Here is a 57671-nt window from a genome sequence, read left to right as displayed (position 1 = left end):
AAAGCTGCGCAAGCATAGTTCGTCACCTGTTCATCAGTTTTGTAAATTCTTCCTGGGTTTCCTGGGCGGCAGCCTCGCTGCGGCACACAATGAAGATGGTGTCCTCTCCGGCCAAAGTGCCCAGAAAGCCCTGCCAGTGCATAGCGTCCATGGAAGCGCACACTGCCTGGGCCATGCCATTCATGCATTTTACCACCACCATGTTCATGGCGGACTCCACAGAGAGTACGGAGTCGGCAAAAAGGGAGTAGAATTTCGAGGACATGTCATTGGAAGCCTCTCCGCCCACAGAATACTTGTATTTTCCTGTGTGGGAAAGGGCCTTCACCAGCCGCAGCTCTTTAATGTCCCGGGAGACAGTGGCCTGGGTCACGTCAAAGCCCCCTTCCCGCAGGTAGCGCAGCAGCTCGTCCTGGGTTTCAATGTCGTACTCCTTGATTAGCTCTAAAATCTTGGCATGGCGTCGGGTTTTCATGGCTGATCCTTTCTGGCGCAAACCGCCTTGGTGTCTGGGGATAACTCCCTGTTCTCAGTTTACCAGCTTTTGATTTAATATATCGTAAAAATTTTTATTTGTCAATTTGATAAATCTTGCCCGCCGGGGGGATTGGGAAAAAGCCAGCCTGTCCCCAGCCCGCAGCTCCACAGGTCCCTCCCCGTCAATGGTCAGGTACAGCCGGCTGCGGTTTTCCGGGATTTCCACCTGCAGGCGGGTGCCCGCCCCAAAGAGCACGCTGCGGTTAAAAAGGGAATGGGGGCAGATGGGGGTATAGATAATGCTGTCCAGAGAAGGGTCTACCACCGGGCCTCCCGCTGAAAGGGAATAGGCTGTGGAACCGGTGGGGGTGGAAACGATAAAGCCGTCCGCCCGGTATTTATAGCTTTCCCCGTCCCCCAGGGCCAAACGGTAGTCGATAATTTTCGCAAGCTCTGCCGACACCACCGCGTCGTTTAAGGCGTGGCGCAGAATCCTGCCTCTTTCCCCCTGCACCTCCACCTGGAGCATCAGCCGCTTTTCCTCCTGATACCCTGTCAGAAGCCGGGGCAGAAGGGAAAGCTCCTCCTGCTCCACCACAGCGGTAAACCCCAGCTTTCCAGCGTTTATGCCCAGGATGGGCTTATCCAGGGCCGCCGCAATCTTTGCCACGTGGATAATGGTGCCGTCCCCGCCCACCGCCAGAATCAGGGCGCACAGGGCCAGTTCCGGGTCTGCCAGCATTTCCTCCATGCAGCCGCCGTCATGATAGCAATAGGGCTTTAAAAGGATTTCACAGCCGCAGCCCTTTAAAACCTCCAGAACCTTCTGGGTGCAGCGCTCTGCCTCCGCTCTGGAACTATTGGGAATCACGGCAATCCTCACGTCATGCGCCCCCCTTCATTCATTTGTCCAGTTCCTGGTGGGATGCCTCCACCACGTCTTTTGGGCTTCCCACCCCTTCCAGCAGCCGGGGTCTTTCCGCCTTTTGCAGGTAGGCAAGGTATTCAATGTTCCCCTCTGGGCCTTTTACAGGGGAATACGTCAGGCCCCTCACAGAAAAACCGTTTTCCAGGGAAAAGCCCAGGGCCTTCTCAATCACTTCCCGGTGTACCGCCTTGTCCCGCACCACGCCTTTTTTGCCCACCTTTTCCCGTCCCGCCTCAAACTGGGGCTTAATCAGGCAGACAGCCCTGCCCTCTTCCCCCAGCAGGGGCCTTACAGCAGGCAGGATAAGGGAAAGGGAGATAAAGGACACGTCCACAGACATAAAATCTATGGCCTCGGGCACCTGCTCCTTTGTGAGATACCGGGCGTTGGTGCGCTCCAGGTTCACCACACGGGGATCCTGCCGCAGGCCCCAGGCAAGCTGCCCATAGCCCACGTCAATGGCATACACCTTCTTTGCGCCGTTTTGCAGCATACAGTCGGTAAAGCCCCCAGTGGAAGCGCCTACATCCATGCACACAGCATCTGAAAGCTCCAGGGAGAAAACCTTCATGGCTTTTTCCAGCTTCAGCCCGCCCCGGCTTACATAGGGAAGCCCCTTCCCCCGCACCTCCACTTTCGCGCCCTCCGGGTACATGTCCCCGGGCTTGTCCGCCTTCTGGTTATCCACATACACCAGCCCGGACATAATCAGCCCCCTGGCCTTTTCCCGGCTTGGGGCCGCCCCTTGCTCATACACCAGCAGGTCAAGTCGTTTTTTCAGAAGAACCGGCCCCTTTCTTTTCTGCGCAATGCTTCAAAACTACCGCCGCCATGCCCTGGGCGTTCAGCCCCAAGGCCTCCAGCGCCCGGAACATGGGCGCGTGGGGAATATAGGGATCGTCCAGCGCCCGCAGGAAATACCGCCCTGCAAAGCCTCTTTCCTGCAAAAGGAAGCCAAAGCGCTCCCCTATGCCTCCCTGCCTCACGCCCTCCTCGAAGAAGAAAACCTGGGAACAGCCCGCAGCCGCCTGTACAGCCGCTGGGTCTATGGGGACAATGCGGTTCAGCTTTAAAAGCCGCACCGGAATCCCCCCCTTCAGAAGGCCCTCCCGGGCTTCCGCCGCAAAGGAGAAAAGCCGCCCGTAGGTGGCAATGCAGATATCCCCCTCCCCGTACAGGGAGAAAGGCTCTGCCGTATCTTTAAAACAGGGGGGGCGGTACAGTTCCTTCCCCCGGGGATATCGGATGGCGCACAGCCCATCCCCCTTCTCCGTGAGAAACGCAAGCTGGGCCTGCATTTCCGAGAAAAATGCCGGGGAATACAACGTTACATGGGGGATAGTCTGCAAAAAGGCCGCGTCAAACACACCCTGATGGGTTTTGCCGTCCTCTCCCACAATGCCAGCCCGGTCAATGGCTAAAAGCACCTTGGCCCCCTGGAGGGAAACGTCGTGTATCAACTGGTCGTAAGCCCTTTGCAGGAAACTGGAATAGACGGCAAACACCGGCAGCATCCCCCCTGCCGCCAGGCCCCCGGCAAAGGTGGCGGCATGGCCCTCGGAAATGCCCACATCGTAAAAGCGGTTTTTAAATCTTTCCCGGAAGCCGCTCAGCCCTGTGCCAGACTGCATAGCCGCTGTTATAGCGCAGATGGAAGGATTCTCTTCCGCCAACTGGCACAGCGCCTCCCCAAAAGCGTCTGAAAAGCTCTGGGATTTATCCCCTGTGTCCCCTGTATCCACATCAAAACCGGAAAGCCCATGGTACATGCCCGGATCCTGCTCGGCATACTGATACCCTTTCCCTTTATAGGTGCGCACATGGAGCAGCACAGGCTTGTGCAGAAGCTTGGCGCTTTCCAGGGTTTCTGTAAGCTCTTTGATATTGTGCCCGTCAAAAGGGCCATAGTAAGCAAAGCCTAAATCGTCAAAAATGGTGGGGTTATAAAAAAACTTTTTAATCCGGGCCTTCATGTGCCGCAAAAGGGCAGCCAGCGGTTTCCCCAGCAAAGGCAGCCGCTGAAAGGAAATTTCCAGGTTCCGCTTAATTTTAATATAGCCAGGCTTTGTGCGGATATAGGTAAGGTATCGGGCGATGGAGCCTACATTCTTGGAGATGGACATGGTGTTGTCGTTTAAGATGACGATAAAATTGCGGTGGAGCCGCCCGGCGTTATTCAGGCCCTCATAGGCAAGGCCCCCTGTCAGGGCGCCGTCCCCGATTACCGCCGCCACATAGCCGTCCTTCCCCTGTACAGCATTTGCCTCCGATATCCCCAATGCCGCCGAAATGGAGGTGCTGCTGTGCCCGCTGCTGAAGGCATCAAATCCGCTTTCCTCCCGGCAGGGATATCCCGCAAGCCCCCCCTCTCGGCGGATGGTGGAAAACTGGGGATAGCGGCCTGTCAGCAGCTTATAGGCATAGCTTTGGTGGCCCACGTCCCATACAATGGAATCCTTTGGCGGGTCAAAGGCAAGGCACAGAGCAACCGTAAGCTCTACCACGCCCAGGTTGGAGGCCAGATGCCCGCCGTTATGGGAAACGGTTTCAATGATAACCTCCCGCATTTCCTCGCAGAGGGCAGAAAGCTGTTCCCGGTCAAGGCTCTTAATGTCCCGGGGCGAGCGGATTCCCTCCAGTAACTTCCCCATCCCGTTTCAGCTCCCCAGACGGTTTTGCAGCCGGGCGGCTGTGAGGGTGTTTTTCAGCAGCATGGCAATGGTCATGGGGCCAACGCCTCCTGGCACCGGGGTGATATATCCCGCCACAGGCTCCGCCTCTGAAAACTCCACGTCCCCGCAAAGCTTCCCGTTTTCATCCCGGTTCATGCCCACATCAATCACCACAGCCCCGGGCTTTACCATGTCCCCTGTGACAAAATGGGCCTTTCCCACCGCAGACACCAGGATGTCGGCGCTTTTGCAGATTTCTCCCAGGTTCTTCGTGCGGCTGTGGCAGACAGTCACTGTGCCGTTTTCATGGAGCAGCAGCATGGCCATGGGCTTGCCCACAATGTCGCTGCGCCCGATAACCACGCATTGTTTGCCGCAGATGTCCACCCCTGTGGACTTGATAAGCTCAATAACTCCGGCTGGGGTGCAGGGCAGGAAGGTATATTTCCCCTGCGTAATCTTGCCCACATTATAGGCGTGGAAAGCGTCCACATCTTTTTGGGGGTCGATTTTTTCCACCACAGCGGCCTCGTCAAGGCCCTTTGGCAAAGGGGACTGCACTAAAATGCCATGGATTTCCTCCCGCTTATTCAGGGCGTCAATCAAGTCCAACAGTTCTTCCTGGGTTGTATCCCCAGGAAGGGCATGTTCCTCAGAATAAATGCCCGCCGCGGCGCAGGCTTTCTTCTTGTTGTTCACATAGATGCGGGAGGCAGGATCGTCCCCCACAATGACCACAGCCAGCCCCGGGCAGACGCCCTTTGCCTTCAGTTCTTCTGTTTCCTGGGCCACCTGGGCCTTCACCTTTGCCGATACGGCCTTTCCGTCAATAAGCACTGCCATAAAGCCAGCCTCCCCTACTTGCCTTTACTTTTTTTCCTGGATTTTTTCTCTTTTTTCCCTTTTTTATCTTGCTTTTCTTCCGGCTTTTCCGCCTCCCCCTCCTGGGAGGCTTCTTCTCCCCCGGCCTTTTCCTCTTTGATGCCTTCATCCTTTGCAGGCTCTTCCGGTTCTTCTGGCTCTTCCGGCTTCTCCTCCCCGTCTTCTAGCGCCTCCTGCTTTTCCTCTTTCTCTGCTTCAGCTTCTTCCTCCTGAACGCTTTCCTCTTTCTCCGGCAGATCTCCAAAAATAGTGCTCTTTTCCAGCGCCGGGTCGATTTCCGGCTTTATCAGGCCCACAGCCTCCATCACCTCCGGGCTGCCGCAGCCAGAAAGGCTGGTTTTGCGCCGGAACACGAACAGCAGGATAAGCCCTACCACCACGCAGCCAGCCGCCACCACCTGGGACACCCTCAGCTCTACCATATGAAGCATTAAGCTGTCGGTACGCAGGCCCTCAATGAAGAACCGCACCGCCCCATACCAGACGATGTACAGCAAGAAGGTCTGCCCGTCATACCGCCGCCATTTTCTGGTGAAGAAATGGAGCATGATAAACCCTGCAAGGCACAAAAGGGATTCATAGAGAAAGCAAGGGTGTACCGCAATGTTCCCTGTGTTGTCGCTTGCCATGCCCCAGGGGAGCATGGTGGGGGTTCCAAAGGCTTCCTGGTTGACGAAATTCCCCCAGCGCCCCACCGTCTGCCCAATCAGGAAGCCCAGGGAGGCCACATCCAGCACGGCTGGCACCCGCAGCTTGCGCAACTTGGCGGTAAGCCCGCCGAACACCAGGGCGCCTATCAGCGAGCCATACAGGGCGATGCCGCCGTCATGTATTTTAAAAATCTCCATAGGGTTCTTGATATACTTATCCCCAGGGTAAAAAATCACATAATACAGCCGGGCGCAGATGACGCTGCCGATAAGCCCCACAATTACCGCGTCAAACAGCCGGGACGTGTCGATGTTCATTTTTTTAGCGCTGCGGGCGGCATAGGCCATGCCCAGCAGAAAGCCGATGGCAATCAGAATGCCATACCAGCGGATGGAATAATCGCCAAATCCAAGCCACTCTCCCAGAGGGAGCGCCACTTCGTTTACGGTAAATTCCAGCCCCAGGCCGGGAAACGAAACTACATGTGTCATATGGAAATCGCCATGCGATACCAGAATCCGCACAAAAAGAGATGAAACGTCAGCCCTTTGTGCCCGGTATCGTTCCTTTCTCAGTATTTTTTACACCAATTTCCTCCTTGCGCCCTCCAGAGGACGCAAAATACTTTCCCTATTATACCAATTTCAGAGGATTCTTGCAAGCCCTTGCAAGCCTCAGCAAAAATTATTCGCCTGAGAAAAAAAGCCCAAAAAGGGTGTACACCTCCTGAATAAAGAAAATGGCAGGCGGCCCGTAAGGTGCGGAGCCGCCTGCCCAAGGAAAGTCCTTATTTTTTGTATTTTTCTGTCCGGCTGTCCCGGATTACACCAGACCAGTTCATGCCAAAGGCAAAGTCATAGGCATTGCCCTGGCTGTCCACATAGGGAACCATATCAAAGGGCACGTCCTCGCAGTGTTTTTCCACTGTCTCCATGTCCCTGGGCATCTGCACAGGCAGCAGCGCCGAAGGCTCTGCCCTGCCGCTGACCAAATCCAAGATGGCCTGGGCCTGCACGCCGAAATCAATCAAAATCGCGTCGGCAGCAGCCTCCAGTTCGGAAACCACCGTAGGATTATGCATCCGCAGGCAGACGATTACAGGCTTATCCCCCATAGCCGCCTTGGCGTCCAGCACCAGATCCAGGTCAGACTCATTGGCTGCCGTACCGGTTTTTCCCTTATAGCCCCGGTTTGTAAAACCCTCCCGGAAGTCCCCGCCGCCTATGCTCTCCTCCCGGGCAGCTTCCGCCTTATAGGGGCGGTATTGCAGGGAGATGGGCATATAGCCGTTGCCCCCCTGTGCCCTGTCCTCTGCGGAATACCCGTCAGACAAGGGGCTTTCTATAAAGATCAGGGCAAAGTCTGCGTCCTCAGGGCGCTCCACAAGGTCAAAATATTTCTTCGCAAGCTCTGCCGCTACTGGCGTAACCTTCTGTTCCGGCATGGGCTGGCGGAAAAAGCCCTTGCGGGACTTGATGGTGCGCTCCGGGATATAGGCCTTCTTCCTCTCCCGGATGGGCAGGGCCTGGTTATTTTTCACCATCACCACAGACTTGAGCTGGGCCTCATATCCAGCCCTGCACAGCCTTTCGCTGCCGATAATCTCCATGCTCCGGGCAGGATCCAGGTAGGGGTTTTCAAACAGCCCACAGCGGAATATGTTTTTCAAAAGCCGCACGGCAGACTGTTCCAGCCTTTCCCGCATATGGGCTTCCCCATGCTTTTTGCAGCCCATTTCATAAGCTTCCAGAATCGGCCCGATTTCCGAGTTGCCCCCGAACTGATCCACCCCGTTCTCAATGGCCAGCAGGTGGCGCTGGGCAACCGTCAAATCCTCCACGCCATAGCAGCGGCTGCTGAAGGAGTCTATGTCCGGCAGGGGATCGGCTGTGATGCCCCAGTCTGTACACACAATGCCGTCATATTTGCAACTGCCCCGGAGCTGGTCATGAATCAGGTAGCGGCTGTAGGAGTTACCAACATTTTTCCCGTCTGCCGTATCCAGCCCCCAGGAAATGGTGTAATAGGGCATAACAGCGGAAGCCGCCCCGGTAGGCCCGTCCAGCTTGAAAACACCCTCTGTAAAGGGCTTTCGGTGCTCCTCCCCGTTTTTTCCCGGATACACGGCAAATTTCCCAAAGGGATAGTGGGCGTCCCGCCCGGCCTCGCAGGGGCCGCCGCCGGGCCAGTGCTTCGCCATGGCGCACACGCTGTTTTTTCCCCAGCCGTCTGCTTCCCCCTGGGTGGTCTGGAGGCTGTCGCAGTAGATTTTCCCCAGCTCCGTCACCATGCCCGGGTGAGTGCCAAAGGTATCCTCAAAGCGCATCCAGCGCGGCTCTGTAGCCAGGTCTACCTGGGGGGACAGGGCTGTGGTAATGCCCAGCGCCCGGTATTCCTGGGAGATGGCTTCCCCAAACTCCCGGCACACCTCCGGCATGAAGGTGGCGGCAATGCCCATGCCTTCGGGCCATTTGGAAACATCGTCTGCCCCGGTTTTAAACTCCGCCCCGGCTTTGCTGGCCCCATGGCGGGGATCGCTGGAAATGTTTACAGGGATGCCCCAGGGCAGTTTCTCCGCAAAGGCCTGCAGCTCGTTTGACCACCGGGCCGCCACTTCCCCGGACTCCAGCTTCATAGCCAGCACATGGCGCACGTGGTCTTTATCGAGAAAGCTTTTCTGCTGATCTGTCAGCGCCCACTTTTCCTTACCGCTTTCCGGAAAGGCCTTGCCGTCATAGGTGGCCTGAAAGGGGCCTCCGGGCATGTTAGGCACCATCTGATGAGGGGAATAGAGCATCAGCCCCGCAATTTCCTCCACAGAAAGGCGCTTTGCCAAGTCCTTTGCCCGCTCATCATCGCTGAGCCGCCAATCCTCGTAAGGCAAAAGCTCTCCCGTACCTGCTAAATCCTTAAAATAAAGCCCATCCACCTCTAAAATGCCTGCCGAACACGCACCGATTTCCGGCCCATCTGGGTTTTGGTACACCCGGTATTGTTTTTTCTGCACGCTTCCATCATCCTCCTGTCAAAAACAAATTTGGCAACCTGCCTAGATTTGTTTCTATTATAGGCCAAAAAACAGGCACTGTCAACACAACCTTCGGAGAGGGAACTGTATGATGGACCGAATATGTCCCACGCTTTTCAATGACAGGTTTTAATACGGTAGCAGGAATGCACCATCCCCCTGTTGGCCTGCAATTCCTCGTTTCAGCCCTTCTAGTCTGGGAAGTGGGCAGGGACTTCTACCTCCCACTCATCAAGGTAACTGTTTGGCAATGCGTGGGACCGCGTCATGTCCGGCCTGGTCGCTGTCCAGGCAAAGCGGAATTTTTGCAAGCCAGTCAGACCGGGAATGAGACAGCCCCAAGAAATGTCTAAGCTGGCAGCCGTTTTATTTGGCATTTTGCCCAATATTTACCATTTATGTCATTGACAAACTCCCGCCAGACGGCCTATAATAAAATTAAGGTTTTTTAGAGCGGCCCCAGGGATATTGCAGTGGAGTATTAGGCTGGGGGTACAGGGTAACGCGGTTGCCTTGTGCCCCAGCCTCTGCCTTTGCTACTATCCTGGGAGCTGCGCTAGGGCTTGCCTGAAAAACAGGATAGCGGTTTCCTTTGGCCTGCGCAGGCAGAGAGGCGGCTATGGGCAGGCCTTAGCGGAAAACCTGATGAAGCAAAACAGGAGTGTATTGATGATGAAAAGTATCCGCAGGAAAATCACAACATGTTTGATCGCGACAGTGCTCATGGCTTTGCTGATAGTGGGAGCTTTTAGCATGGTGCTGAACTACCGGAGCACCTTGTCTACGGTGGAACAGATGATGGGGGAAACGGCTGTGCTGGCAGGCGAGCGCATCCAGCAGGAGCTGGAGGCCTACCGGAATGTTGCCATGGACACAGGCTGCATTCCTCAGCTTTCCGGCAGAGATGTACCCGTGGAAGAAAAGCGCGCTATCATAGACGAGCGGGTGAGCATGCACGGCTTCCAGCGCGGCAACATCGTGGGCGCAGACGGCATCAGCATATTTGACGGGAACGACTACTCTGACCGGGAATATGTGCAGCAGGCCATGGCAGGGAACGTATATGTATCAGAACCACTTATCAGCAAAATTACCGGCGAACTCTCCATTATGGTGGCTGCTCCCCTGTATGACGGCGGCAAGCAGGGCGGGGAGATTATTGGCGTAGTGTATTTTGTGCCCCCCGAGACTTTCCTGAATGACATCGTCTCTTCTATTAAGGTCAGCGAAAGCAGCCATGCTTATATGATAAACAAGAATGGCGATACCATTGCCGACAACACCCTGGAGACCATCACCACTCAGAATATTGAGCGTGAAGCCCAAAAAGACACATCCCTGCAGGAATTGGCGGATATCCATACGGCTATGCGCCAGGGAGGCAGCGGGTTCGGCAGCTTCCAAGCGGCAGACGGGCCTCGTTTTGCAGCCTATGCCCCGGTAGGCGGAACAGACGGCTGGAGCGTGGCAGTGACAGCTATGAAAAAGGATTATCTGGCTGATACATATTTTAGCATATTTATCAATATAGGCGTTACGCTGCTCTCCATCCTGGCTTCTATCGTAGTGGCCATAAAGCTTTCCAGCAACATCAGCGTGCCCATGCAGGCCTGCGCCCGGCGCATGAAGCAGTTGGTGGCGGGCGACCTGGAGTCCCCTGTGCCCCAGGCCCAAGGGCAGGATGAGACTGCCGACCTGACACGGTCTACCGGGGAACTGGTGGCAGGCCTGCACACCATTATCCAGGATATCAGCTACCTGCTGGCAGAAATGGCAGGAAAAAACTTTGATGTGACGTCCTCCCACCGGGACGCGTATGTAGGCAGTTTCCAGGGGATACTGGAAGCCATGCGCACCCTGAAGGTTCAGTTAAGCGCTACCATGCGCCAAATTGACGGGGCTGCGGGACAGGTGTCTGCTGCCAGCGGCCAGGTTTCTACTGGTGCGCAGACCTTGAGCCAAGGCTCTATCATGCAGGCTAGTTCTGTGCAGGAGCTGGCCGCTACTATCACCGACATTTCCTCCAGTGCCAAGCGCACTGCTTCCGCGGCTGAGGAAGCAGGCCATTTTGTGGAGCAGGCAGGGGCGCAGTTGGGCACCAGCGTGAAATATGTTGGCGAGCTTAACAACGCTATGGAAAAGATCTCCCATTCCTCTGAAGAGATTTCCGTCATCATTGCCACTATAGAAGATATTGCTTTCCAGACCAACATCCTGGCCTTGAATGCTGCTGTGGAAGCTGCACGCGCAGGCACCTCTGGCAAGGGCTTTGCCGTAGTGGCAGATGAGGTGCGCAATTTGGCGTCTAAATCTGATGAAGCCGCCAAGGCCACCAAGGATTTGATCGAGCGTTCCATTTCCGCTGTCAATGAAGGAAACGGGACTGTGGCCAAGGTCACTGAAGCCCTGGAACGTACCAATGCTTTGGCAGGCAATGTGACCACCCAGATGGACATTGTGGTGGAGGCCGTCGAGAACCAGACAGAAGCCATCAACCAAGTGACTGAGGGCATCGACCAAATTTCCTCTGTGGTGCAGACCAACAGCGCTACCTCAGAGGAAAGCGCCGCCGCCAGCCAGCAGCTTTCGGCGGAAGCGTCCAGCCTGAAACAACTGGTGGAGCAGTTTACCCTTGCAAAAGAGTAAGAACTTGTATTCATAATCGAAATTGCCAGATGAGCGAGTATTTTGGGGGCCAAGCAAGGCAAATTTTCGCAGATGTACTTGTGCACCTCAAAAATTTCAGGCAAAAACTCGCCAAAAGCCGCTTGCAAATGCTTATGTGTACACGCCCCAGTAGCTTTGATCACGAAGGATGTGCTGTAAGCTTTGTCAGGTTCTGGGCTGTACCAAGCCCCGCCGAGCATACCTACATAGCAGACCCGGACGTTAAGAGGCAAATTGGAAAACAGCGTAGATGCAGAAAGCCCCTGTAGCGTACTACACGTCAAACCGCCTAAAAGATATGGCGGAAGAAACCTATTCACCTGCCGATGCGTATCTATTTTATCCTTATCTGGTTTGAATGACATAAAAAAACAGCCTGCCTTTCCCGCTTTCCGGAAGGGCAGGCTGTTTTTTATTTATTTGAATTTTAATGCTCCAGGTGAGTGACAGTAGATTTTACGCGCAGACGGTTCAGCGCCCGGGCCAGGGTGGCCTGGGCCACCTGGTATTCCTGGCGGCTCTTTCGCTGGAGGATGGCCTCCATGGCCTCGTCTGCTTCCCGGCGCGCCCGGGCTGCGTCGATATCCTCCGGACGCTCGGCGGAGTCCACTAAAACCAAAACCTCGTTATTCTCCACCTTTACCATGCCCGGGGACACAGCAGCCGGCTGCACCGGTTGCCCCGGAGCGCGATAGCGCATGGTGCCGGGCAGCACTGCCGCTATCATGCTGCTGTGGTGGGCCAGGATGCACTGCTCCCCATCCGAGGTGGGAATGGTCAGGCTTTCGCAGGGGCCTTCATAGAAGGTTTTATCCGCTGCCAAGATGTGTACCTGAAACGCCTCCATTACAGTTCACCCGCTTCCATTTTCCGGGCCTTTTCCACCACATCCCGCCAAGTGCCTACATTATAGAAGGCGGCTTCCGGGTATTCGTCCAGTTCCCCGTCCACCAGCTTGCCGAAGCTTTCCAGCGTATCCTTTAAGGGTACGTACACGCCGGGGATGCCAGTGAATTTCTCTGCCACATGGGTGGGCTGTGCAAAGAAACGCTGCAGCCGACGGGCCCGGGCCACAATTTTCTGGTCTTCCTCGCTGAGTTCATCCATACCCAAAATGGCAATGATGTCCTGCAGCTCGTTATACTTCTCCAGAATCTCCTGGCATTTCCGGGCAATGCGGTAATGCTCTTTGCCCACTACATCTGCTTCCAAAATGCGGGAGGAGGAAGCCAGGGGATCCACAGCCGGGTAAATGCCCTGCTCGGAGATTTTACGGCTTAAAACCGTGGTGGCGTCCAGATGGGCGAAAGTGGTGGCTGTGGCGGGGTCGGTCAGGTCGTCGGCAGGCACATATACCGCCTGGACGGAGGTAACAGAGCCTTCCTTGGTGGAGGTGATGCGCTCCTGCAGCTCTCCCATTTCGTTTGCCAAGGTGGGCTGGTAGCCCACAGCGGAAGGCATGCGCCCCAGCAGGGTGGAAACCTCACTGCCTGCCTGGACGAAACGGAAGATATTGTCAATGAAGAGCAGCACGTCCTTATGCTCCTTGTCACGGAAATGCTCCGCCATGGTAAGGCCGGAAAGGGCCACCCGCATACGCACGCCAGGAGATTCGTTCATCTGGCCGAACACCAGGGCGGTCTTGTCGGAAACGCCGCTTTCCCGCATTTCCCGCCAGAGATCGTTGCCCTCGCGGCTGCGCTCACCCACGCCAGTGAAGATGGAATAACCGCCATGCTCCATGGCAACATTGTGGATAAGCTCCTGAATGAGCACCGTCTTGCCTACGCCCGCTCCGCCGAACAGGCCAATTTTGCCACCCCGGGGATAAGGCTCCAACAGGTCGATAACCTTGATGCCTGTCTCCAGGATCTCCACAGCCGGGCTTTGCTCCTCAAAGGAGGGCGGGCTGCGGTAGATGCTCTGCACAGGCGTGCCTTCGGGCAGAGGGCCGCCTCCGTCTATGGGCTGGCCCAGGACGTTGAACATGCGTCCCAGGGTAGCCGTACCAACGGGCACCCGGATGGTGTGTCCCGGCACGTCTACCGCAAGGCCGCGCTGCAGGCCCTCGCTGGCGGAAAGCATGATGCACCGCACCCTGTCTTTCCCCATGTGCTGGGCCACTTCCATTACCCGCACTGTGCCGTCCTTTTCCACAGTGAGCTGCTCCCGCAGCCTGGGCAGAGGCCCCTGTATCTCTACATCGACGACGGGACCGGATACCTGCACGATAATTCCTTTTTCCAAATCCCTCACCTTCCCTTCTTTTGGCGCTGGGCCTTGGCCCCGGCAGATACCTCGGTAATTTCCTGGGTAATAGCCGACTGCCGCACCCGGTTATACTGGAGGGACAGCTCTCCCAAAAGCTTCTCCGCATTCTGGTTGGCGCTGTCCATGGCTGTCATGCGGGCGTCCTGCTCGCAGCAGAAGCTGTCGATAAGGGCGCTGTAAATAAACCCGGACACATAGCTCTGCATAATGCTGTTCAGCACTGTGCGGGCATCCGGCAGAAACTCAAAAGGCTCCCGCACAGACTTTTCCTTCTGGGCTGTGTCCACAAAATATGTCCTGTGGAAAGGCAGCAGGCGGTCGCAATGAGTCGTAAAGCTGACGCTGCTCTCCATGTCCGTATATATGATAAATATCTTTTTCAGCTCCCCGCGGTCAAAGCCGTCCAGAAGCAGGGCGCTGATTTCCCTGGCCCGCTGCATGGTGGGGTTCTGGGCGGTATAGAGGAAGCTGTGCTCAATAGGGATGCGGCGCTGCATGAAGAACCTGCGCCCATACTCCCCCACTACAAAAAGCTTTGTGTCGGGGTGCTCCTCCAGAAGGCTTTGAGCCTGCCGGATGGCGTTCTGGTTGTAAGCTCCGGCAAGGCCCTTATCCGCCGTAATGACAAGGCAGCCATAGGTGCCCTCTAAAGACGGGGAACCGTCCGGGGGATAGAAATAGTGGCTGTCCACATCCTTGGCGGTGCGGAAAATGCGCTTTATCTCCCCTTGCAGGGCCTCAAAATAGGGCCGGGTGTTGTCCAGATCCATTCTGGCCCGGCGCAGTTTGGTGGAGGCGATGAGGTACATGGCGTTAGTAATCTTCCTCGTCTCCCGCACGCTTTCAATATGGGACTTTATCTCTTTCGTACCGGGCATACTCAGTTCCCGCCCTTTCCGGCCCGGAATTTCTCCAGGTACTCCTTGGAGAGGGCAATAATCTCCTCCCGGTCATCCTCAAAAAGCTGCCCGGTTTGATCCGCCCTGCGGCAGATGTCCGGGGCCTCTTCCTCCACATAAGCGAGAAGCTTTTCCCTAAACTCGTCCAGCTCCTCCAAACCTACCTCCTGCATGACGTGGGCCATGGCGGCAACCAAAATGATCACCTGCTGGTGCTGGGAGAAGGGGGCATACTGGGGCTGGCGCAAAAGCCGCATCAACCCCTGGCCATAGGCGAGCTGGCGCTTGGTGGCCTCGTCCAAATCGCTAGAGAACTGGGTGAAAACCTCCATCTCCCTGTATTGGGCCAAGTCCAGGCGGATGGCGCCCGCGGCGGACTTCATCGCCTTTGTCTGGGCGTCGCCGCCTACGCGGGACACGGACAGGCCTACGTTGACGGCAGGCCGCTGGCCCGCGAAGAACAGATCGGCCTCTAAGAAAATCTGGCCGTCTGTAATGGAGATAATGTTGGTGGGGATGTAAGCGGACACGTCCCCGGCCTGGGTTTCCACAATTGGCAAAGCGGTCATGCTGCCGCCGCCCAACTCGTCAGACAGGTGGGCCGCACGCTCCAGCAGCCGGGAGTGGAGGTAGAACACATCGCCAGGGTAGGCTTCGCGGCCCGGAGAACGCTCCAGCAAAAGGCTTAAAGCCCGGTACGCAATGGCGTGCTTAGAGAGATCGTCATAGACAATCAGCACGTCCCGGCCCTGGCGCATAAAATATTCGCCTAAAGCACATCCGGCATAGGGCGCGATATACTGCAAGGCGGCAGAGGCTCCGGCAGGGGCGCTGACCACTGTTGTATAATCCATGGCACCCCGGCGGGAAAGGTTTTCCACCAGTTGGGCGATGGAACTGGTTTTCTGCCCGATAGCCACATAAATGCACACCACGCCTTTGCCCTTCTGGTTCAGGATAGTGTCCAGGGCAATGGCGGTTTTGCCTGTCTGGCGGTCGCCGATAATCAGCTCGCGCTGGCCCCGTCCAATGGGGAACATGGAGTCAATAGCCAGAAGGCCTGTCTCCATGGGGGTATTTACAGGCTGGCGCTCCAGAATGCCGGGGGCAGGGGCCTCCATGGGGAAATGGGTTTCCGCCTCAATGTGCCCTTTCCCATCCACCGGAATGCCCAAAGCGTCCACAACCCGGCCCAGAAAGCCATCGCCTACCCGCATAGCGGCGGTTTTCATGGTGCGGCGCACCATGCTGCCGGCTGTTATTTCCTGGCTGTCCCCAAAGAGGATGCAGCTTAAATCGTTTTCCCGTAAGTCCTGCACCATGCCCTTCACGCCGGAGTCAAACACCAGGATTTCTCCGTACTGGGCGTGTTCCAGCCCGCCCACAGTGGCAATTTCGCTGCCTACCGTAAGCACCTCCCCGATTTCCTCAGGGTTTATGGCCGGATCCCACTCCTGTACAGCCTCCCGCATCAGAGGCAGGAGATCATCCTGCCCAGGGCGCAAGGCCCGCAGGTAGTCCTGGAACTGGCGCAGCCTGCCATGTGGGGTCCAGTCATAGATATCGGATCCCACCTGAAGCCGGAACCCTGTGCGCAGGGCGCTGTCCTGCTCCCAGACAACAGGCACCTTGCGCTGGTATTTCTCCAGCAGGAACTGGGTGAAGCGTTTCATCTGTTCCGGGCTGGGCTGCTTGGCACTGCACAGTATAGCTCTCAATTGGCCTCTATCGGCTCTCATTTTCCTTGCCTCCTTCTGCCAGATTCAAGAACTGGTCGAAAGGATCTACATCCGATTTAAAGGCAATCTTTTCAGCCGCCTCGGTTGCCAGCTTTTTCAGTTCCCGCTGAGCTTCCTTCATTACCTTTTCCTTGCTGTGTTCCGCTTCAGACCTGGCCTGGGCCACAATCTGCGCGGCCTGCTTTTTAGCCTGCTCCAACTGCTCCTGGGTGGATTTCTCCACTGCCTGCTGCACCTTGGCCCGGGCTTCGTGAAGCTCTGCCTCCACCCCGTCCAGCTTCTGCTGGTACTGGGCCTTTACGCCTTCGGCCTCCTGCAGCTTCCCGGCAGCCTTCTCCTCCATCTCCTGATAGTGCGCCTGGCGCTTCTCCATAAACTGCTTGACAGGCTTGAACAGAAGGAAATACAGCCCGCCTACCAGGATAGCCAGGTTCATCCAATGCAGCAGGATCTGCTGCCAGTCGATATTAAGTGGAATGTTCGACACGTCTGCCACCTGCCTTTATAGTACGAAGATAATCAGGATAACCACCAGCAGCGCATAGATGATGGCGGTTTCAATGAACACCAGACCCAGCATGAAAGCCGTACGGATTTTGCCTTCAGCCTCGGGCTGGCGGGAAATGCCTTCGGCAGACTTGGCCGTGGCAATGCCCATGCCAACCGCGCCGCCAGCAGCGGCAAGACCTACGGCAATAGCGGCGGCAATCGCTTTAGATCCGATGCTGTTGTCCTGGGCGGCCTGTGCAGGCTCGTCAGCAGGCGCGCCCTCCCCTTCGGCTGCCAGGGCCGGCATCCCGATGCAGAGCATCAGCAGCACTGCAAGCAGCAGCGTGTACAGGACTTTCTTGTGACGGTATAAGGTTTTCATAGTCGTTCTACCTCCATTTATAGGTTTGATTGCAAATATCCTCAGGCGGAAGCCTTTGCCTTCTGTTTCCCCTTTTTCTCCTTATGGGAAGGCTCGGACACTTCGCCGTAATACAGGGCAGTAAGCATAGTGAGCACGTAGGTCTGAATGATGGCATGGAGCAGGGTGAAAAGCACCCCCACCACCACCGGGAGCAGGAAGCTCAGGGTGACGAAATAGTACACCAGCTCCGTTACCAGCAGGCCGGAGAGCAGCGCGCCGAAAAGACGGAAGCTCATAGAGATGGGAAGGGAAAACTCCTTAAGGGTTTTGCCGATTCCCCCCACGCCATTGCCTGCTATGCCGCCGGAGAGGATAACCAGATAGGAGAGCACCCCCAGCGCGATAGCCGCGTTTACGTCTGAAAGCGGGGCCGGCAGGGTGACAGGCTCCCCATGGGCTGTAATAGCCTCAAAGCCCAGCAGTTCAAAGAGCGTCCCCACAAAGATATAAGCCCCCGCGCCAAAAATGTAAGCCCCCAGAAAGCCGTTGCGGTGGGGGCTGTTGGTTTTTGCCATGTTGTCAAACAGGCCCACCGCTTCTTCCAGCACCATCTGGAATTTTCCCGGGATAAGCCGGAACCGGGGAATGGCGAACACCCGGATACAGGCCGCCGCTATCAGAAGGATAGCCGTAACCAGAAAGGCTGAAACAAGCCCCGGATTTATCAGCTTCCCGCCGATGAATGTGATTTGGTTTACGTTGTGCAGTACCGCGTCCCGCATAGCTTCCTGCACGCTCTCCGCCCTGCCGTGAAACCCGGTCAGAAGCGAGGCCGCCAGCAGCAGCAAAACGGCAATAATGCACACCGCCAAACCCTTTTTATGTTTGCCCATTGCGCACTTCCTTTCCGCACAGCCTTTGATGTCCTGCGTGCAGCAGCACCTTCCCGCTGCAAACAGAGGTTCCGCACGCCTGCTGCCTCAGGGGAAAAGGACAGCAGGATGCGCAGGCTGTATTGATACCACAAAAAATTATAGCGCCCTTTAACCCTGATGTCAAGGCAATAGCACCGCCCTGCCCCGCCTCTGCCTGACAAAAAACAGTTCTCATACACGTCTATTTTTGTTCTTTTTTGCGTTTTCCTGGCAAACTGCTCTCCGTGCGGTTTTTGCTGCTGCATTTTCCCGGCAAAGCAAGAACCCGCCCCCTGCCGTATTTGCGGCAAAGGACGGGCTTTCCTGTTCAGGGCTTAGAAGCCGTACCAATCCTATCGGTACAGCTTCTCACTCTCCCCGCACGCGGGCAATAAATCCATAGAGTTCTGTGGCTTCAGCGGCAGGGGATAGCTGGGCATAGGCGTAATACCCCTCCCATGTGAAGTAAAAGCGCCCGCTTTCCCGTATCTCCGGTCGGGAAAGGTATGCCTCCACTGATTCCAGGGTGGCGTCGCGCAGATCCCCAAAGAAATATTCTTCCCGGATTTTGGGGAAAACAGCCATGGACACAGCAGGATCCACAGGGGCTTTTCCCGCTTCCATATCGCCATAGGCCTTGCTCCACCGGCTGGAAAGCCCCCAGGCCCGGGATTGCTCCCGCATCGTCTCCAGAATGGGCCATATCACGTCCTCAGGGGAGGCTTTCTCAGCAAACTGCGCCTCCACCCGGTAGCCGTCCCAAGTGAAATAGATGATATTCCTTCCGGTTCCGGCAGGCACCTGCTGGAAATACCAGGATATGCTTTCCTGGGAAAAATCATGCAAATCCCCTGCGGCCCTGAGCCGGGAAATGGGATCTGGCTGGTTATCCGGGGTTTCCTTATACACTGTCCATTGCAGGAGGGTTCCGGTTACCGTGTCGGAATCATACACACATTGGATGCGCACCGGCTCCCCGTTGAGCAGCAGCACCTCTGCCCCTGCCAGGGGCGGCACCAGTTCCGAATCCTTTTGCTGGGGATAATACCCTGCAAAAGCTTCGGGGCAGGTTTCCAGTTCTGCCCATTCATATATATCTCCGGCTTCCTTTGAAAAGTTCCTGAAATCTGCAGGATGCTGGAAGAAGTGATCCAGCACTTGCAGCAGCATTTCCTGGGGAACGCCTGCGGTGGCCCGAATCAGGCGCCATGCCCCGTCCTTTTGGAATACAAAGAATTTCTGGCTGTCCATCTGGCCCAGCACCGTAATCTCTGTCCCATCCCGGCGCACCACTGTACGGTTCAAGCGGATATAGCTTTCCGGGGAAATGAAATTGGAACGCCCGGCGATTTGCACTCCTATTTCTTCTGTATTCATATTCGCTATCTGATCTGAAACTTCATACCACTCCCAGCGCACCGACAGGCTCTTGGGGGTGCTTCCGCTGTCGTACCAGGCGTGGCAGGTGAAATCCCAGGCGGAATCTATGGAAGGAATATCCCCTTCTTCCTCCAGTTCCTCCTGCCGGGAGCTGAAAGACCTGCTCTCCCCTTCGTCATATCCGAAAAAGGTTCTTGGCAGTTTCTGGAGCTTTTCCCTGTCTGTTTCCTGCTCTTCATGGGCAAAATACTTTTCCAGGGGCAAGTCCGGCATCCATTCCACATACACCGGCTCTATCCCCGGCGCTTTCGGAGAGGGGCTGGGAGAAGGGCTGGGGGACGGCGTTCCTGCCAGGGGCGCTGCAGAGGAGCCCCCTGGCTCCACGCTGTCTCCCTGCCCTAGAAACAGGGGCAGCAGGGCAAGGCTCAGGCATACGGCCCCGGCAGCGCACCCGCCCATAAAGCTCCAGAAAAGCCCCCGGCGGCGCTGGCCTTTTGTCTCTTCCGCCCCGGGAGGATCTCCTGCGGCGGACTGGATAAGTTCTGGGCTTAAAAGCTCCAGCTTGTCTAAAAGCTCCTGTCCTCTCATACGTCATACCCCTCCTTGATTAAGTATTCTTTCAGCCCAGCCCGCACCCGGTGCAGCGTGGTTTTCACCTTGGCCTGGGTAATCCCCATACGCTTTGCCACGCTGGGGACAGAATCGCAGTACCAATACCGCCGCAAAAACATATACCGCTTTTCCTCCGGCAGGCTTTGCAGATAGGACTCCAGCACCCCTGCCAGCAATATGCCGTCCACCTGGCAGGGGGTGTCGGAGGAGCCGGGGATGCACTGCTCCAGCTCTTTTGTCAGGCGGGCGCAAATGCCTGCGCGCTTCTTCCGAGCACGCCTACGGCAGGCGTCCAGTGCCAGATGCCGGGTGATCTTTGCCAGAAAGGCAAAAAGGTATCCCCCGGGCTGGTGGGGCGGAATACTGTTCCAGGCCTGCAAATAGGTGTCGTTCTCGCATTCCTCGGCAGCAGAAGCATCCTGTAAAATGGAATTTGCCAAAGTCCGCAGCCTGCCACCATATTTCCCGGACACCTCCCGCAGCGCCCCTTCGTCCCGCTGCAAAAACAGCGCCACAATGGCTTCGTCATCCATAGTTTCATAACTCCTTTCCCATGGGCTTCAACCCATATAGCGCCTTTTGGGGCAAAAAGGTTACAGGAAAACAAAAAATTTTTGCAGAAAAGAGCGGCCCGAAAACCGGGCCGCTCCGCTGCCTAAAACTTATTTTCCTTCGCTGTAAGCTTTCAGTTTGCGGCACAGCGGGAACAGCACCCCGCCTAAAGCGTTTCCCGCCGTCATGATGCCTATGTACAAGAGGGCATGAAGGCTCCAGGCTCCGCCGGCGGTGAAATAGAACATATTTGCCACGCAGTGCTCCAGCCCTGCCAGCACGAACACCGACACCCCCAAAAGCATGCCCAGATACTTCCCTAGCTGGTGGGGGTTGTTCCGGTAGCTTTCCACCGCAAGGTAGATGAGGATATTGCAGAAAACCGCCAGGATGAACACGCTGAGAGGAGAGTCCTCCAGCTTTGTCCCGCTTAATGCCTGGGCCTTTTCCGCCACAGCGGAAAGGCGCGTCAGCCGCACCGCGCTGCCTGCAAGAAAAGCCCCCGCAAGGTTTCCAAGCCAGATGAGCAGGCACTCCGCCGTATAAGCGGGAGGATTGTCGAACACATAGCAGACCCTGCCGGTGAAAAGCCCCAGCCCCAGGGTGCAAACTGCAAAAAGCCCCACTGAGAACATGACGGCTCCCACTGCCCTGCTTTCGCTGGAGAGAAACACCAGCCCGCCGATGGAAATGGATATCCCGGCTAAAACCGCGTAAACAAAGGCAACAAGCTGCTTCATAGACGTCCCTTCCCCTTTTGTTTTCCCCATTATACCTGACGCCGGGGAAAATTGCAAGGGCTGCCCTAAACCCGCCAAATTTAAGAAATTTACAGAAAACCCGTTGCGGGCGGCGGCTGGGTATGGTATGATAGGCTTGTAGAAAATTGTAGAAGTGTCAACATTATAATGAATTCGGAGGAAGGTACATGGACGTTTTTTCCCTCTTCACCCTGTTAGGCGGACTGGCTTTTTTCCTGTATGGTATGCATGTCATGTCCGCGGGCCTGGAAAAAATGGTGGGCGGCAAGCTGGAACGGGTCTTAAAGTCCATGACCTCCAGCAAATGGAAGGGGCTGGCGCTGGGGGCTGTTATCACCATTGCCATCCAGTCCTCTTCCGCCATGACGGTCATGCTGGTGGGCTTAGTAAACTCCGGCATTATGCAGCTAAGCCAGACTGTAGGCGTTATCATGGGTTCCAACGTGGGCACGACCCTGACCGCCTGGATTTTAAGCGCGGCGGGCATTGAGAGCAGCAGCTTTTTCCTGCGGCTGTTAAAGCCGGAGTCCTTCTCCCCCATTGTGGCCCTTATCGGCGTGCTGCTGATTATGTCCTCCAAGGAAGGCAAAAAGCGGGACGTGGGCACCATCCTGGTGGGCTTTTCCGTACTGATGACAGGCATGAGCTTTATGAGCCAGTCTGTAAGCCCTCTGGCGGATATGCCCATTTTCCAGGACATTCTGGTGATGTTCCAGAACCCCATCGCAGGCATACTGCTGGGCACTGTGGTTACGGGGGTTATTCAAAGCTCGGCGGCTTCAGTGGGCATTTTGCAGTCCCTGTCCATGACAGGCAGCATTACCTATGGCATGGCCCTTCCCATTATCATGGGCCAGAATATTGGCACCTGTGTCACCGCCCTGCTTTCCAGCATTGGCACCAACAAAAACGCCAAGCGCGTTACAGCCGTACATGTATACTTCAATGTTTTGGGTACGGTTATCTGCCTTTCGGGCTTTTACCTGTTAAACGCTTTCATACATTTCGACTTTATAGACTCCCCTATCAACGCTTTGGGTATCGCTATTGTCCACAGTCTCTTTAACCTGCTGACCACCTTGATTCTCCTTCCTTTCTCCAAACAACTTGAAAAGCTGGCAAAAATCACCATCCGGGAGCAGAGCACCAAGGAAGAACTGCTGGACGAGCGCCTGCTGCTCTCCCCCGGCTTTGCCATCGCGGAATGCCGCAACCTGTCTATACACATGGCAAAGGCCGCCCGGGACTCCATGGCAAACGCTATCTCCATCCTCAGCAAATTCGACCAGAAAGTGGCCGACTCCATTACCCAGCAGGAGGAGGAAATCGACCTCTATGAGGATAAGCTGGGCACCTTCTTAGTAAGGCTGAGCAGCAAGGATCTCTCTCCTAAGGACAGCCATGACGTATCCCAGCTTCTCCATGCTATCGGTGATTTCGAGCGCATTGGCGACCATGCGGTGAACATCCTCCGGGTGGCAAATGAAATACACGACAAGGACATCCAGTTTTCCGACAAAGCCCAGGAGGAGCTTCAGGTTATCACCCGGGCTATCCTCACCATCCTGAACCTGACTGTGGAAGCCTTTGAGGAAAACGATCCTGTCATCGCTGCCAAGGTAGAGCCTTTGGAGCAGGTCATTGACGGGCTGAAGCTGGAACTGAAAAACCGGCATATCCGCCGGCTGCAGGAGGGCCGCTGCACTATTGAGCTGGGCTTTGTGCTTACGGATCTGCTGACAAACTACGAACGTGTTTCCGATCACTGCTCCAATATTGCTGTCACTGTTATTCAGATTAAAGATTCTTCCCTGGACACCCATGGGTATTTGAACGAAGTTAAGAACACTGGCAATCCCGCCTTTACCCAGGCCTTTGAAACGTATTCACTGGAATATTTGCTGCCAGCTTCCCCTGCCCCAGAGGGAAAATGACTTGCTTGATAAAATTAAAAATCTCCCGGCACGCCGGGGGATTTTTTGTGGGTATAAATTGCCCGATGCCGTAGTCCAATGCCGCATTGACACTGGATTTCTTGTATAAACCGCCGCCCGGGAGTGGTTCTTACATGAACAAATAAAAATCCCCCGGCGGAGCCGGGGGTATTTCATATGCGGGTATAAACCCTATGCTGCTAGCCACGCGTCACGTCGCGTTGGTACGTTCTGTCACTTGCATAGGTGCTCTCCTCTAAAAACATATTTTTTCTTCCTTCTTCTACTTCTGAGCGTTCCTTATCCTTTGCCTCTGTTTTGATGCTTTTCTTTATCCCTTCTTTTGGTTACTTTTGTATTTTGTTTGTTTCAATTTCCTATTTTCTTTCCTTCTTTCCTATCCACTCTCTTTTTCCTTTACCGTTTTTCTACTGTCCGCCCCTTTTCCGTTGTCCCCATTTCCTCCATGGCTTTTGGGGCGTTTTCCTTTCTACATCATCGGCAGAAGCCTTCTTTTGAACCACTCGCCTAGCGAGTGGTTTTCAGTAGACAAATAAGCCGCTGCTTTTAAAGGGCAGCGGCTTTTTACCTTTGGAAACGCATACATCTTTAACGGCTGCAAGTCCCGCCCGCCGGGGGAGATTTTCATCCCCTGGGAGCCGCATACCCGGCGGGAGGCAGAGGAGCCTCCTGGGGCGGGGGCGGCAAAGGAGCGCTAGGAACAGGCGCTCTGTTTATCTGTACAAACTGCACAGTGGCAATAAAGAGATCCCCGTCTGTACGCACAGAAAACTGGCCTCCGCAAGCCTCTGTAAAGCTTTTGGCAATGGACAGCCCCAGGCCGCTGCCCTCAGTGGTGCGGTTCTGGTCCCCCCTGACAAACCGGGCGGTGAGATCCTCGCTGTCCATAGTAATCTCATTGCGGGAAACGTTGCGGATGCTCACTACCGCACAGCCGTTTTGGCTGGACAGGGACACGTAAGCCCTTGAACCCTCCAGGGCATACTGGTCGCAGTTGCGGATAAGGTTTTGGAACACCCGGTACAGCCGCTGCCCGTCGGCGTGAACCAGCATGGGAACATCAGGGATATCTATGCGCCAGATGAGCTGGGAATTGCGCAGGGTTTCGTCCATTTCCCCAAAGGTCTGCTGCAGGAGCTTTCCAATGTCCAAGTCCTCCATATTTAGGGTAATATTCCCTGTGGCGGCCTTAGACACTTCGAACACGTCCTGCACAATGCTGCTCAGCCTTTCCGCCTTGCGGGAAATAGTGCTGATATAGTCCATTACATGATCCGGCAGATCCGGCTCTTTTTTCAGCAGCTCAATGTAACTGATGATGGAAGTGAGAGGCGTTTTAATGTCATGGGATACGTTTGTGATAAGCTCTACCTTCGTGCGGTCTGCCTTGGTGCCCTCCTCTACGGCCTTTTCTATGCCGGTGCGGATCATATTAAGCTGCATGGCGCAGTCGTAAAGGTTGGAGGTGGGCGGCACGTGATTCACCGCGTTCAGGTTGCCGCCATACATTTCCGTAATCTGGGCCATCAGGGCGTTCCAGTCCTGCAGGTCACGTTTAAGGCCCAGCACATACCAGACGATTGTGCCCACCACCCCGGTAATGGCAAAGACAACAATGCTCACCATCATTGAGCCAAGCACAGGCCCCGCCGCATAGTAGAGATGGTTTGGCGCCCATATCAGCGCCGCTGCCGCCACCGCCAGGATGCCGGCAATCACTCCCAGGGTGGAAAACAGCCGGCGCAGGCTGCGGTGCTCAAAGGTGGTCATGCTCTTATAAGAATTAAGCCATTTCAAAACAGAATGGATGATGTTGTGCCGGAAAAACTGCCTGTTGTATCCAATATCCATACACAGCAGATACAGGCTGAGCACCCACAGGCACAGGGCGAAAACCAGCCCCTCCTCCGTCAGAAACACCATACCGGAAAACAGGATGGCTCCCAAAAGCAGGCATTTAATCTCCACCCACAGTTTCCCCATCCCCTTTGCCATCAGCGCCTCAAACCGCCGCCTGTCCCGCCGGAAGGCAAACACCAGCACCAGGGCTGTGAGCAGTATGGCCAAGGCGCATACAATCTGCACCGTGCGCATGTATATAAGCTCCTCATGCTGCTTTTGGGCATCCATAGCAGCAGCCCAAAGCGTATCATCCTCTTCGGATTTCCCTTCTATGGCTTCTATGACGGCGCCGCCATAGTAAGGGCTGTCGCTTCCGGCAAATTCCTGCAGGTTTGCCGCCGCCCGAGTTTGCAAGTCCGGGTTTGCCAGCACGATAATGGAAAGGACTACCGCAAGGCACAGCCCGCACAGCAGCGCAAGCAGGCACAGCCAGGAAATAAGCCCTTTGAAAATGTTTCCATCAATGCTTTTCGATTTTGTAGCCAATGCCCCATACCACCTTTAAATATTCTGGATCCGACGGGTTTATCTCGATTTTCTCCCGGATGCGCCGGATGTGTACCATCACCGTATTCTCTGTGGAATAGGCAGATTCGTTCCAGATTTTGCTGTATATCTCCTCGGCAGGAAAAATGCGCCCGGGATTGCGCATGAGAAGCTCTACAATCTTCGTTTCCGTTGCTGTCAGCTTGATGGGATCCCCGTCCGCATACAGCACGTGCTCGTCCAGATTAAAGCAAAGCCTGCCGTTTATAATGGTGTTCTCGCTGCTGGAATGAATGTCCCCCAGGCTGGTGTACCGGCGGAGCTGGGACTTCACCCGGGCTGTCAACTCCATAGGGTTAAAGGGCTTTGTCACATAGTCGTCCGCCCCCATGGAAAGCCCTATTACCTTGTCGCTGTTTTCGCTTTTGGCGGAGAGCACAATGATGGGCAGGTTTTTCCGCTCCCGGATTTTCATAATGGCGGAAAGGCCGTCCAGCTTTGGCATCATCACGTCTATGATAATGAGATGGACTTCCCTTGTCAGGGCGATGTCCAGGGCGTCCATGCCGTTATAGGCCTTTAATACAGTGTAGCCCTCGCTTTCCAGGTTCAGGGCAATGGCCCGCACAATTTCCCTGTCATCATCTACCACCAGTATATTCTTGTTTTCCATGGCTTCCATCAAAACACAGCCCCTTTCCGGCGCAAAATGGTCATTTCCACGCAATAGTTCCAGTTTCCGCTTTCAGTCTAAGAGGGAAACCTTAAAAACCATGGCATGAAAACCTTACAAAAATCATACAGTATTTTGTCCCCCATTGCAAGTGCCCCAGGCGGAATACTGTCCAAAGCTCCAGGGCTATCCTCCGCATATCCTCCTGGCCGGGCGTTTTTGCAGACGGAGGCAGCGGAAAGAGAGGAGAAAGCTATGGAACGCATGGAAAATGTGATGAAACGGATATGGGCGCCGCTCTTATCCCTGCTGGCGATAGCCGGGGTGTGCGCTTTGGTGCTGTGGGCGGCAAAGAAAAACGGCGGGGCGGTGTTCGCGTCGGCGGCGGCATCCGGGGAAATCACCAACTGGGGGCTGAGCTTCCAGCAGGAGGGGGAGCCGCCTGTGGGCAACGCGGGCAGCGATTTCCTGGGGGAATATGACAGCCTGTACTGTATGCCCACAGAGGAGAAGGTGCTGTATATCACCTTTGACGCGGGCTTTGAAAACGGCAACACCTCCCCCATCCTGGACGCTTTGAAAAAGCATGGAGTGAAGGCCACCTTTTTCCTGGTGGGGAATTATTTTGAAACCCAGCCGGACTTAGTGCGGCGCATGGCGGAGGAGGGCCACACCATTGGCAACCATACCTACAGCCATCCGGACATGTCCGCCATTGCGGAGGAAAGCGCTTTCCGGGAGGAGCTGGAAAAAAACGCCGCTCTCTATAAGGATATTACAGGGGAGGAAATGCCAAGGCTCTACCGTCCGCCCCAAGGGAAATTCTGCGAAAGCAATCTGGAAATGGCAAAGGCCCTGGGGTATCACACCGTGTTCTGGAGCCTCGCCTATGTGGACTGGTATGAAAACGACCAGCCCTCCCGGGAGGAAGCCTTCCAGAAGCTGCTGCCCCGGGTGCACCCGGGGGCTGTGGTGCTGCTGCACAGCACTTCCCGCACCAACGGGGAAATCCTGGACGAACTGCTCACTAAATGGGAGGAAATGGGCTACAGCTTTGGGGATTTAGAAGCCGCCCTGCTGGGAGATTCCCCGGATAACCCTCAAGGCCCCGTATATTTTCTGGAGCCGTAAACACGAACGAAAGAACCGGAAAAGCTGCTCCTTCCACATCCCTTTCAGGAGCAGGCAAAACATACGAAAAGGACAGGCGGCCCAGCAGCGGGTAGCCTGTCTTTCTTTATGGATTGCAAACTGCCGCCCCCTGTGATACAATGGGAGAAAGTATTTTCACAAGGAGAGATCTGCATGAAACGGCCTTATGTAGTCGGTATCAGCGGAGGCACTGCCAGCGGGAAATCCACCCTGGCCCGGTGGCTGGAGGGAGAACTGGGGGATCTGCGGGTGAAGGTGTTCCACATGGACGAATACTTTAAGCCTGACAGCGTGCGTCCCAAGGCTGCAGCCCCTGTTACTGGAAACATATATTATGATGACAACTGTCCGGAAACCATCTATGCCGGCAAGCTCCGGGAGGATTTGTCCCAGGCCATGAAGGAGGATTTCCAGCTTGTGCTGGTGGAAGGGCTTTTCGCCTTATGGTATGACTGGCTGTATGAACAGCTTGATTTGAAAATATTTATTGACTGCCAGGCTGACGAGCGCATTGTGCGTCGGCTGCGCCGGAATATGGCGGAGCGGGGGCTTTCTTTCGAGGAGATTGCCGGGGTGTACCTGGACATGGTGCGCTACCGCCACCAGCAGTATATTGAACCCACCAAGTGGCGGGCCGACCTGATTTTAAACGGCTCCTCCCCTTCCTCCTTGGCAAACGGGCTGCTGGCGGCGTTTCTGCACCAAAAGGCCGGGGCATAAACAAACCAAAACATGAAGAAAGGAACGATACCAGGCGCAGGGGCTTCAGTCCTTTTTGTGCGCGGCCTGTATCGTATGGCGATTTTTTATGGATGCCGCATGGAACATGAAAATGGCATGGGAAGATTTTTCCAGCAGGCTTGGGAGCTGGGCCACAGGCTTTGCATGGAACCTGCTGGCAGCAGCGCTTATCCTGCTGTGCGGCTGGTGGCTGGCCCGGCTTGCGGGAAAGCTGACGAAAAAAGCTATGGCAAAAGGCCCTATGGATCCCCTGGCTGCAAGCTTTACCGGGTCTGTGGTGAAAGGGCTGGTGCTGCTGGTGGCAGGGGTCAGCGCGGTGGCCCAGCTTCAGGTGGACATCACCTCCCTGATTGCCGCCCTGGGCGCCGCCGGACTGACCGCCAGCTTTGCCCTGCAGGGAAGCCTTTCAAACTTTGTCAGCGGCATGCAGATTATTTTTACCCGTCCTTTCAAAATGGGGGACTACCTTTCCTTTGAGAGCCACGAAGGCACTGTCAAGCGCATTGATGTGCTGTACACCATCCTGGCTACCTTTGACAACAAGGAGGTGGTGGTGCCAAACTCCAAGATGACCAGCAGCATTGTGGTGAACTTTACCAGCAACGGCACCCGCAGGCTGGATTTAAGCTATGGCATCTCCTATCAGGCGGATTTAGCCCTTGCCAAGTCTTTGCTGGAGGAGCTTGCCGGAAGGGATTCCCGGGTGCTGCCGGATCCGGCCCCGATTATCGCGGTGGGCCAGTGGCAGGAAAGTGCTGTCACCCTGGTGATGAAGGTGTGGTGCAAACAGGAGGAATATTGGAACTTATTTTATTCCATGCAGGAAAAAGTGAAGGAGGCCTTTGACAAGGCTGGGGTGGAAATCCCCTTTCCTCAGATGGACGTGCATATCAGGCCGGAGAAGTGAGGACGGTGCCGGGGTAATAGTGTGCCAGTATCTCTTTGTAGCCCGCGCCCTGCTTTGCCAGGAACACGGCTCCCGCCTGGCTCATGCCCACCCCATGGCCCCAGCCCCGAACAGTAAAGGTGAAGCCATCCTCCCCGGCAGACAGGGAGAAACAGGCGCTGCGCAGGGAAAAGGCGCTGCGCAAATCCCCGCCGGACACTTTCACGCCTCCCAGCAGGGCTGTTTTAACTGTGCCAGAGGCGGTATATTCAAAGTCCGAGATCCAGTTCTCCGCTGGGCCGGAAAAGTCCAGCGCCGCTTCTGCAAAGTAGCCCAGGGCCGCTTCCTGGAACTGCTCCACCGTGAAAGAGCTGGTGCTGTAATAGCCGTCGCTAAGCTGGTCGCCGGGGCTTGCCACAGGCTGGAGATAGGGGCAGGATTCCGCCGCACCGGGATCCCACACATTGGCCGCCGCTTCCGTACTGCCGGAGGAAATGGCAAAATACGTTGTGAGGGCAGGCTTTCCCTGCCAGGTGAGCATCTGCCCCCGCACCTCTCCCACAATGTCCTGGAGCAGGGAGAGGTTTGCTTCGTAATCCTCCCCCCACCTCTCCTGCATGGCGCTTTGGGGCACATAGACCAGCCAGTTTTCGCTGTCGCAGGCAAAGTCTGCCCCTTTTACCTGCCCGCTGCCCTTCTGGCGGGTATAGTAGGTGTAGGCCGCCACAGCTTGGGCTTTCAGGGCTTCCGGCGGGCTGGAAAGATCCATCTCGCAGGCAACTGCCGCCGCCAAGAAGTCCTCCGCAGGCACGGTAAACACCTGTTCCGTCGCTACATCATACAGGGTGAAGCTTTCTTCCTCTTCCCTGCCGGGCAAGACGGCGCCCTCTAAAAAATTTGGCAGCAGGCTTTCCGCAGGAACAGGAGGCGCGCTTTCTGCTTCCGGGCTGGGAGACGGAACGGGCGCACTATCCGCAGGAGAAAGCGCGCCCGCTTTTCTTTCTGCCATATTATACAGCAGGGCAGGCGCAAAGGTGTATACAACGTATAGCAGCAGGAACACCAGCACAAGGCCGATGCCTGGCCTGTGGGAACCTTTCATAACGGCACGCTCCTTTTATTTTACACTTTTCGATAGGAAATCCTTCAAAATATACGGGTTACCCCTTGTCAAATTCGGAAATTCCTATAAAATTTGCATACTAAGCAGTTTCAAATTGCAAAAGCAGTTGACTTCCCTCCCGGTTCACGTTAGAATAGGAGGACAACAGGTACAGGAAACGAGCTGTGGAAGGAGAGGTTTTGGATGCAGGAGATAAACAGCAAAACAGCTATGCAGGAGCTGTGCGAGGAATACCGCCGCAACAACACCATTTCAAAGGAGGAATACACCCGGCACCGGGTGAAGCGCGGCCTGCGCAATGAGGACGGCACTGGTGTGATGGCCGGGCTGACCCATGTGTGCAATGTCCATGGCTATCTTATTGATGACGGAGACAAGGTGCCCGATAAGGGGCGGCTTACGTACCGGGGCATCAGCGTGGAGGACATTGCGGCAGGCTGCGAGCAGGAGGATCGCTTTGGCTTTGAGGAGGTGGCCTGGCTGCTGATTTTCGGAAAGCTTCCCACAAAGAAGCAGTTTGACCGCATGTGCGGCCTGCTCTATGACAACCGGGAGCTGCCGGAATATTTCCCGGAGGACATGATTATCAAAGCCCCCTCCAAGAACATCATGAACAAACTGGCCCGCTCTGTGCTGGCCCTGTACTCTTACGATGACAACCCGGACGATCAGTCCCTGGAGAACAACATGCGCCAGAGCATTGCCCTGATTGCCCGTATGCCCTCCATTATGTCCTATGCTTATCAGGTGAAACGCCGCCATTTTGACCGGGAAAGCATGTTTTTCCACCCCTACGAGCCGGGCCACTGCACTGCCGAAGCCATTTTAAATGCCCTGCGCCCGGATAAGGCTTTCACCCGGGAAGAGGCCCGGCTGCTGGATTTGTGCATGGTGCTCCACGCCGAGCATGGCGGCGGCAACAACTCTACCTTTACCACCCGGGTGCTTACCTCTGCCGGGACGGACATTTATTCCGCCATCGGCGCGGCAGTTGGCTCTTTAAAAGGATTTCGCCATGGCGGCGCCAACCACCGGGTGCGCATGATGATGGACGATATTATGGCGCATGTGAAGGACTGGGCCGACGAGGAGGAAGTGTGCCGCTATCTGGAAAAGATTCTGCGCGGGGAGGCTGCCGATGGCAGCGGCCTTATCTACGGCATGGGCCATGCCATTTACACCTTGTCCGATCCCCGAGCCGTTATCCTCAAGGAAAAGGCCAGGGGGCTGGCAAAGGAAAAAGGCTTTGACAAAAAGCTGGCCCTTTACGAGCTGATTGAAAGGCTCTCCCCTCAGGTGTTCTATAACGTGACGAAAAAAGAAAAGGTCATCTGCGCCAATGTGGACTTCTATTCCGGCCTGGTGTATGAAATGCTGGGCATACCGGAGGATTTGTTCACCCCTATGTTTGCTGTGTCCCGCATTGCCGGGTGGTGCGCCCATCGCATTGAGGAGCTGACCACCGGCGGGCGGATTATGCGCCCCGCCTACCGGGCGCTTCCTGTGCGGCAGGCTTATAAACCTCTGGGAGAGCGGTAGGCCCGTCCCCTTCCTATAAAAGCTATGGCGGCGAAGGGCGGATTATGCTTGTACCATCTGGAGAAAAGTGATATAATAGCCTCAACCTGCCTGCCACTTTTATAGAGGGCTGGCAGCGCAAGATAGCGCCCTGGCAGGGTGCAATTTAAAAACAAAGAGGTTTATCGCATGAATGTTGGCAATGCTTTAAAGGTGCTCTGTGTGGGATTTGGCGCGGGGGTTGTGCTGCGCGTGGTGCAGATGCTGTATTTTTACGACTATACCACAGGATTTTATACCGATGGCGGCGTGGTGGCCTTTTGCAGCCTGGGTTTGCCCCTGCTGGCGGCGCTGCTTTCCGGCGTGATGTGCTTTAAATCCCGGCGGTATTTCGGGCCTTATGTGCCCCGGCGCAACGCTCTGGCAGGATGCGCCGCCATTTTCTCCGGGCTGGTGCTGATTGTATCCGGGGTTTTGCAGCTTACCGTGTATCTGCGCGCCCCGCAAACCGGTATGGCTGTTTACGAATTCTCCAACCAGTGGATGATTCACGCGGCCTATTTGCTGGCATCCCTCCTCTTCGGCTTCGTCCAGCTTTATATGGCGGCAGGTTTCTTCGTCGGGAAGCGGAACCTGGAGCGGGTTCCCCTGCTGTATCTGGTAGCAGTGGCCTGGGGCATTCTGAACCTGATACTGGCTTATGTGTTTTACGCCAAGTCCTCCTCTTTTGTGGAAAACTTCTTCTCCGTCATAAGCTGCGCCGCCTTGCTGTTAAGCCTGTTTTACCTGTGCAAGCTTTTTGCCGGGGTAGACGAGGAGGGTGCGGCTAAACGGGCCTTTGTCTCCGGCGGACTGGCGGTGGTGCTGACTGTAACCTACTGCTTTTCAAACCTGGCCCTGATGCCCCTGGGCCGCACTTATACAGGAGAGGCACCTGCCTCCATCCAGCTTTCCAGCTTGAGCGTCTCCCTGTTTGTCCTGGCTTTCCTCATCACCTTCCGCAAGTACAGCCTGCGGCGCACGCCGGCAGAAAGTTCCAAGGAGGAACGCCGGTTTAAACCAAACTGAAATTGCATAAAGCAGCCCCCGCCTTTTCCCGGCGGGGGTTCTGCTTATGCGCATTCCTTTTTCCATGGCAGATTTAGCTATAATCCTTCCCCAGCACCAGATAGAGCATAAGATACAGGGCAAGGGCCAGAAGGGTGTAGTTATACCGGGTGCGCAGCAAAACCCAGAAGCCCAGCACCCACAGGGGAAGCAGCAGCGCGGCGGCGGCAAAACGGCACACCCGCTCCGCCCGGCCTGGGGAAAGGCGGGTTTCCAGCAGGCGGCGCAGGGCCAGCCCCCCGTCCAAAGGCTCAATGGGCAGCAGGTGCAAAGCCCCAAGGGATAGGCTTGCCAGGGCGAAGGGCGCTGTTTGAGCGTGTGCCAGCAGGCAGAAAAGAAACCCCATAAGGTTTGCGGCAGGCCCTGCCAGGGAAACCGCAGCGCCTGCCAGCCCCCTAAGCCCTGCCCCATCTGGTAGCACCATACGGCATCCCATGGCGGAAAGCGTTATCTGCCGGGGGGCAGCGCCCAGGGCCGCCATGGCCAGCAAATGCCCCCCTTCGTGGAAAATCATAGCCAGCAGCACAGCAGGGGCCTGCCGCCCCATAAACAGGCAGGCGAAGGCCCCCAGCATAAAGCAGGAAACCCTCGCCTCAACCTGGCAGCCCCAAAGCCTTGCCTGGAAGCTCACAGCCTTTGGGCCTCCGCCTCTGGCAGGACTGCCGGGCTTTCTGTGGGAGCAGGGGTCGCACTGCGGATAGGCGCGCCCCCTTCCCAGCGGGGCAGTTCCATTTCCTGGGCCGCTTCCCGGCGGTATTGCTCCCGGATTTCCCCATAGGCCGGGTGCCCGGTATGCCGCAAATATAGAAGCCCTATAAAGGCCAGCACGCACACCAGTGCCTGCAGCAGGGGCACTGTGCTCAGGCTTCCTCCTGCCTGGGGCGCCTGATAAGGCTCTTCCTCCCCTTCCCCTGCCTCTTCCTCTCCCAGCAGGTCAATTTCCTCCAGATCATCCCACTGCTGCATAGGCTACAGGATGATGCACAGAAGGCCTGAGCATCCGTCGTTGATAATGCGCTCGATAGTTTCCCGCACCTTTTCCCGGGCGTCGGCAGGCATGCGGTACAGCTTATTGTGCATACCCTCGTTTACCAGGGAGTGCAGGGATTTGCCGAAGATATTGGACTCCCAGATTTTCACCGGGTTTTCCTCGAATTCTTTTAGGAGATACAGCACCAGCTCTTCCGACTGCTGCTCGCTGCCCACAATGGGTGTGATCTCCGTATTGATCTGGGTTTTCATCATGTGGATGGAGGGGGCTGTTGCCTTCAGGCGGATACCATATTTGCCGTTCTGTTTCAGGATTTGCGGCTCCTCCAGGGTAAGCTCCTCCACCTCTGGCATGACAATGCCATAGCCCGTTTCCAGCACGTCGTCATATGCCTGCTGCAATTTCTGGAAGGTCTTTTTAATCTGGGTCATTTCCAGCAGGGTGGACAGAAGCTGGGATTCGTCCTGGATGTCCAGCTCTGTCTTTTCGCTTAACACCCGGTAGAAAAGCCCAGAACTGAGCCTAAGCTGCGCCCTGCTGCGCCCGCTGCCCAAATCTATAGCCCCCACGTCCACCTGCTGCACGTATTCGCAGGTTTTTACCGCCTCCAGAAGGCCCTTTACCTCACACATGCGGCTGATTTTGCTGACCCCCCGCAGGGTTTCCAGCAGGGACGTGTAAAGCCAGTGGGTAGGCTCCAGGGCTGTTACCCAGCCGGGCACCTCCAGTTCCACCTCCCGCACCGGGAACTGATACAAAAGGCTTGCGAGGATATCCTTAATGCCCTGCTCGGTTATCTCCGCGCAGCTTACGGGCAGCACCGGCACCCCGTACTTTTCCGAAAGCCCGGCGGCAAGGCCCCTGGCATGGGCGGTTTCCGGCTCTACGCAGTTTAAAAGCATGACAAAGGGCCGCTGGGTTTGACACAGCTCATCGATCACCCGTTCCTCCGCTTCCTCATATTCCTCCCGGGGGATGTCGCTGATGGAGCCGTCTGTGGTGATCACCAGCCCGATGGTGGAGTGCTCGGTAATCACCTTCTTGGTGCCCAGCTCTGCCGCCATGTTAAAGGGAATAGCCTCCTCAAACCAGGGGGTGCGCACCATCCGGGGCTGATCCTCCTCTATGTATCCGATGGCGCTGGGCACAATGTATCCCACGCAGTCGATCATGCGCACATGGAACATGGCGTCCTCGTCAATCTGCACCTGCACCGCCTGTTCCGGGATAAACTTTGGCTCTGTGGTCATGATGGTACGCCCCGCCGCTGACTGGGGCAGCTCATCCACCGCCCGTTCCCGCTGCAGCCCGTCAGGGATGTTGGGAATCACCACTGTGTCCATGAATTTTTTGATGAAGGTGGATTTCCCGGTGCGCACCGGGCCTACCACGCCGATGTATATTTCCCCGCCTGTGCGATCCTGTATGTCTTTATAAACGTTAAATCCTTCCATAAGCTTCAGCCCTCCTCTCAGCCCTTGTTGGTGATAATCAGCGCCCGGGCCTCCGGCACCGTATCTTCATACAGATCGTTCTGGGCGCGCAGATCCCCCAGCCGCGCCCGGCGGCTTTTGGCAATGTCCCACAGCTTTTCCCCTGCCTGGGCATAGTAGAGCAGGAAGCGCGACCGCTTTTCAAAGCCAGGGGCGTTTTCGTCGCTGCCCGCGCTCACTAGGTATTTCACCGTATGGGCACTGTACAGCAGGGTGGTGGCCGCAGTCTCTGCCGAAATTTCCACTGTGTTTTTATCTGTAATGCGGTATTCCCACACATCTGTATGGGCGCTTGTCTGGCTCTTGCCTGGTTCCATATCGGAAAGCTCTGTGGTGAAGGTGTGGTCAAACTGTTTCTCCACATAGAGGATGCGGCCCTGGCTATTGCCATACAGCAGGCACATGGTATATTTCACCCGGTAGGTAAGCTTCCCCTTATCGCAGGCAGACTGCACGCTGTCCTGCTGGCACCACAGATCCAGCACCTTTGTAATTTCCTCCCCGCTTACCTGAAGGCTGCACTTCTTTTTCAGCACCTCGGTATGCACGCCGTGTATCTGGGTGAAAGCGCTCTGGCTGTAGCGCAGTTCCAGGGGGCAGTCTACCGAATAGGCGTCATCTATCATCTCCACCTCGCAGGCCTTATAGAGGAATGCCAGCAGGAACACCTTGACAACCACGCTCACCCCGGTATTCTCCCCCACGTCATCCTCCTTGGGCGTAAGGCTGCATTCCCCGGTAACCACCCGCAAATCGCAGACGCACCCTTCCTCTGCCCCGGCACAGTCAATGATCTGGCTGAAGTCGACAGAGGCCGTCATTTTTTCCAGCACAGTGTTGTCCATGGCAGAGGCATACAGGAACGCCACGTCTGCCACGCCGCTGACGGTCAGCCGCTCCTCGGAAAGACGGCTTTCCGTTACCCGGCAGCATACGTCCCGGCGCAGAATGCTCTCAATGGGGGGCTTGCCATTTTTCAGAGGCAGGTGATCCTCAATGGTGAACTGGTGGCACACCGCGTTCACAGCCTGGTGGGCTGGGAACGCGCGGCCCCGCTTCTCAATAGATTCCTCCTCCAAATCTGTGGTGACCCGCTCTTTTTTCTGCACCACCGCCAGAATCTGCAGGGAAACGGCCGCGTGCAGATCTACCCGTCTGGCGCTTACCGCCCGGCAGGTCATGTGCAGGACAGAGGCCTGCACACAGGCAACCGCCTTTTCTTCCGCCGATTTCAGCTTCACGCTTTGGGTGAACTCCTTTGTGAACTCCGCACAGCGCACGCAGTCTCCCTTCCCGTCCAGGTATAGCACCCGCACGTCCATCACGCCGTCCACAGTCAGCGTGTCCCCGGAAATCATGTAGGATGATACCTCCGGCACTGCCCGGCACTTCAAGAGCTTTTGTATATCCGGGCAGTAGTCCGGCAGGTTAAACTCCGTATCTATCGGCGTTTCGCAGCTCCCGCTATATACGGGGTCAAAAAATTCATAGGGCACAGTCTTGGTTTTAGCCTGCATACAGTATCCTCTCCTTTGCCTTTCTATTCCCATATGTATGCAGGTAGTCCCCAAATATGCCCACACAAAAAATCCCCTGCCGGGGCGCACCCGGCAAGGGATATGTTCAAAAAGGCTTTAAGAACCTGTATTCACAGCCTGTAACCACCGTCTAAGCGGTCTTTTGGGAGCCACTCTGTGTCAAATTTTCTTGCCATGCGCCAGCATGTCTGCGGAAATTTGCCTTGCTTGGCCCCAAAAATTCTCGCCCATCCGGCAATTTCGATTATGAATACAGGTTCTAAGCTTCCGTCACCTTCCGTATTCCGTACATCTTCCGCAAAAAGAACCCCCAGAAACCCTTCCGCTTTTCCAATACCACTACTTTCATACCAAAGCGCCTCCCGTCAGTGACGTAATAATGAAATACCCAGCGCTACCAGGATAACCGCGCAGAAAAACAGCGTCAGTCCTGTGGGGCAAAAGCAGGAAAGGGACATCCCCAGCCCAAAGCATACCGTACACATACACCTGCACTGGTAGTTTTTAAAGCAGGAATTCTGAAAACACGGCTTTTGCATATCCATCCTCCTTCCCCGCCCGCCGTCGCTTTCCGGGCTTTCCCTACCAGTATATACAGCCTGGGAAAAAAGTGTTACCAAACAAAAAAGGCCATGCAAGCGCACAGCCTTTTTTATAGAAGAAGCTTCAGTGGTATACCCCCACGATTTCCAAATCTTTGTCTAAAACCACCAGGTCTGCCCGTTTGCCCGGCTCTATGCTGCCGATTTCCTTTTCCAGCCCAATGGCCTTTGCCGGAGACAGCGTGGCGGCCTCCAGGGCCTGCCCCAGGGGAATGCCCCAGGAAACCAGGTTCTTTACCTCCTGGTGGAGGTTTGCCACTGACCCTGCAATGGTGCCGTCTGCCAGCACTGCCTTGCCATCATGCACTGTGACCTGCTGGCCCCCCAGGTCAAAAGGCTCTCCCTCCGGCATGCCGTTGGCCCGCATGGAATCGCTTATCACAATGGCCCGCTTCCCTAAAACCTGGAAGGCTGTTTGCAGGACAGCCGGATGGATGTGTATGCCGTCGCAGATAAGCTCTGCACACACCCGGGAATCAGCCAAAACAGCCCCTACCACCCCGGGGGCCCGGTGGCTCAAGCCGGACATGGCGTTAAAAAGATGGGTGGCATGGGTAACGCCGCTGTCAAAAGCAGTCTTGGCTTCGTCAAAGCCTGCTGTGGTGTGGGCAATGGAAACCGTACACAGCCTGCTGGCCTTTTGGGCAAAGTCATATCCCCCTGGCTGCTCCGGGGCAATGTCCACCAGCCGCACAAGGCCGCCGCTCCGTTCAAAATATTTCTCGAACAGGGAAAAGTCTGGAGGCACAATGTACTCTGCCTTCTGGGCGCCCTTCTTTTCCACAGAGATGAAAGGCCCTTCCATGTTCACACCCACAACCCTTGCCCCGTCCTCCAAAGGCTTATCGGCACATTCCTTTGCGGCAAGGAGGGCCTTTTGGATAACTTCTTCCCCGGTGGTCATGGTGGTGGGGCAGAAAGAGGTTACCCCATGCTGGAGGAGGAATTTCGCCATAATATCCAGGGACTCCCGGGTGCCGTCACAGGCGTCCGCGCCATTGCAGCCATGTATATGGATATCCACAAAGCCGGGAACGATGGTGTAGCCCTGGCAGTCTACAGCCAAATCCTTCTGGGTGTAGGGAAGCTTCTCCCCCACCTGTCGGATGCGCCCGTTTTCTATCTCAATATCCCCCCGGGCAAGCTGAAAGTTCTTATCATAGTACGCTGCATTTATGAGAAACATGAAAATTGCCATGCGATACAGGATTCGCACAAAAAGAGAGGAATTATCAGCCTTTTGTGCCCGGTATCCTTCCTTTCTTTGTATTTTTCACACGAACTGCCCTTTCTCCATATATCCCCTGCCTTAATTTCCTATCAGGAAATCCAGTATATCCCAGCCAGTAGAGCCTTGGGATTTATACAGCTCAGTATATCCGCACTGGCAGCAGGTGATGGTGGTAAACTTCTTGTTCTGTATGTCAAAGATCTTGGAAAAATTGCCCCCTGTGGCCTGAAACTGATCGCTTTCAAACTGCTGGCAGCCGCATTTAGGGCAGATATACTGCCTTCTCTGTTCCATAAAGATTCCCCTTTTTATTGTGGATTCGCCATACCCTGGCTATTCCAAAGCATACAGGAAAAACCTCCATAAAAACACAGCCTTTTCCTTACGAAAATCTTACGCCTTAGCCTTTGGCGGCTTCATGGTAAGGGAAATGCGCCCCCGGCCCGCATCCACCTCCAGCACCCATACTTCTACCACATCTCCTACCGCTACAGCCTCGGAGGGGTGGCGGATAAACCGGTCTGTAAGCTGGGAGACATGCACCAGGCCGTCCTGGTGCACGCCGATGTCCACAAAGGCGCCAAAATCTACCACGTTTCGCACTGTGCCCATAAGCTGCATGCCAGGAGATAAATCTTCCATGCCCATTACATCTGTACGCAGCAGCGGAGGGGGCAGCTCGTCCCGGGGATCCCGTCCCGGTTTTTGCAGCTCTGCGCAGATGTCCCGCAAGGTGGGCACCCCTACCCCGCAAGCCTGGGCCGCCTTTTCCAGGCCCAATTCCCCCAGCCGGCTGTCCAGTTCCGTAAGGCTGCCCACATCCTTCAGCCCATAGCCGCACAGCTTGAGAAGCATTTCCGCTGCCTTGTAAGATTCCGGGTGAACCGCTGTATGATCCAGCACGTTCTCGCTTTCCGGCACCCGCAAAAAACCCGCACACTGCTCAAAGGCCTTGGGGCCAAGCTTTGGCACCTTCAAAAGCTCCCGGCGGGTACGGAAGCTGCCTTTTTCCTCCCGGTAAGCGGTGACGTTTTTTGCCACCGCAGCGCTTACCCCTGCCACCCGGCTCAGCAGGGAGGGCGAAGCTGTGTTCAAGTCCACCCCCACCGCGTTTACACAGTCCTCCACCACCCCATCCAAAGCCTGGGAAAGCTGGGCCTGGGGCATATCATGCTGGTATTGGCCCACGCCGATGGCCTTGGGATCAATTTTCACAAGTTCCGCCAGAGGATCCTGCAAGCGGCGGGCAATGGACACCGCCGAACGAAGGGACACGTCAAAGTCCGGGAACTCTTCCGCCCCCAGCTTGGAGGCAGAATATACCGAGGCCCCGGCCTCGCTGACCACCATATAGGAAACCTTTCCCCCATACTCCTTGATGAACTCACTGACAAAGATTTCCGATTCCCGGCTGGCAGTGCCGTTGCCAATGGCGATGCAGGAAACGCCGTGGCGGTCGCACAGCCTGCGCAGTACCTGCTTGCCTTCCTCTGTTTTGTTATGGGGCTTGGTGGGATAAATCACCGCTGTTTCCAGCACCTTGCCGGTGCCGTCCACTACAGCCAGCTTGCAGCCTGTGCGATAGGCGGGGTCAAAGCCCAGGGTAACCTGGTTTTTCACCGGGGGCTGCATCAGCAGGGGCCGCAGGTTCAGGGAAAAGGTGCGGATGGCCTGCTCGTTCGCCATATCTGTGAGATCAGACCGCACCTCCCGCTCTAAAGAGGGAAAAACCAGCCTGTCCCAGGCATCTTCCGCCGTCTCCTGCAAAAGGGCATAATAGGGGTGCTGGGGCTTTGCCGCCTCCTGGAGGATAAGCCCTGGCGCGTCCCAGCTTCCAGGCTGCACGTGTACCTTCAAGGCACCCTCCCGCTCCCCCCGGTTGATGGCAAGCACCCGGTGGCTCTGCAGCTTTTTCAGCGGCTCCTGAAAATCGTAATAGAGCCTGTAGACTGTATCTTCTTCTGAGGCGGCGGCAGAGCAGAGGCTGCCATTTTTCTGTAACTGCGCCCGCAGCCTGCGCCGGATGCCTGCATCATCGGAAAAACCTTCGGCAAGGATGTCCCGCGCGCCTTGCAGCGCCTCCTGCGCCGTCTCCACCCCTTTATCCGGATCTATAAACGGGCCGCACAGCTCTTCCGCAGGGAGGGAGAGGGGCCTGCCTTTTTCATCCTTCCCGGCAAGCAGCAACTGGGCCAAAGGCTCCAGGCCTTTTTCCCGGGCAATGCCAGCCCGGGTGCGGCGCTTGGGCCTGTAGGGACGGTATAAATCCTCTACTTCCGCCAGGGTTCCAGCCTTCCGAACCGCCTGGGCCAGCTCCTCCGTCAGCCTGCCCTGGCCCTCAATGGCGGCGAGCACCTCCCCTTTCCGGGCCTCCAGCCCCCGCAGGTAGCTGAGCCTGTCGGAAAGCAGCCGGATGGTCTGATCATCCATAGCGCCATGCTGTTCTTTGCGGTAGCGGGCGATAAAAGGCACTGTGTTGCCCTCGTCCAGCAGGGAGACAACGGCCTGTACATGCTGGGGCTTTACGTGCAGTTCCTGTGCAAGTGTGGTAAGCAGCAAATCCATTGGCAGGTTCCTTTCTGTTTGAAAAAAGTACAAATATATTATATCTTATGTCCAAGATTTCTTTTCGCAAGAATCGTAAAAAATATGAATTAGTGCAAACTGGACTTTCAACATTCTGGAAAAAACCTATGAGATTTTACAAATTGTATCGTACTGTTTCAAAAAAACCTAGGTTTAATCGAATTTTTTTCCAAAAGTTTCTTGACAATTTATCCAATATCAACTATGATTATTTAAATCGTAAATTCCTGTTTCCTAAGAAAGCGAAGGTGCTCCGTATGAAAAACACAAAAACGTCCTATTTCAAGCTGACCAAATCTGAAAACGAGATTATGGACCTGATGTGGAAGGAAAACAGGCCCCTCTCCCGCTCTGAGATCATTGAGCTGACACCTGATCGCACCTGGAAGCCCGCGTCCATCCACATCCTTTTAAACTCTATGCTGGAGAAAAAAGCTATTGAGGTGGCTGGGTTCGTGCAGAGCACTAAGAACTATGCCCGTACCTTTATCCCCAGCGTAACGGCGGATGCTTACGCCATTATGCAGGTAAAAAGCAGCCCCGTGTTCAGCCAGGACTCCATTCCCAGTCTGGTATCCTCCCTGCTGGAGGAAGTGACAAGTATGGAGATCCTCCAGCAGTTGGAGGAAATGGTGCAGAACAAAAAGAAAAAGCTGTAACACGTGTATAAACGCACTATCACCTTTCTAAAGGGATGGCTCTTGCATACGGCAGGAGCCATCCCTCTTTTTACTGCAAATCTGCAAAATAGGAGTGATAGCGAATCCCCAGGGAGCTTTTGGGGAAAAGAAAATGGTGCAGAGCCAGAAAATAATCGTCTGTCATGCTGGCAATATAATCTGTAACAATCTGGCAGGGATCCTCCTCCCGGTAATCCGGGCCGCCATACCATTTCACCTTTTCCTGCACAAAGCTGATGTGATGCTGAAAAACAGGAGAAGCCTTCTGCCCTTTTTGGAGATCTCCCAGCAGCTTTTCAAAAATCTCCCGGAACATGGGCCTGACAGAAGTTTCATATGCCTCGTTCAGCTTTTCATTCCGGTAAATTTTCTCATAGTTCTCCGCCTTAGCCGTCTTTAAATCCTGATAGGTCTGAGGGCTTAAAAGCAGGCAATCCCTCCCATAGCTGTTTTCCAGAATATCCACTGTCATGTTGTTGATAATGGCAGCATTCTGTGCGCCAATGGCCTGGGTGGTAAAGGGTGTGTCCTCAGAGATGATACGGGCTGTCACAGCGTCCTGCCTGTCCTTGCCCAAATAGGCAATCATGTCGCACACCCGCACCACGCATCCCTCCAGGGTGCCCGGCACCAGCGTTTTGACAGCTTCCTCCCCTTGGGTGCAGCAGGCCTCCAGGCTTTCATCAAAAGGTTCAAAGCCTGCCAAAGGCTGTGGCCTGTATTCCTTCTGGGCAAACTCTCCATTGTGGCAGAGGATGCCGTCCAGTGTCTGCAAGGTCACGTTCCGGTGGAAAATCCCCTCCAGCACCCGCACGCTGTGTACGTTGTGGTTGAAGTACCGGCCTGTGTGTTCTTCCAGCAGCTCGCTTAAATACCGCTCCCCAGCGTGCCCGAAAGGAGTGTGGCCCAAATCGTGGCCCAAGGCAATGGCCTCTATTAAATCCAGGTTCAGCCCCAGCACAGCGCCAATATTCCGGGCAATGCGGGACACAAGCTGCACATGCAGCGCCCGGCGGGTCAGATCGTCATTTTCGTAAAAGGAAAAAACCTGGGTTTTATCTGCATAGCGGTTATATAGAGGCAGGTGCATGATTTTTTCCGAGTCCCGCACAAAGGCAGGCCGCCACAAGGTGGCCTTGTCCCGCTCCATATCCCGGCGCAGGGCAGCCTCCTCCCGGCACTGCCAGGGGTTTTCCCAGTGATTTTCCCTGTCTTGGCGGATGCGCGCCTGCAGCTCCCCGCTGAGAGCGGCATATTGCAGCTTTTCTTCCATATGGCCCCTTTCCAGCACAGCCGGACCTTCTAAAAGGGAAACAGACCGGCACAGCACAGAAAACCTCCGCCGCCCAGCCAGGAGCGGCGGAGGTTTTCCGAATATGTATAGAATTATTTAGATGGACAGCCGGGCAGACACCCGGTAAAGGGTTTCATCAAAGACGCGGGGCATATTCAAAGCCTCGGTAATGTCAAAGTCTACAACCTGCTCGCCCTTCAGGGCAACCACCCGGTTGGACATGCCGTTATGCAGCAGCTCCACAGCATGATACCCCATGCGGCTGGCAACTACCCGGTCACGCAGGGTGGGGGAACCGCCCCGCTGCACATGGCCCAGGATAGTGGCCCGGCTTTCAATACCGGTGGCCTCCTGAATGCGCTCTGTAAGCTCCTGGGTGTGGCCTACGCCCTCGGCAACCACCACAATAAAATGCTTCTTGCCAGTGCTCTGGGCAAACTTCATGCGCTCTACAATATCCTTCTCAAAATCAAAGGGCACTTCCGGCACCAAAGTGGCAATAGCGCCTACAGCAATACCGGTGTTCAGGGCAATGTCACCGCAGCGGCGGCCCATAACCTCCACCACGCTGCACCTGTCGTGAGACTCTGTGGTGTCGCGGATGCGGTCGATCATTTCCATCGCTGTGTTCAGGGCGGTATCATAGCCAATGGTGTAATCTGTGCAGGCGATATCGTTGTCAATGGTGCCCGGCACGCCGATGCACAAAATGCCTTCCCCGGTCAGATCCCGCGCGCCCCGGAAAGAGCCGTCGCCGCCGATGACCACCACGCCGTCAATGCCCATCTCCCGGCATTTATCAGCAGCCTTTTTCACGCCCTCAGGGGTGTTGAACTCCGGGCTGCGGGCAGTGAACAGGGCTGTGCCGCCGTGCTGCATAATATCGGAGACGCTGCGCATGCTCATCTCCTTCACGTCCCCATGCAAAAGGCCGTTGTAGCCGCGCATTACGCCATACACCTTCATATCAAAGGACAGGGCGGAGCGCACCACCGCGCGCACCGCAGCGTTCATGCCGGGGGCATCCCCGCCGCTTGTCAATACTGCAATACTTTTCGCACCCATTTCTATCTTCCTCCAACGCAAAATGAAGCGAAGCTGGTTCGCCCTCTTTGCAAATATTATCAACGTCTATTATATCAAATTTCAGAAATTTATCAAGGGGGTTCGGGAAGATTTTGCCCAAATGTACCATTTTTTCAGACATCCCCTTCAGCTTCCTCTTTGAGGCGGGCGGTACACCACATTTTCCTCTCCCAGCAGCTTTTCCAGCGCCCGCAGCAGGGGCTGGTTCACAAAAGCCCTGTATTGTGGCGGAGCCTTCACAAGCTTCCCTGTGTCCACAAACCGCAGGTATACCTCTGTCTGCCCCTCATCAAAAATGGCAAGATACTGCATGGCCTTACGGTACAGAGGGCTTTGTTGGGAGCCTATCCGGAGATACAGCCCCTGCCGCCCCGGCCTTGGTGGCTTTGCGCCCTCCTCCGGCGGAGGGGACAGTTCCATGCACACCAGCTCCGGCTCCTTTTCCTCCTGGAAGCTCAGCCGGCCCGCCGCCTCCACTATAACCCCTTCCTGCAGGAATATGCCGCAGCCCTCCAGCACCTTGGGGAACACCAGGGCTACAATGGCTCCGTACATATCCTCCAGGGTGATAAAGGCCATAGTCTGCCCGGAACGGGTATTTTTCCGGCGCACCCCTGTGATAATGCCCAGCATCTTCACCCGCTGCCCATCCTGGTACAAGGGGGCCTCCCCCTCCCCTGCCTGGGCGCTTTGCAGCACCTGATCGGTACGGGCATACATCCCTTTGCCATAGTGCCCGGAAAAGGCTGCCATAGGGTGGCCGGAAAGGTACATCCCTGTCACCTCTTTTTCCATGGTCAGCTTATCCAGGTGGGAGAAGTCCTCCGCTGGCGTCAGGGGCGGATCCCCTCCATCCTCTGCCTGGGGGTTGTCGAAGAACCCCATCTGCCCCTCAATGTTCCGGCGCTTTGCGCTGTCCAGGGCCTCCAGCACATGTTCCACAGCCAGGAGCATTTCCTTGCGGTTATTGCCCAGGCCGTCTAAGGCCCCGCATTTCACCAGGCTTTCAATGGCCCGGCGGTTCAGGTCCTTGCCTGCCATGCGGCGGCAGAAATTATAAAAGGAGGTATATGGCCCCCGGGCTTCCCGCTCCTCCACCAGCCGGGCAATCACACCCCGGCCCAGGTTCTTCACAGCCAGAAGCCCGAAGCGGATGCCCTTTTCCGTCACAGCAAAGCCCATGTCGCTTTCGTTCACGTGGGGGGCCAGCACCGCGATGCCCAGCCGCCTGCACTCCTCTGTATACTCCGCCACCTTCCCGGCCCAGCCCAGGACACTAGAAAGCAGCGCCGCCAGATACTCCTTGGGATAGTGGCATTTCAGGTAGGCGGTTTCATAGGCCACAATGGCATAGCAGGCCGCGTGGGACTTATTGAAGGCATAAGAGGCAAAGTTCTCTATCTCCCTGAAAAGCTCCTCTGCTGTGGCTAAGTCCACCCCCCGGCGCAGGCAGCCTTCCACCTCCCAGGCGCCGTCCTCCCCCTGCTGCCCATGGAGGAACACCTGCCGCTCCCGCTCCAGCACATCATGCTTTTTCTTGGACATGGCCCGGCGCACAATATCCGCCCTTCCCAGGGAATAGCCCGCCAAATCCCGGAAAATCTGCATCACCTGCTCCTGGTAGATGATGCATCCAAAGGTCACCCCCAGAATAGGCTCTAAAAGCTTATGCTTATATTGCACTTTGCCCGGATCCCGCCTGTTTTCCAGGTACATGGGGATAAACTGCATAGGCCCCGGGCGGTACAGGGAGATAATGGCGATAAGATCCTCTATCTCCTCTGCCCGGGACTGCACCAGCAGCCGCGTCATGCCCGCCGACTCAAACTGGAACACCCCCACAGATTCCCCTGCCGCCAGCATCCGGAACACCTCCCGGTCGTCCCAGGAAATGCGTTCCATGGAAAAAGACGGCTCCCGGCGGCGGATAAGCTTCTCCGCGTTCTCAATGACAGAAAGGTTCCTAAGGCCTAAGAAGTCCATTTTCAAAAGCCCCAGTTCTTCTATGGCTGTCATGGTAAACTGGGTCACTACCACGTCGTCGTTTTTCGCCAGGGGCACATATTCCATCACAGGCTTGTCTGTGATAAGCACGCCCGCCGCGTGGGTGCTGGTGTGCCGGGGCATGCCCTCCACCTTCCGGGCCATATTTACCAATGCCCGCACCTGGCTGTCTGAATCATATTTTTCCTTAAAGGCCCTGGAGCCTTTCAGGGCTTTATCCAGGGTCATGCCCAGCTCCATGGGCACCAGCTTTGCCACCTGATCTACTGTGCCATAGGGGATTCCCATGGCCCTGCCCACGTCCCGGATGGCCCCCCGGGCCGCCATGGTGCCAAAGGTGACAATCTGGGCCACGTGATCCGCGCCGTACTTATCCAGCACATAGGCAATGATTTCATCCCGGCGCTCGTCGCTGAAGTCGATGTCAAAGTCCGGCATGCTCACCCGCTCCGGGTTTAAAAACCGCTCGAAAATCAGCCCGTACCGGATAGGATCCACGTTGGTGATACCGGTGCAGTATGCCGCCAGGCTCCCCGCCCCGGAACCGCGGCCCGGCCCTACAGGAATCCCCACGCTTTTGGCGTACCGGATAAAGTCCCACACAATGAGATAGTAGTTCACATAGCCCATCTGGGAGATGGTGTCAATCTCATATTGCAGCCGCCGCTCCAAAGCCTCCCCGGGCTTTGGGCCATAGCGCTTCTCAAGGCCTTCCCGGCACAGGCGCTGGAAAAAGGCTAGGTTTTCGCTGCCGTCTGGGGTGGTGAAGCGGGGCAGCTTTGTCTTGCCGAATTCCAGCTCCACCTGACAGCGCTTGGCGATTTTCACTGTGTTGTCAGCAGCCTCCGGATATTCCGGGAACAAAGCCCGCATCTGCTCCTCGCTTTTATAATACAGTTCTCCCGAGCCAAACTCCAGCCCGCCCTCCTCGTTTATAGTGCGGCCTGTCTGGATGCACATGAGCACCCGGTGCATCTCCTCGTCCCCGGCAGAAATATAATGGCAGTCGTTTGTCACCACCAGGGGAATGCCCGTCTCCTGGGAAATCCGGATCAGCCCGGGGCTGACCACTTTTTCATCGGAAAGGCCATGGTCCTGCAGCTCCAGATAAAAATTCTCCGGCCCGAAAATTTCCCGCAGGCCCAGGGCCGCCCCTTTCGCGCCCTGGTAGTCCCCCCGCAGCAAGGCCCTGGGAATTTCCCCGGACACGCAGGCGGACAGGGCGATAAGGCCCTCGTGATATTCCCGCAGCAAATCGTAGTCTACCCGGGGGCGGTTATAAAAGCCTTCCACATAGCTTTTGGACACCATGGCCATTAAGTTGCGGTAGCCGGCTTCATTCTCGCACAGCAGCACCAGATGGCGGTTTTCGCTGTCCAGCTCATGGATTTTGTCAAACCGGGTGCGCTTGGCCACATAGACTTCGCACCCCAGGATGGGCTTAATCCCCCGCTTTTTTGCCGCTTTGTAAAAGTCAATCACGCCGTACATGCAGCCATGGTCTGTAATGGCTACCGCCTTGTGGCCCATGGCCTGGGCTGTATCCAGCAGCTTTTCTATCCGGCAGGCCCCGTCCAAAAGGCTATATTCTGTGTGCAGGTGCAGATGTGCAAATCCCATAAACGCCCTCCTGCCAAAATCAGTGGATGTCCTCCAAGCCAACCTCTATCCAAAAGTAATACTCCATGCCAATATTATCCTTCTCCTGCCCCCAATACGTTTCCTCGCACACCAGGTAGCGCCCTGGCTCCTGGGGGCATTCAAATTCTGCCTTTTTCTCCGAGTATATCTGCTCCTTTTCGTCATAAATCACGAAATAAAAAGGCCCGTTGTCGCTTTTCCCCTCAAAGCGCAGGGTGATGGAGTGGTCGTATTCCACCACAGGGGCCTTTCCCCCGATTTCCCCGGGCACCAGCCGCCGCTTGTCCCGGCGCACCCCTTTCTCCGTGGTGTATATCTCGTTTTGCAAAGGCTGTACCGCCACATCCAGGCTGCTGAGGGTGACTGTCCCCACCTCCGGCGGGCCGCTGCCTGCCCAGCCCAGCAGAAGATACAGCAGGCCGAAAATCCCCAGCATCATGGCGGCAGCGCCACCGTATACCGCGGCTTTCAGCTTGCCGCTGCCCTCTACCTTAAAATTCCCATGGGGTAATATGGCATCCCGCAGGCGCATGGTTTTTCCCCCTTTCTGCGTGTTTTAGAGGATGTTCTCCATCCCTCTTTCCTCCAATATCTCTTCCCCTATCTCCAGCAGCCGCTGGAGCCGGTGGTTCACCCCGCTGCGGCTGATATGAAGCCGCTCCCCCAGTTCCCGGAGGGTCATGTCCGGATAGGAAAGGCGCAGCCGGGCTAAATCCCCTAAATGGGAAGGCAGGCTGTCCAGCCCCACCGTATCATTGATGATGGCAATGGCCGCTGTCTGCCGGGCAGAGGCGGAAAAGGTCTTGTCCATGTTGGCTGTTTCAAAATTGGTCTTGCGGTTAATATTGTTCCGGGCCTCCTTGTACATTTTCACCTGCATCAGCTCCATGGCTGCCCCGGAGGCCCCCAAATAGGCCAGCATGTTTTCAATCTGCCCGCTCTCCTTTAAATATACCGCATAGGCCCCCTTGCGCTGCACAATGGCGGGAACGGCCCGGAAGGCGGGAATCTCTCCCAGCAGGGTGTAGAGATCCTTTGCCAGGTTCTTATAAGGCACGGCAAACTCCAGATGATAACCCTTGTTGGGATCCGTAGCAGTGCCGCAGGTGAGGAAAGCCCCGCGCAGGAAGGCCTGCACGCAGCAGTCCTCCTCCAGAGGGGCGCGGTTTATGCGCAGGCTGGTTTCCTGCCCGGAGTGCCCGAAAGCTTCCAAAAGCTGGGCGCGGGCGGAAAGCTCCGGCAGTGTGACCCGGTAGGCGGGCTTCTGCCGGCGGCTTACCGCATAGTTTAGCTGGGCAGACACCCCGGCCCCGGCGGCGCAAAGCTCCATGGCCCTTCTGGCGGCAGGGGCGCTTTCCGTTACCCAGGCGCTGTCCCGCAGGGTGAAGCACCGGGAAAAAAGCCATGCCCCATAGCACTCTGCTCCCAGGCAGCAGGGGCGCTTTATTTCTATCCTGCACAGTTCTGCCTTGATTTTGCCGGAAAACGACATACCCTGTCCCACCTCCTTTACAGGCAAGGCCAATAGGCCCTGCCCCACACTCTGCCAAAGGGGTTCTCCCCTTTTTGTCCTGCCTGCCCTGTTATAATAGGGATATTACTTCCTCTGCTATCGCTTTTATGTCTACCAGGGAAAAATCCGTCACATCTACTGTTACCCGGGGGCCGCCCACGTCGAAGGCATCCATCCCCCTGGCCCGGAATCCTTCTACAAACTGCTCAAAGGTAAGGGGTACATAAGGCGGGCGCTCTCCCAGCGGCTCTGGGTAGCAAGTGTTCACCACATGGCCCCGATGGCGGCCGGGGGACATGTCCCGCTCCAAAAAGCGGCGGTAAATGGCATGGGGATCTCCTGTGAGCATAACCGTCACCACTGAGCAGGCGTATTTTTCCAGCAGGGCCTGCAGCCCGGGTTTGCTGGCGTTTTCAAAGTTGTTTTCCAGTATGACGGACTGTCCCAGAGACAGCACCTGCCCGGCGCAGTAATACAGGATATCCATAGCCCCCACACCCAAAGCCACCTTTTCCGCCCTGCACTGGAAGCCTACAGAGTCATAGAGCAGCTCCTTCATGCTGTCCTTGGAGAACATGGGAAAACCAAGCTCTTTCGCAAGTGCCGCCGCCAGGGTGCTTTTACCCGACGCAGGCAGGCCCGCTACCAATATGCATGCCATGCCCGTCACCTTCCCCTTTCAGAATTTCTGCATATCCCGGTGGGCAGCGCTGGCCTTCACGCCCTTGGAGATCAAATGGTCGCACATATACTGGGCCAGGGCCACCGAGCGGTGGTGCCCGCCGGTACACCCCACAGCTATTACAAGCTGGCTTTTGCCCTCCCGGGCATACAGGGGCAGAAGGTAGTCTATCATATCCGTAAACCGGGCGGCAAAGCCCTGGGTTTCCTCTTTATCCATTACGTAGTCCCGCACCTCTGGGTCAAGGCCTGTTTTGGGGCGCAGGTTTTCGTCGTAAAAGGGATTGGGCAGGCAGCGCACGTCGAACACCAAATCTGCCTCCATGGGGATGCCAAATTTAAAGCCGAAGCTGATGCACAGTACAGAGAGGGAGTCGCCGGCGCTGTTTAAGAACAGCTCCGCAATGCGGTTTTTCAGTTGGGCCGGGGAGAATCCTGAGGTGTCCATGACAAAATCAGCGTTCTCCTTGGCCAGTTTAAGCATATCTCGCTCCAGCTTTACTGCCTGCTCCAAAGAGCCGTTCAAGTCATCGGAAAGGGGGTGCTTGCGGCGGGTTTCCTTAAAGCGGTGAACCAGCACCTGATCGGAAGAATCCAAGAATAAAATTTTGAAAGGCTTTTTGTCCCGCTTCAAAGCCTCGGTGGCTGTAAAAAAGGACATGAACATTTCCCCGCCCCGGGTATCCGTCACTACAGCCGCCCGGCCCAGGCCTTCAGACTTTTCACACAAATCATAAAAAACCGGAATCATTGCCGGCGGGAGATTGTCCACGCAGTAAAAGCCAATGTCCTCCATGGCGTGCATGGCCCTGGTTTTGCCAGCGCCAGAAAGGCCCGTTACAATTACAAATTCCATTTAAATCGCCATACGATACAGGGTGTGCGCAAAAGGCCTTAGTGCAGCCTTTTGTGCCCGGTATCGCTCCTTCCTTCCATATTTTTCATTCTGCATTCTCTTTGCATGCCCTATTGTAAGCATTATACCAAATTCCGTTTTTCCCGTCAACGGAATCGTGAAAGGGGAAGCCAGCCTTTAATATCGCGAGGCTTAAGAAAATAGGCTTTTGCAGGCTGCGTGGGTATACCTGAAAAACGCAACTGTGAACAAACTATGAATGCGCAGGGCTTTAGTATCCAAAAACACACCGCAACTTCCCCTTCATGTCCCATTTTTCTTCTAAACGCATGAAAGCCCCCTTGCCTGCCCAATATCAAAAAATTTTCCTTGCGGTTTTCCAGGAAATGTGGTAACATTTTATCAATTTAAAGCTTGCAAGCTTTAAATTGATAAAATCAAAAAAGCGGTTATGTTTGGCGGAGGAGCAATGTTATGGACAAGCAAATGACTATATGGCTAGTGATTGGCGTATACGCCGTCTTTATGCTGGCAATTGGAATCCTTTATTCCCGCAAGGGCAGCGATATGGCGGGCTTTACTGTAGGCGGGCGCAGCGCAGGAGCCTGGATTTCCGCCCTGTCCTATGGAACGGCCTATTTTTCCGCTGTTATGTTCATCGGCTATTCCGGCGGATCCGGCTGGTCATACGGCTTATGGAGCGTGCTGGTGGGCATTGGGAACGCAGTTTTCGGCTCCCTTCTGGCCTGGCTGGTGCTGGCAAACCGTACCCGGAAAATCACCCGGCGGCACGATATCAAATCCATGCCCCAGCTTTTTGAAAAGCGCTTTCAAAGCCCTGCCATACGGCTTTTCTCCTGCATCGTAATTTTTGTGTTCCTTATCCCCTATTCCGCCTCTGTTTATAAGGGGCTTACAAGTGTCTGCTCTGTTATTCTGGGCATTAACGAACAGGTATGTATGATTATTATTGCCATCGCTTCTGCCCTGCTGCTGGTGCTGGGAGGCTACATGGCTACCCTGAAAGCGGATTTCGTCCAGGGCTTTGTGATGATGATTGGCGTTACCGCCCTGATTGTGCTGGTGGTGCTGTCCCCCCAGGTAGGCGGCCTGAACCAGGGCCTTTCCAACATGGCGGACTACATGAAAGCCCACGAAATGGCGCCCCTGCCGGGGAAATCTGCTGTGGCCCTGGTTTCCACCCTGCTGATGACCAGCTTCGGCACCTGGGGCCTGCCCCAGATGGTACATAAATATTACGGCATCCGGGACGGCAAGGAGGTAAAGCGGGGCACCATTATCTCCACCTTTTTCGCCCTGCTGGTGGCGGGGGGCGGCTATTTCATCGGCTCTTTGTCCCATCTGTTTTTCGGGGAAACCATGCCCGAGGGGGGCAAGGATTTTATCGTGCCCCTGATGCTGGACTCTGCCGGACTGCCCAACCTGCTTATCGGCGTGATTCTGGTGCTGCTGATTTCCGCCTCTGTCTCCACCCTTTCCAGCATTACCCTGACTGCCTGCACCACTGTCTCCATGGATTTGGTGAAGGCCACCTTTGCAAAAAAAATGGAGGACAGGAATCTGGCTGCCCTCACCCGCATCTTGTGCCTAGCCTTTGTGGTGCTCAGCTATGTTATCGCCAACTACCCCACCCCTATCCTGGAGATGATGTCCTACTCCTGGGGGATTATCTCCGGCTCCTTCCTGGCGCCCTACCTGCTGTCCCTGTACTGGAAGGGTATCAACCGGGCCGGGGCCTGGGCCGGCATGCTGGGGGGCTTTCTCACAGCCTTCCTGCCGGCGGCCCTTTCCGGCTTCACCACCCCGGACGGCCCCCTTTACGCCTGCCTTGCCATGATTCTCTCTTTTGCGCTGTGCTTTGCAGGCAGCAAAATTGCGGGCGTTTTCCATTGGAAGTCCGCACAGCCCAACGAAAAATTCTACAGCCCGGGAACCGAGGAATAAACAAGAGCAAAAGGAAAACGCGGCGTGTACCGGGAAAGCCCTCCTGCACGCTGCGTTTTGCTTTGAGAAGCCGAGCCGGGGAAGCCAGGCGTTTTCCGGAAAAGAAAGGTTTGCCTGCCGGACAGTTTCGTGGTATACTTACACTATATACTATAGATCCAAACTTTACCGGGATATGAAAAGGAGTTGTTTCCATGGAAAGCCTGCGCATTGCGCTGGAAATTGTGCTGCCCCTGTTCCTGCTGCTGGCAGTGGGGTATTGTATTAAGCTGACGGGAATTATGAACGAAACCTCTGTGCGGCAGACCAACAATATGATTTTCAAAGTGTTCCTGCCCCTGCTGGTTTTTTTCAACATCTATAAAACCGATCTTACCAGCAGCTTTGATATGAGCCTGCTGCTCTTCGCGGTGGTGGGGGTGCTGCTGCAATTCATTATCTCCCTGTGCCTGGTAATCCTCCTGGAGCACGACAACGCCCGCCGGGGGGTTATGCTCCAGGGCATGTTCCGCAGCAATTTCGTGCTGTTCGGCATCCCCATCAGCACAGCCCTGTTTGGGGACTCTGCCGCAGGGCTTGCCTCCATCCTGATAGCGGTCATTATTCCCCTGTACAATATGCTGGCGGTCATTTCCCTGGAATCTTTTAACGGCAAAAAGCCCAGCCTGTGGAAAATCCTGGTGGGCATCCTCACAAACCCCTTGATTATCGCTTCCGCCGCAGGCATCCTTTTCGTGGTGTTCCATATTCCACTGCCTACGGTGCTGTATAAAACCGTTTCAGACCTGTCTATCATCGCCACGCCTTTGGCCTTCGTGATTTTGGGCGCCTCCTTCAGCTTTGGGGAGACAGGCCGCTGCGTGCGGGATTTGTGCATTACTTTGGGTGCCAAGCTGGTGACCTATCCCCTCTTGTTTATAGCCCTGGCAATTCTGATGGGCTTTAGGGACGCTCACCTGGCGGTACTGCTGACCGTGTTCGGCTCTCCCATCGCCGTATCCTCCTTTACCATGGCCCAGCAGATGGGGGGCGACGACAAGCTGGCCGGACAGCTTGTCGTGTTCAGCTCCCTGCTGTCCGTATTTACCATGTTCCTGTTCATTTTTGGGTTAAAGGAGCTGGCGTTTTTCTAAAATGAAAAAACCGGAAATGATTTTATTTGACTACGGCGGCACTTTGGCGCAGGAAACGTCCCCGGATTTTCTGCGGGGATGGCGGGCCGTGTTCCAGTATATTGACAAGAATCCAGACGGGGCTACACCCGAGCAGGCATGCCAGGTGGCAGACAGCCTTTGGCAGCGCTTTTCAGCGTCCCGCAGCCTGTCCGCCGCCCGCAAAGGCGGGTTTGAAACCCATGAGTGGCAGCAGCTCCGGACGGTGCTGGACGTTCTAGGGTTGGAACCTGCCCTCCCCCTTTCCGGCATAGAACGTGTGCTGATGGAGAATTCCAGCCTCTGTAAGCCCATGCCCGACATAGGTGAACTGCTGGCTTTCCTGGACAGGCTGGGCATTCCTACAGGGGTTGTCAGCAACATCGGATGGTCGGGCCAAGCCCTTACATACCGCCTGGAAAAGCTTTTCCCTTTACATAAATTCCGCTTTGTTCTGGCTTCCAGCGAATACGGCATACGCAAGCCTGACCCTATGCTGTTTCAAATTGCTTTGAAAAAGGCCAGACTGCTGGCTTCTGCCGTCTGGTTCTGCGGAGATGACTGGGAGAAAGATGTCTGTGGCTCCCATGATGCTGGGATGTTCCCAGTTTGGTATTGCGAAGGGGCATTTGGAGGAAAAAAACAGCGGGATGCGCCGTTTCCCTATTTGGCTGTCCAGGTCTGGCGGGAACTGCCTGCATTTTTAGGGGCATGTGGCGGCTGATTTTTTGAGAAAAGCGCGCTTTTTGCAATTTTCTTTTTCAGAACTTGCAAAATTTGTCTTTCTGCCATTGACAGGGACAGGCTTTTCAGGGATAATAGGAGTATGGCTAAAAATATGGGCCGCCTCTATATAGTGTGGGGCAGGCTTCGTCAGCATAGAGAAATCTTGTGAAAGCAGGCTTTTTTTGCCTGCAAGGAAGGAGAAAATGTATGGGCAGAACAATCGCACAAAAGATTCTGGAGGCGCACCTCCTCAGCGGTGAAATGCAGGCGGGGGCGGATATCGGCCTGAAAATCGACCAGACCCTGACCCAGGACGCCACCGGCACTATGGCGTACCTGGAGTTTGAGGCTATGGGCGTGCCCCGGGTGAAAACCGAGAAAAGCGTGGCCTACATCGACCACAACACCTTGCAAAGCGGCTTTGAAAACGCCGATGACCACCGGTTTATCCAGTCCATTGCCAAGAAGCATGGCATCTATTTCTCCCGGCCCGGCAACGGCATCTGCCACCAGCTTCATTTGGAGCGCTTCGGCATTCCCGGCAAAACCCTGATTGGCTCTGACAGCCACACCCCCACCGGCGGCGGCATTGGTATGCTGGCCTTCGGCGCGGGAGGCCTGGACGTGGCTGTGGCCATGGGCGGCGGGGAATACCATATCTCCATGCCGAAAATGACGAAAATCAACCTGACAGGCCGCCTGTCCCCCTGGGTTTCCGCCAAAGACGTGATTCTGGCAGTGCTGCAGAAGATGAGCGTAAAGGGCGGCGTGGGCAAAATTATTGAATACGGCGGGGAGGGCATCAGCACCCTCACTGTGCCGGAGCGGGCCACCATCACCAACATGGGCACAGAGCTGGGAGCCACCACCTCCATCTTCCCCTCAGACGAGATTACAAGGGAATTCCTGGAGGCCCAGGGCCGGGGGGATCAGTGGGTGGAGCTGAAATCTGACCCGGACGCTGTATACGACGAGGAGTTCACCATCGACCTTTCCACCCTTGTGCCCCTGGCAGCTTGTCCCCACAGCCCGGACGCGGTGAAGCCTGTGGAGGAACTGGCAGACATCAAGGTGGATCAGGTGTGCATCGGCTCCTGCACCAATTCCTCCTATCTGGACATGATGCGGGTAGCCGCCATCTTAAAGGGCAAAACCGTACACCCGGATGTGAGCCTGACCATTGGCTGCGGCTCCAAGCAGGTGTACAATATGCTGGCTTTAAATGGTGCCTTGGCAGATATCATCGCGGCAGGCGCCCGGGTGCTGGAGTGCGCCTGCGGCCCCTGCATCGGCATGGGGCAGTCTCCCAACTCCGGCGGCGTTTCCCTGCGCACCTTCAACCGGAATTTTGAAGGCCGCAGCGGTACGGCGGACGGACAGGTATATCTGGTCAGCCCGGAGACGGCGGCAGCCTCCGCCCTCACAGGCATGTTTACGGATCCCCGCACCCTGGGGGGCTGGGAAAAAATTGAGATGCCTAAGGAGTTCCTGATAAACGATAACATGATTGTGCCCCCCATTGAGGAGGCCTTGATGGAGACGGTGGAAATTCAGCGGGGGCCGAACATCAAGCCCTTCCCCATCGCAAAGCCTTTGGAGGATTCCATTCAGAAAAAGGCCATTTTGAAGGTGGGCGACAATATCACCACTGACCACATTATGCCCGCGGGTTCGAAAATCCTGCCCTACCGCTCCAATATTCCCTATCTCTCCCAGTTCTGCTTCGGGGTATGCGACAAAGAGTTCCCCCAGCGCTGCAAGGCGGAGGAGGGCGGCATTATCATTGCTGGTTCCAACTACGGGCAGGGCTCTTCCCGGGAGCACGCGGCCCTGGTACCCCTGTACCTGGGGATAAAGGCGGTCGTGGCAAAGTCTTATGCCCGCATCCACTGCGCGAACCTGGCAAATGCTGGGCTTATCCCTCTGGAGTTTACAGACGAAGCGGATTATGACAAAATCGACCAGATGGACGACTTGTGCCTGCCCCATATCAAGGAGGAACTCCAGAAGGGCTGTGACGTTACCATGGAGAACCTGACCAAGGGCACATCCTATAAGCTTACTGCTGTGCTTACAGAGCGGCAGCGGCAGATGGTGCTGGCAGGCGGGCTGCTGAACTATACAAAGACTGCTGGCAGGAAGTAACAGGATATGACTGGCTATGTGAAATTCCTGCGGGATCATGTGGGCCACGCGCCAGTGCAGCTATGCAGCGCAGGCGTTCTGGTGGAAAACGAAAAAGGGGAAATCCTGCTCCAGCTACGGGCAGACAACCATACCTGGGGCATATCGGGCGGCGCTGTAGAGTTGGGCGAAAGCACAGAGGATGCAGCCCGGCGGGAGCTTCTGGAGGAAACCGGGCTGGCGGCGGACGAACTGGAACTTTTCTCCGTATTCTCCGGGGAAAACCAGCACTATGTATATCCAAACGGCGATGAAGTGCATCTTATTATGACCGTATATTTGTGCCGGAAATACCATGGCACATTGCGGCGGCAGGAGGAAGAAGTAGACGAGCTTCGCTTCTTTCCGCTGGAGGCCCTGCCGGATAACATAACGCCGCCTGAGAAGGATGTCCTTAAAAAATATATGCAGATGGCACGCCCTTAAAATATGTGCAAAAAAATATGTGCAGATAAAGACAAGGAGAAACTTATGGCTTTTGAAAAGATACAGATGAAAACACCCTTAGTGGAGATGGACGGCGACGAAATGACCCGCATCATCTGGCAGATGATAAAGGATATCCTGCTTACGCCTTACATTGACCTGAACACAGAGTATTATGATCTGGGCCTGGAGAA

50 protein-coding genes (2 of these 50 only partly in view) are annotated in these 57671 nt (G+C 55.7%); 15 read left to right on the top strand and 35 right to left on the bottom strand.

What is annotated here, in order from left to right; translation table 11 throughout:
• The 8 genes from recN to D1841_RS01065 form a co-directional block, all read right to left on the bottom strand.
• Window positions 1-16 carry the beginning of a DNA repair protein RecN gene (gene recN / locus D1841_RS01100; RefSeq protein WP_160641294.1) on the bottom strand. It extends 1643 nt beyond the left edge of the window, so the window shows 16 of its 1659 coding nt (coding positions 1-16); its start codon is at window positions 14-16; its stop codon lies off the left edge, out of view.
• A gap of 6 nt (window positions 17-22) precedes the next feature.
• Window positions 23-475 carry an arginine repressor gene (argR, locus tag D1841_RS01095; RefSeq protein ID WP_160641293.1) on the bottom strand — a complete coding sequence of 151 codons (453 nt, stop codon included), beginning with the start codon at window positions 473-475 and terminating at the stop codon, window positions 23-25.
• Between the two features lie 54 nt (window positions 476-529).
• The gene (locus D1841_RS01090) at window positions 530-1360 is read right to left on the bottom strand and encodes an NAD(+)/NADH kinase (protein ID WP_160641292.1); all 831 of its coding nucleotides are present in this window, start codon (window positions 1358-1360) and stop codon (window positions 530-532) included.
• 19 nt (window positions 1361-1379) lie between these two features.
• Window positions 1380-2186, bottom strand: a complete 807-nt coding sequence (locus D1841_RS01085; RefSeq protein ID WP_160641350.1) for a TlyA family RNA methyltransferase — start codon at window positions 2184-2186, stop codon at window positions 1380-1382.
• Window positions 2170-4056: a 1-deoxy-D-xylulose-5-phosphate synthase gene (gene dxs, locus D1841_RS01080; RefSeq protein ID WP_160641291.1), complete on the bottom strand. Its 1887-nt coding sequence runs from the start codon at window positions 4054-4056 to the stop codon at window positions 2170-2172. The genes D1841_RS01085 and dxs overlap by 17 nt, the downstream gene beginning before the upstream one ends.
• 6 nt (window positions 4057-4062) lie before the next feature.
• A complete protein-coding gene (gene folD / locus D1841_RS01075; protein WP_160641290.1) occupies window positions 4063-4920 on the bottom strand; it encodes a bifunctional methylenetetrahydrofolate dehydrogenase/methenyltetrahydrofolate cyclohydrolase FolD in 858 nt (285 codons plus the stop codon).
• A gap of 14 nt (window positions 4921-4934) precedes the next feature.
• A complete protein-coding gene (gene lgt, locus D1841_RS01070; protein ID WP_160641289.1) occupies window positions 4935-6101 on the bottom strand; it encodes a prolipoprotein diacylglyceryl transferase in 1167 nt (388 codons plus the stop codon).
• A gap of 296 nt (window positions 6102-6397) precedes the next feature.
• A complete protein-coding gene (locus D1841_RS01065) occupies window positions 6398-8617 on the bottom strand; it encodes a glycoside hydrolase family 3 N-terminal domain-containing protein (protein ID WP_160641288.1) in 2220 nt (739 codons plus the stop codon).
• 584 nt (window positions 8618-9201) lie between these two features.
• Here D1841_RS01065 and D1841_RS01060 point away from each other — a divergent pair.
• Window positions 9202-9390 carry a hypothetical protein gene (locus D1841_RS01060; protein ID WP_166554207.1) on the top strand — a complete coding sequence of 63 codons (189 nt, stop codon included), beginning with the start codon at window positions 9202-9204 and terminating at the stop codon, window positions 9388-9390.
• 1 nt (window position 9391) lies between these two features.
• Window positions 9392-11284 (top strand): methyl-accepting chemotaxis protein, encoded by a 1893-nt coding sequence (locus tag D1841_RS01055; RefSeq protein ID WP_334463433.1) that lies wholly within the window; start codon window positions 9392-9394, stop codon window positions 11282-11284.
• Window positions 11285-11732: 448 nt separating this feature from the next.
• On the opposite strand, the gene atpC is transcribed toward D1841_RS01055, so the two are convergent.
• From atpC to D1841_RS01005, 10 genes are all read right to left on the bottom strand, one after another.
• Entirely contained in the window at window positions 11733-12152 is a 420-nt protein-coding gene (gene atpC / locus D1841_RS01050) for an ATP synthase F1 subunit epsilon (protein ID WP_160641287.1), read from the bottom strand.
• Window positions 12152-13552, bottom strand: a complete 1401-nt coding sequence (atpD, locus tag D1841_RS01045; RefSeq protein WP_160641286.1) for a F0F1 ATP synthase subunit beta — start codon at window positions 13550-13552, stop codon at window positions 12152-12154. The genes atpC and atpD overlap by 1 nt, the downstream gene beginning before the upstream one ends.
• Before the next feature lie 5 nt (window positions 13553-13557).
• The gene (gene atpG / locus D1841_RS01040) at window positions 13558-14454 is read right to left on the bottom strand and encodes an ATP synthase F1 subunit gamma (protein WP_160641285.1); all 897 of its coding nucleotides are present in this window, start codon (window positions 14452-14454) and stop codon (window positions 13558-13560) included.
• 2 nt (window positions 14455-14456) lie between these two features.
• Window positions 14457-16214, bottom strand: coding sequence for a F0F1 ATP synthase subunit alpha (atpA, locus tag D1841_RS01035; protein WP_160641284.1), 1758 nt, complete (start codon window positions 16212-16214; stop codon window positions 14457-14459).
• On the bottom strand, window positions 16201-16701 hold the full coding sequence (locus tag D1841_RS01030; RefSeq protein WP_160641283.1) for an ATP synthase F0 subunit B: 501 nt from the start codon (window positions 16699-16701) through the stop codon (window positions 16201-16203). The genes atpA and D1841_RS01030 overlap by 14 nt, the downstream gene beginning before the upstream one ends.
• A gap of 15 nt (window positions 16702-16716) precedes the next feature.
• Window positions 16717-16938, bottom strand: coding sequence for an ATP synthase F0 subunit C (locus D1841_RS19685; RefSeq protein ID WP_347563924.1), 222 nt, complete (start codon window positions 16936-16938; stop codon window positions 16717-16719).
• Between the two features lie 188 nt (window positions 16939-17126).
• Entirely contained in the window at window positions 17127-17960 is an 834-nt protein-coding gene (locus D1841_RS01020; protein WP_160641282.1) for a F0F1 ATP synthase subunit A, read from the bottom strand.
• Window positions 17961-18350: 390 nt separating this feature from the next.
• The gene (locus D1841_RS01015) at window positions 18351-19949 is read right to left on the bottom strand and encodes a hypothetical protein (RefSeq protein ID WP_160641281.1); all 1599 of its coding nucleotides are present in this window, start codon (window positions 19947-19949) and stop codon (window positions 18351-18353) included.
• Window positions 19946-20506 (bottom strand): RNA polymerase sigma factor, encoded by a 561-nt coding sequence (locus D1841_RS01010; RefSeq protein ID WP_160641280.1) that lies wholly within the window; start codon window positions 20504-20506, stop codon window positions 19946-19948. Before D1841_RS01010 ends, D1841_RS01015 begins: the two co-directional genes overlap by 4 nt.
• A gap of 129 nt (window positions 20507-20635) precedes the next feature.
• Window positions 20636-21265 (bottom strand): formate/nitrite transporter family protein, encoded by a 630-nt coding sequence (locus D1841_RS01005; protein ID WP_160641279.1) that lies wholly within the window; start codon window positions 21263-21265, stop codon window positions 20636-20638.
• Window positions 21266-21453: 188 nt separating this feature from the next.
• On the opposite strand from D1841_RS01005, the gene D1841_RS01000 reads away from it, so the two are divergent.
• On the top strand, window positions 21454-23220 hold the full coding sequence (locus D1841_RS01000; RefSeq protein WP_160641278.1) for a Na/Pi cotransporter family protein: 1767 nt from the start codon (window positions 21454-21456) through the stop codon (window positions 23218-23220).
• 645 nt (window positions 23221-23865) lie between these two features.
• Here D1841_RS01000 and D1841_RS00995 read toward each other — a convergent pair.
• Together D1841_RS00995 and D1841_RS00990 are read right to left on the bottom strand one after the other, a co-directional pair.
• Window positions 23866-25629, bottom strand: a complete 1764-nt coding sequence (locus D1841_RS00995; RefSeq protein ID WP_160641277.1) for a sensor histidine kinase KdpD — start codon at window positions 25627-25629, stop codon at window positions 23866-23868.
• Window positions 25604-26302, bottom strand: coding sequence for a response regulator transcription factor (locus tag D1841_RS00990; protein WP_160641347.1), 699 nt, complete (start codon window positions 26300-26302; stop codon window positions 25604-25606). The genes D1841_RS00995 and D1841_RS00990 overlap by 26 nt, the downstream gene beginning before the upstream one ends.
• A 255-nt stretch (window positions 26303-26557) precedes the next feature.
• Between D1841_RS00990 and D1841_RS00985 the strand changes: the two genes are divergently transcribed.
• The 3 genes from D1841_RS00985 to D1841_RS00975 all read left to right on the top strand — a co-directional run bounded on the left by D1841_RS00985 (window position 26558) and on the right by D1841_RS00975 (window position 29102).
• The gene (locus tag D1841_RS00985) at window positions 26558-27433 is read left to right on the top strand and encodes a polysaccharide deacetylase family protein (protein WP_371721229.1); all 876 of its coding nucleotides are present in this window, start codon (window positions 26558-26560) and stop codon (window positions 27431-27433) included.
• A gap of 174 nt (window positions 27434-27607) precedes the next feature.
• Window positions 27608-28174 carry a uridine kinase gene (locus D1841_RS00980; RefSeq protein WP_160641276.1) on the top strand — a complete coding sequence of 189 codons (567 nt, stop codon included), beginning with the start codon at window positions 27608-27610 and terminating at the stop codon, window positions 28172-28174.
• A gap of 106 nt (window positions 28175-28280) precedes the next feature.
• Window positions 28281-29102, top strand: a complete 822-nt coding sequence (locus D1841_RS00975) for a mechanosensitive ion channel family protein (protein WP_160641275.1) — start codon at window positions 28281-28283, stop codon at window positions 29100-29102.
• Here D1841_RS00975 and D1841_RS00970 read toward each other — a convergent pair.
• A complete protein-coding gene (locus D1841_RS00970) occupies window positions 29086-30183 on the bottom strand; it encodes a SpoIID/LytB domain-containing protein (protein ID WP_160641274.1) in 1098 nt (365 codons plus the stop codon). The two genes, D1841_RS00975 and D1841_RS00970, sit on opposite strands and share 17 nt — an antisense overlap.
• 204 nt (window positions 30184-30387) lie before the next feature.
• Between D1841_RS00970 and D1841_RS00965 the strand changes: the two genes are divergently transcribed.
• Both D1841_RS00965 and D1841_RS00960 read left to right on the top strand, forming a co-directional pair.
• Entirely contained in the window at window positions 30388-31743 is a 1356-nt protein-coding gene (locus D1841_RS00965) for a citrate/2-methylcitrate synthase (protein ID WP_160641273.1), read from the top strand.
• Between the two features lie 168 nt (window positions 31744-31911).
• Window positions 31912-32790, top strand: coding sequence for a hypothetical protein (locus D1841_RS00960; protein ID WP_160641272.1), 879 nt, complete (start codon window positions 31912-31914; stop codon window positions 32788-32790).
• Between the two features lie 73 nt (window positions 32791-32863).
• Here the strand turns inward: D1841_RS00960 and D1841_RS00955 are convergent, their stop codons facing one another.
• From D1841_RS00955 to D1841_RS00925, 7 genes are all read right to left on the bottom strand, one after another.
• On the bottom strand, window positions 32864-33460 hold the full coding sequence (locus D1841_RS00955) for a hypothetical protein (protein ID WP_160641271.1): 597 nt from the start codon (window positions 33458-33460) through the stop codon (window positions 32864-32866).
• On the bottom strand, window positions 33457-33795 hold the full coding sequence (locus D1841_RS00950) for a hypothetical protein (protein ID WP_160641270.1): 339 nt from the start codon (window positions 33793-33795) through the stop codon (window positions 33457-33459). Before D1841_RS00950 ends, D1841_RS00955 begins: the two co-directional genes overlap by 4 nt.
• Before the next feature lie 3 nt (window positions 33796-33798).
• Window positions 33799-35274 carry a stage IV sporulation protein A gene (gene spoIVA / locus D1841_RS00945; RefSeq protein ID WP_160641269.1) on the bottom strand — a complete coding sequence of 492 codons (1476 nt, stop codon included), beginning with the start codon at window positions 35272-35274 and terminating at the stop codon, window positions 33799-33801.
• Between the two features lie 17 nt (window positions 35275-35291).
• Window positions 35292-36830: a DUF3794 domain-containing protein gene (locus tag D1841_RS00940; protein WP_160641268.1), complete on the bottom strand. Its 1539-nt coding sequence runs from the start codon at window positions 36828-36830 to the stop codon at window positions 35292-35294.
• A 687-nt stretch (window positions 36831-37517) separates the two neighbouring features.
• A complete protein-coding gene (gene nagA / locus D1841_RS00935) occupies window positions 37518-38639 on the bottom strand; it encodes an N-acetylglucosamine-6-phosphate deacetylase (RefSeq protein WP_160641266.1) in 1122 nt (373 codons plus the stop codon).
• Window positions 38640-38762: 123 nt separating this feature from the next.
• Window positions 38763-38978 carry a zinc ribbon domain-containing protein gene (locus D1841_RS00930; protein WP_160641265.1) on the bottom strand — a complete coding sequence of 72 codons (216 nt, stop codon included), beginning with the start codon at window positions 38976-38978 and terminating at the stop codon, window positions 38763-38765.
• Between the two features lie 99 nt (window positions 38979-39077).
• A complete protein-coding gene (locus tag D1841_RS00925) occupies window positions 39078-41249 on the bottom strand; it encodes a Tex family protein (RefSeq protein WP_160641264.1) in 2172 nt (723 codons plus the stop codon).
• 278 nt (window positions 41250-41527) lie between these two features.
• Here D1841_RS00925 and D1841_RS00920 point away from each other — a divergent pair, with 278 nt between their 5' ends.
• Window positions 41528-41929: a BlaI/MecI/CopY family transcriptional regulator gene (locus tag D1841_RS00920; RefSeq protein WP_160641263.1), complete on the top strand. Its 402-nt coding sequence runs from the start codon at window positions 41528-41530 to the stop codon at window positions 41927-41929.
• A 70-nt stretch (window positions 41930-41999) separates the two neighbouring features.
• Here the strand turns inward: D1841_RS00920 and D1841_RS00915 are convergent, their stop codons facing one another.
• From D1841_RS00915 to rapZ, 7 genes are all read right to left on the bottom strand, one after another.
• A complete protein-coding gene (locus D1841_RS00915; protein WP_347563918.1) occupies window positions 42000-43241 on the bottom strand; it encodes an HD domain-containing protein in 1242 nt (413 codons plus the stop codon).
• 99 nt (window positions 43242-43340) lie between these two features.
• The gene (gene pfkA, locus D1841_RS00910; RefSeq protein WP_160641261.1) at window positions 43341-44309 is read right to left on the bottom strand and encodes a 6-phosphofructokinase; all 969 of its coding nucleotides are present in this window, start codon (window positions 44307-44309) and stop codon (window positions 43341-43343) included.
• 147 nt (window positions 44310-44456) lie between these two features.
• On the bottom strand, window positions 44457-47954 hold the full coding sequence (locus tag D1841_RS00905; RefSeq protein ID WP_160641260.1) for a DNA polymerase III subunit alpha: 3498 nt from the start codon (window positions 47952-47954) through the stop codon (window positions 44457-44459).
• Between the two features lie 19 nt (window positions 47955-47973).
• Complete coding sequence (locus tag D1841_RS00900; protein ID WP_160641259.1) at window positions 47974-48507, bottom strand: hypothetical protein; 534 nt, start codon at window positions 48505-48507, stop codon at window positions 47974-47976.
• A gap of 24 nt (window positions 48508-48531) precedes the next feature.
• Window positions 48532-49467, bottom strand: coding sequence for a DNA-binding protein WhiA (gene whiA, locus D1841_RS00895; protein ID WP_160641258.1), 936 nt, complete (start codon window positions 49465-49467; stop codon window positions 48532-48534).
• A gap of 91 nt (window positions 49468-49558) precedes the next feature.
• Complete coding sequence (locus D1841_RS00890; protein WP_160641257.1) at window positions 49559-50149, bottom strand: AAA family ATPase; 591 nt, start codon at window positions 50147-50149, stop codon at window positions 49559-49561.
• 18 nt (window positions 50150-50167) lie between these two features.
• Window positions 50168-51025 carry an RNase adapter RapZ gene (gene rapZ / locus D1841_RS00885; RefSeq protein ID WP_160641256.1) on the bottom strand — a complete coding sequence of 286 codons (858 nt, stop codon included), beginning with the start codon at window positions 51023-51025 and terminating at the stop codon, window positions 50168-50170.
• Between the two features lie 474 nt (window positions 51026-51499).
• Between rapZ and D1841_RS00880 the strand changes: the two genes are divergently transcribed.
• The 6 genes from D1841_RS00880 to D1841_RS00855 form a co-directional block, all read left to right on the top strand.
• Window positions 51500-52990 carry a sodium:solute symporter family protein gene (locus D1841_RS00880; protein ID WP_160641255.1) on the top strand — a complete coding sequence of 497 codons (1491 nt, stop codon included), beginning with the start codon at window positions 51500-51502 and terminating at the stop codon, window positions 52988-52990.
• A 194-nt stretch (window positions 52991-53184) separates the two neighbouring features.
• Window positions 53185-54123 carry an AEC family transporter gene (locus tag D1841_RS00875; protein ID WP_160641254.1) on the top strand — a complete coding sequence of 313 codons (939 nt, stop codon included), beginning with the start codon at window positions 53185-53187 and terminating at the stop codon, window positions 54121-54123.
• A 1-nt stretch (window position 54124) separates the two neighbouring features.
• On the top strand, window positions 54125-54865 hold the full coding sequence (locus tag D1841_RS00870; protein WP_160641253.1) for an HAD family hydrolase: 741 nt from the start codon (window positions 54125-54127) through the stop codon (window positions 54863-54865).
• A gap of 209 nt (window positions 54866-55074) precedes the next feature.
• Complete coding sequence (locus tag D1841_RS00865) at window positions 55075-57012, top strand: aconitate hydratase (RefSeq protein ID WP_160641252.1); 1938 nt, start codon at window positions 55075-55077, stop codon at window positions 57010-57012.
• A 6-nt stretch (window positions 57013-57018) separates the two neighbouring features.
• Complete coding sequence (locus D1841_RS00860; protein WP_160641251.1) at window positions 57019-57477, top strand: NUDIX hydrolase; 459 nt, start codon at window positions 57019-57021, stop codon at window positions 57475-57477.
• A gap of 45 nt (window positions 57478-57522) precedes the next feature.
• Window positions 57523-57671, top strand: partial view of an NADP-dependent isocitrate dehydrogenase gene (locus D1841_RS00855; protein WP_160641250.1) — the start only. Its footprint extends 1069 nt past the window's final position; only the first 149 of its 1218 coding nucleotides appear in the window; its start codon is at window positions 57523-57525; its stop codon lies beyond the right edge, outside the window.

This window comes from Neglectibacter sp. X4 (assembly GCF_009917365.1).
Lineage (GTDB): Bacteria > Bacillota > Clostridia > Oscillospirales > Acutalibacteraceae > Acutalibacter.
This window is presented reverse-complemented; position numbering and strand designations above follow the sequence as displayed.

Coding starts and splice junctions, on each gene's coding strand:
- argR (WP_160641293.1), bottom strand. CDS start 475: ATGAAAACCCGACGCCATGCCAAGATTTTAGAGCTAATCAAGGAGTAC.
- dxs (WP_160641291.1), bottom strand. CDS start 4,056: ATGGGGAAGTTACTGGAGGGAATCCGCTCGCCCCGGGACATTAAGAGC.
- folD (WP_160641290.1), bottom strand. CDS start 4,920: ATGGCAGTGCTTATTGACGGAAAGGCCGTATCGGCAAAGGTGAAGGCC.
- lgt (WP_160641289.1), bottom strand. CDS start 6,101: ATGACACATGTAGTTTCGTTTCCCGGCCTGGGGCTGGAATTTACCGTA.
- D1841_RS01055 (WP_334463433.1), top strand. CDS start 9,392: ATGGTGCTGAACTACCGGAGCACCTTGTCTACGGTGGAACAGATGATG.
- atpC (WP_160641287.1), bottom strand. CDS start 12,152: ATGGAGGCGTTTCAGGTACACATCTTGGCAGCGGATAAAACCTTCTAT.
- atpG (WP_160641285.1), bottom strand. CDS start 14,454: ATGCCCGGTACGAAAGAGATAAAGTCCCATATTGAAAGCGTGCGGGAG.
- atpA (WP_160641284.1), bottom strand. CDS start 16,214: ATGAGAGCCGATAGAGGCCAATTGAGAGCTATACTGTGCAGTGCCAAG.
- D1841_RS01020 (WP_160641282.1), bottom strand. CDS start 17,960: ATGGGCAAACATAAAAAGGGTTTGGCGGTGTGCATTATTGCCGTTTTG.
- D1841_RS01015 (WP_160641281.1), bottom strand. CDS start 19,949: ATGAGAGGACAGGAGCTTTTAGACAAGCTGGAGCTTTTAAGCCCAGAA.
- D1841_RS01010 (WP_160641280.1), bottom strand. CDS start 20,506: ATGGATGACGAAGCCATTGTGGCGCTGTTTTTGCAGCGGGACGAAGGG.
- D1841_RS01005 (WP_160641279.1), bottom strand. CDS start 21,265: ATGAAGCAGCTTGTTGCCTTTGTTTACGCGGTTTTAGCCGGGATATCC.
- D1841_RS01000 (WP_160641278.1), top strand. CDS start 21,454: ATGGACGTTTTTTCCCTCTTCACCCTGTTAGGCGGACTGGCTTTTTTC.
- D1841_RS00990 (WP_160641347.1), bottom strand. CDS start 26,302: ATGGAAAACAAGAATATACTGGTGGTAGATGATGACAGGGAAATTGTG.
- D1841_RS00985 (WP_371721229.1), top strand. CDS start 26,558: ATGGAACGCATGGAAAATGTGATGAAACGGATATGGGCGCCGCTCTTA.
- D1841_RS00980 (WP_160641276.1), top strand. CDS start 27,608: ATGAAACGGCCTTATGTAGTCGGTATCAGCGGAGGCACTGCCAGCGGG.
- D1841_RS00975 (WP_160641275.1), top strand. CDS start 28,281: ATGAAAATGGCATGGGAAGATTTTTCCAGCAGGCTTGGGAGCTGGGCC.
- D1841_RS00970 (WP_160641274.1), bottom strand. CDS start 30,183: ATGAAAGGTTCCCACAGGCCAGGCATCGGCCTTGTGCTGGTGTTCCTG.
- D1841_RS00965 (WP_160641273.1), top strand. CDS start 30,388: ATGCAGGAGATAAACAGCAAAACAGCTATGCAGGAGCTGTGCGAGGAA.
- D1841_RS00960 (WP_160641272.1), top strand. CDS start 31,912: ATGAATGTTGGCAATGCTTTAAAGGTGCTCTGTGTGGGATTTGGCGCG.
- D1841_RS00950 (WP_160641270.1), bottom strand. CDS start 33,795: ATGCAGCAGTGGGATGATCTGGAGGAAATTGACCTGCTGGGAGAGGAA.
- spoIVA (WP_160641269.1), bottom strand. CDS start 35,274: ATGGAAGGATTTAACGTTTATAAAGACATACAGGATCGCACAGGCGGG.
- D1841_RS00940 (WP_160641268.1), bottom strand. CDS start 36,830: ATGCAGGCTAAAACCAAGACTGTGCCCTATGAATTTTTTGACCCCGTA.
- nagA (WP_160641266.1), bottom strand. CDS start 38,639: ATGTTTCTCATAAATGCAGCGTACTATGATAAGAACTTTCAGCTTGCC.
- D1841_RS00930 (WP_160641265.1), bottom strand. CDS start 38,978: ATGGAACAGAGAAGGCAGTATATCTGCCCTAAATGCGGCTGCCAGCAG.
- D1841_RS00925 (WP_160641264.1), bottom strand. CDS start 41,249: ATGGATTTGCTGCTTACCACACTTGCACAGGAACTGCACGTAAAGCCC.
- D1841_RS00920 (WP_160641263.1), top strand. CDS start 41,528: ATGAAAAACACAAAAACGTCCTATTTCAAGCTGACCAAATCTGAAAAC.
- pfkA (WP_160641261.1), bottom strand. CDS start 44,309: ATGGGTGCGAAAAGTATTGCAGTATTGACAAGCGGCGGGGATGCCCCC.
- D1841_RS00905 (WP_160641260.1), bottom strand. CDS start 47,954: ATGGGATTTGCACATCTGCACCTGCACACAGAATATAGCCTTTTGGAC.
- D1841_RS00900 (WP_160641259.1), bottom strand. CDS start 48,507: ATGCGCCTGCGGGATGCCATATTACCCCATGGGAATTTTAAGGTAGAG.
- whiA (WP_160641258.1), bottom strand. CDS start 49,467: ATGTCGTTTTCCGGCAAAATCAAGGCAGAACTGTGCAGGATAGAAATA.
- D1841_RS00890 (WP_160641257.1), bottom strand. CDS start 50,149: ATGGCATGCATATTGGTAGCGGGCCTGCCTGCGTCGGGTAAAAGCACC.
- rapZ (WP_160641256.1), bottom strand. CDS start 51,025: ATGGAATTTGTAATTGTAACGGGCCTTTCTGGCGCTGGCAAAACCAGG.
- D1841_RS00880 (WP_160641255.1), top strand. CDS start 51,500: ATGGACAAGCAAATGACTATATGGCTAGTGATTGGCGTATACGCCGTC.
- D1841_RS00875 (WP_160641254.1), top strand. CDS start 53,185: ATGGAAAGCCTGCGCATTGCGCTGGAAATTGTGCTGCCCCTGTTCCTG.
- D1841_RS00870 (WP_160641253.1), top strand. CDS start 54,125: ATGAAAAAACCGGAAATGATTTTATTTGACTACGGCGGCACTTTGGCG.
- D1841_RS00865 (WP_160641252.1), top strand. CDS start 55,075: ATGGGCAGAACAATCGCACAAAAGATTCTGGAGGCGCACCTCCTCAGC.
- D1841_RS00860 (WP_160641251.1), top strand. CDS start 57,019: ATGACTGGCTATGTGAAATTCCTGCGGGATCATGTGGGCCACGCGCCA.